The sequence below is a fragment of the Mesorhizobium sp. AA22 genome (assembly GCF_001672375.2).
Classification (GTDB): domain Bacteria; phylum Pseudomonadota; class Alphaproteobacteria; order Rhizobiales; family Rhizobiaceae; genus Mesorhizobium; species Mesorhizobium wenxiniae.
Map to the genome: position 1 here is coordinate 6,513,117 of NZ_CP048406.1, position 55,738 is coordinate 6,568,854.

Genomic DNA, 55,738 nt, shown 5'->3' on the forward strand with positions numbered 1-55,738 from the left:
GGTGCGCTGTTCCTCGGCATCATCTCCAATGCGCTGCCGGTCATCAACATCTCGCCCTTCTGGCAGATGGCGATTTCGGGCAGCGCCATCATCCTGGCCGTGGTGCTCAATGCGCGCGGCGAACGCCGGCAAGGCCGCATCATCCTCAAAAAGGCGGAAGCGGCATGACCGACACCCCAGCCCCACGCCACATTCCCAACCGGCTCGACAAGCCGCTCAACGCGGCGATCTTCTCATGGGAGGCGCTGCTGGTCGCGGTGGCAGTCGCCATCTTTGCCGTCAACAGCTTCGCCTCGCCCTATTTCCTCGACGCATGGTCGCTGTCTGACCTGACCTTCAACTTCACCGAGAAGGCGCTGATCGCGCTTGCCATGGCGCTGCTGATCATTTCCGGCGAGATCGACCTGTCGGTCGCCGCCATCATTGCGCTGGCCTCGACGATGATGGGCATGGCGGTGCAGGCCGGCGCCGGCACGCCGGTGCTGGTGACGATCGGCATCGTGGTCGGGCTTGGCTGCGGCGCCTTTAACGGGCTGCTCGTCACCAGGCTGGGATTGCCGTCGATCGTCGTTACCATCGGCACGATGAGCCTGTTTCGCGGCATCGCCTTCATCGTCCTCGGCGACCAGGCCTACAAGGGCTATCCCCCGAGCTTCGCCTTCTTCGGTCAAGGCTATGTCTGGTGGGTGGTGTCGTTCGAACTGACGCTGCTCCTCGTCGCGGCGGTCGTCTACTGGTTCCTACTACACCGGACGAGCTTCGGCCGCCGCGTCTTCGCCATCGGCAACAACCCGGTTGCGGCGCAGTTTTCCGGCGTGCGCGTCGGCCGCATCAAGTTCATCCTGTTCTGCCTGACCGGCTTGATGGCCGGCATCGCCTCGGTGCTGATCACCTCGCGGCTCGGCTCGACCCGACCGTCGATCGCGCAAGGCTACGAATTGGAAGTCATCACCATGGTGGTGCTTGGTGGCGTCAGCATCCTGGGCGGCGCCGGCAGCATTCTGGGTGTCGTGCTCGCCGCCTTCATCATGGGGCTGGTGACTTTTGGCTTGGGGCTGCTCAACGTGCCCGGCATCGTCATGTCGATCTTCATCGGCCTGCTGCTGATCATCGTCATCGCGCTGCCGATCGTCTGGCGGCGGGTGCGTCGGGAGCGTTTCACCTGATGGCCGAAAAATACGCGTTCAAGATGAAGCTCAATCCGGGCATGAAGGCCGAATACAAAAGGCGCCATGACGACATCTGGCCGTCGCTGGTGGCGCTGTTGAAGCAGGCAGGCGTTTTCGACTATTCGATCCATCTCGACGAAGAGACCAACACCTTGTTCGGCGTGCTGTGGCGGCGTGACGACCACGGCATGGATGAATTGCCGAAGCACCCAGTGATTACAGCGCTGGTGGGCTGAAATGGCCGACATCATGGAGACCAAGCCTGATAACGAGCCGGTGGCGGTGCCGCTGGAAACCATGTTCCATATGGAATGACACACCACGTCGCCGTCATCGATATCGGCAAGACCAATGCCAAGGTAGCGCTGGTCGATCTCGCCAACATGCGCGAAGTCGCGCTGCGCCGCATGGCGAATGCGCCCGTTGCCGACGGCTCCTACCCGCACCACGATGTCGAGCTTTTGTGGTCGTTCATTCTCGACAGCCTCGCCGGGATTAATCGCGAACAGCGCATCGACACGATATCGATCACCGCCCATGGCGCGACGGGCGTGCTGGTGGACGCTGCCGGCGAGCTGGCGTTGCCGGTGCTCGACTATGAATTCACCGGGCCCGACGCCGTTGCCCAGGACTATGACGCGATCCGTCCGGCCTTTGCCGAGACGGGTACGCCGCGCCTGCCGGTCGGCCTCAATCTCGGCGCGCAGTTCTTCTGGCAGCAGAGGAACTTCCCGGCGGAGTTCGCCGAGGCCGCCGCGATCCTGATGTATCCGCAATACTGGGCTTTTCGCCTCACCGGCGTCGCCGCCAACGAGGTGACCTCGCTCGGCTGCCACACCGATCTGTGGAGCCCATGGAAAGCGGATTTTTCGTCACTCGTCGACCGGATGCAATGGCGCGGCCTGATGGCGCCGGTGCGGCCGGCCAAGGACCGCCTTGGCCCAATCTTGCCCGCCCTTGCCAAGGGAACCGGGCTCGATCCGCAGACGCCGGTGTTTTGCGGCTTGCATGATTCCAATGCCTCGCTGCTGCCGCATCTCCTGTCCGACAGACCGCCCTTCTCGGTCGTCTCGACCGGCACCTGGGTGGTGTCGATGGCCGTCGGTGGCAACAAGATCGCGCTCGATCCGGCGCGCGACACGCTGGTCAACGTCAATGCGCTCGGTGATCCGGTGCCATCGGCGCGCTTCATGGGGGGTCGCGAATTTTCACGGCTGACGGAAGGCCAATCGGAAGGCTGGACCGAAGAGGATGTCGCCACAGTGCTCGCCGGGAAGACATCCCTGCTGCCTTCGACCCAACAAGGTTCGGGGCCGTTCCCGCATCACACCGCCGCATGGCTCGACGCCGACGGCATCAACAACGGCCAGCGCTTTGCCGCCATCTCTTTCTACCTGGCGCTGATGACCGCGACCTGCCTCGATCTGATCGGCGCCGACGGTCCGATCATCGTCGAGGGCCCGTTCGCCCGCAACCGGCTTTTCACGCAGATGCTGGCTGCAGCGACGGCGCGTGCCGTCATTGCGTCCGAGGCTGCGACCGGCACCAGCATCGGCGCTGCCTTGCTGGCGTCGGACCAAAGAACGGTCCAAGGCAAAGGCGAAGGGATGGAACCGCCGGCCGACCCAGCCTGGGCGGATTATGCGCGCTCATGGCGCGCGGCGGTCGACGCGCGGGGCTGATCACAAAATCCGCTTGCCGAAAGCCGACATGACGAAGTTGACGGTGTCTATCGCAATCCGCGGTTCCAAACCTTCTGTCAGGCCGGAAACATCCATCGACAACAGCCCGCCGGACAGCGCGATGGCCTCCATCGCCTGATGCGTTTCGCGCACCGTGATGCCGCCGGAGCCAGCCGCCCAGCCGGCGAATTCGGTCACCTCAGGCGAATAGCTAACATGGAAGCCTTGCGTGCCGGAGGTGGCGATGCGGATCGCCTCGTGCATCAGGTCGCGCATGCCCATGGCGTCGATGTCGGTCATGGTGAAGGCGGAGACGCGCGAATCCTTCAGCACCCGGGCTTCGGCCGGATCGGCATGGCGCAGCCCGACGATGACGACGTTTTCCGGCGAAAGTTGCGGCTGCAGCGCGCCGGCCTTGTGATCGAGTCCGAGCGCGCGCGCCAGCACCGAACGTTCCGGCAGGTCGATGCCGTCTTCGTCCTCGGGCATCAGCGCGGCGATGGAATCGATCCAGATCAGGCCAAACGAGTGTGTCGCCCGCGCGGTCATCGTCAGCGCCTTGTGGGCGACGCGCCGGTCACTCCCGGCGGTGAGCCGGACCAGGCCGGATGGGGGCCGCTCGATATCGGCCAGCTCGACGACATCGAAATTCATCGCCTCCAGCCGGGCGCCGGTCGCCTCCCTGGCGAGGATGCCGGCGGCCGCTGGTTCGGCTGTGATCTGCACCATCTTGCGGCCGGAGAAATCCTCGACATCGTGCATCGGGGCCTTTTCGACATATTCCGAGGTCATCGCCAACAGCATGGCGCCATAGCTCATGCGGAAGGCGACACGGTCGCCGACGACGGGTGGCGGGTCGGCGTCGGTTACATCGAGGAGCAGATGATCGCTGGAGGCGCCGAGCACCCGCACGCCCTTGGCAATCGGCGTCAAACCTTCGATCAAAACGTCCTCGCGGCCGATATTGGCGATGGCGCGCAACCTGTCGCCCTCGTCGGGAAACACCGGCTGGTTGCCGAAAGCGTCGTAGCCGGATTGGCCGATCGGCCGCGACGGCTTCAGCTTGACCTCGATAATGTCGCTGGTCAGGCGGCAGGCATCGGGTTCCAGTTCGGCCCACGGCGTCTCGCGGAAGGTTTCGACGCCGCCCTGCAGGATTGCTTCGCCGACCCGCAGATTGTTGACGCCGGCGGGCAGCCTGCCTTCGAGCAGCAGTGTCAGCGACGATGACGCTCCGCCCGAGATCCAGTCGAGCCTGGCGCCGGACAGACGCTCGGCCTTGTAGGCATGGGCGACAAGTTGCCCGAGATTTTCCTCCGTCGGCATGATGGCGCCGAAGCAGCCGAGATTGGTGCCGATGCCGGCGATGCGCACGCCCTTGAGTGCCAGTATCTGCTCGACAGTGGGCACGAGATCGTTCGGCCAGATGCCTTCCCTGAGGTCGCCAAGATCGATCATCAGCATGATGTCGTGGACGCGGCCCATGCGCGCGGCGATACGCGACAGCTCGCGGATGGTGGCGAGTTCGGATTGCAGGCTGATGTCGACGGTGCGGACCACCTCCTCGACGCGCGCCATCGGCGGGCTGCGCAGCAGCATGATCGGCGCATTGATGCCGCTGTCACGCAGCCGGCGGATGTTTTCGAAGCGCGATTCGGCGATGCCGGCGACGCCGCCGCGCAGCATGGCTCGCGCCACCTGCGGCATGCCGCAGGTTCCCTTGGTGACGCCGAAGACCTTGATGCCGGACCGGGCGCAGCGGTCGACGATCGTGCGTGCATTGCGCTCGATGCGGCCAAGGTCGATGGCGACTTGCGGTCCGGACATTTTTTACTCAGAAATTGTGCACGGTACTAGGCGCATTTATCTTCTCGGTATCGTAGCTGGCGAGAATTGATATCAATCCGAATGGGTCGTGTTCATGCCGGAAACAAGGGCTCTTGTATGTGGACACGTCTTTCGCTCAGAGAGGCCAGTCACATTGGTCATTCGTCATCTCGATGGGGAGTGGCAACTAACCTGTGGCGAGCACGACCATCCCGCAGACTGCGGAAATTTCGAAATTGTCGGCTTCAGGCATCTCACCGTCAGGCAAGATAATCTGACGCAGATTGGCGAGCTTGAACGCGGCTGGCTTGCCGAATGGGTGCTGGCCGAATGGACCCGGTGCCGACACGACGGTTAATTCCCCCTCAATTGACGTAGACCAGTCCTTGCGGGTCGATCTCCGGCTTGCGGCCGGCGACGACATCGGCAAGGAACTTTCCCGAGCCGCAAGCCATGGTCCAGCCGACATGGCCGTGGCCGGTATCGAGGTATAGATTCCTGTAGCGCGCTTGGCCGATGACCGGCACCGAGTTTGGCATCATCGGCCGCAAGCCGGCCCAGAGCTCGGCCTTGTTCTCGTCGAAGGCACCCGGGAACAGATCGTTGCCAGTCCTGAACATGGCGGCGAAATCGCTCGGCTTGTGGGTGCGGTCGAAGCCGGTGAACTCGGCGGTCGAAGCAAGCCGCAGCCGGTTGCCGAGCCGCGAATAAGCGATAAGCTGATCCTCGTCGGCGCCGCCCATGGTCGGCCCCTTGCTCTCGTCCTCCAGTTGCACGGTCGCGGTGTAGCCCTTGACCGGATAGACCGGCAGATCGACGCCGTAGCGGCGACCGAGCAGGCCGCTCTCCGGCCCCATCGAAATGACCACGGCGTCGCCTGTTATCGGACCGGCCGAGGTCATCACCGCGCGCACCCGATCGCCTTCAATGTCGAGGCCTTTGACCGTCGTGCCGTAGAGGAATTGCATGCCGAGTTTCTCGGTGGCATAGGCAGCAAGGTTCTGCGTGAATTGGCTGGAGTCGCCGGTCTGGTCGATCGGAGAATAGACGCCGCCGGCGATCTTATCCTTGGCCCCGGCGAGCCCGGGCTCTAGCTCGACCAGCCGGTCGCGGCCGACGATCTCGATCGGCAGACCGTGCTCGGCGAGATAGCGGTAATTGTCGGTGCCGGTATCAAGACTCTGCTGCGAGCGGAAGAAATAGAGAATGCCCTTCTTGCGCTCGTCATAGTGAATGCCAGTGTCGGCAGAGATGGCGTTGATGCAGTCGCGCGAATAAAGCGCCAGGCGCAGTTTGATTTCGGTGTTGGCACGCAGGCGCGCTCGCGTGCACTGGCGCAGGAAGCGCAGACTCCAGGCGAAGAAATAGGGATCGAAGCGCAGCCGCACCTTGATGCCGAGATCGTGGTTGTAAAGCGCGCGCAGGAACGTCTTCAGCGCAGCGGGCGAGGCCCAGGCGGTGGCGTCGCCCGGCGACACCAGCCCGGCATTCGATTGGCTGGTGCCGCGCGCCGCCATCGGATGGCGTTCGATGACGGTCACCTCGTGGCCGTCGCTCGCCAGATAATAGGCGGCCGCCGTGCCGACCACACCGGCTCCGAGCACCAATATTCTCATGCCGCCCCCCAAAGTCACACGCGGCCAAATGCGCCTACGCTGCGCCGCGCATCTCCTTCAATAGCGCTTCTGCGTGGAGCTTTCGAGCTAAGAACTTGGTCTCAGCCCCGCGACGAATTCTTGCCGGTCAGAATGCGCTCCCAGGCCAGCGCGTCGGCGACGATCAGGTCGAGGTCGTCGCGCTGCGGCGTCCAGCCGAGTTCGCGGCGCGCCAGCTCCGAATTAGCGACTACCGCTGCGGCGTCGCCCGGACGGCGCTCGCCCATCCGCACCCCGAAATCATGACCAAAGACGCGCCGCACGCTGTCGATCACCTCGAGCACCGAATAGCCGTGGCTGTAGCCGCAATTGGCGACGAGACTTGTCCCGCCGGCGCGCAGGCGTTCCAGCGCCAGCCGATGCGCCACCGCCAGATCGCTGACATGTATGTAGTCGCGCATGCAGGTGCCGTCTGGCGTCGGATAGTCGGTGCCGAACACCTGCATAAGGGGTCGCTTGCCGAGCGCCGTCTCGCAGGCGACCTTGATCAGATGCGTGGCGCCAGGCGTGGACTGGCCGGTGCGGCCCTTCGGGTCGGCGCCGGCGACGTTGAAGTAGCGCAGCGCCGTATAGCGCAAACCATAGGCAATTGCGGCGTCGCGCAGCATCCATTCGCTCATCAGCTTGGACAGGCCGTAGGGCGATTCCGGTGCAAGGCGGGCATCTTCACGCACCGGCTCCAGCCCGGCGCCGCCATAGACGGCGGCGGTCGAGGAGAAGATGAAATTGGGCACGCCTTCGCGCACTGCGGTCTCGATCAGCGTGCGCGTCTTGCAGGTGTTGTTCTCGTAATAACCGAGCGGGTCGGCAACCGATTCGGGAACCACGATGGAGCCGGCAAAATGGATGATCGCGTCGACCTTGTTGTCGCGGATGATCGAGCCGACCAGCTCCCTGTCGGCGACATCGCCGACAACGAGCTTTGCCTCCGGCGCCACCGCCCACTCAAAACCGGTCGAAAGCCGGTCGAGGACGACAACGCTGTCGCCCGCGTCCAGCAGCTCCCAGACCATATGGCTGCCGATATAGCCGGCACCGCCTGTCACCAAAACCGTCATCCGCATCCTCGCTGCTCAAGATTTATCGGAAACTGTCTCAACACCTGCCTTACTGGAAAGCCTGCCGCTAGGTCATTAGTAGCATTAGTGCCTGCGGCAACCAGTCTCATCGGCGCGTGGCATAGTCCTGAAACAAAATTCATGCACATCAAGGGAATAGGCCATGATCCGTGGTCGTTAGGAACAGGCTTGGGGCGTGGCATTTTGACCAAAAAGGCCAAGTAGACGTCGAATAGGGCAATGATTATGATCCCACGCAAAAATTGGGAAGCCGAAATGAACTATCAGCGGTTCTTCGAAGACGCGATCGACCAGCTCCATGCAGAGCGTCGCTACCGCATCTTCGCCGACCTCGAGCGCATCGTCGGGAAATTCCCACGCGCCATCTGGCGCGCCAACGGCCGCGCCCAGGAAATCACTGTCTGGTGCTCCAACGACTATCTCGGCATGGGCCAGCATCCAGACGTCATCGCTGCGCTGCAGAACGCCGCCGGCAAGATGGGATCTGGCGCCGGTGGCACCCGCAACATCTCCGGCACCAGCAATCCGCTGGTCGAGCTCGAACTGGAACTGGCCGACCTGCACGACAAGGAAGCCGCACTCGTCTTCACCTCGGGCTTTGTCTCCAACGAAGCCTCGATCTCGACCATTGCGCGGCTTCTGCCCAACTGCCTGATTGTCTCGGACGAGTTGAACCACGCCTCGATGATCGAGGGCGTGCGGCGTTCGGGCGCCGAGAAGAAGATCTTTCGTCACAACGACGTTGCGCATCTTGAAGGCCTGCTGCAGGCGGCGGGCCGCGAACGCGCCAAGCTGATCGTCTTCGAGAGCGTCTATTCGATGGATGGTGACATCGCGCCGATCAAGCAGATCGTCGATCTTGCCGAGCGCTACAACGCCATGACCTATATCGACGAGGTCCATGCCGTCGGGATGTACGGACCGCGCGGCGGCGGCATCACCGAGCGCGAAGGGCTGGCAGACCGTATCGACATCATCGAAGGCACGCTGGCCAAGGCGTTCGGCACGCTCGGCGGCTATATCACCGGCACAAATGCGGTGATCGATGCCGTGCGCTCCTATGCGCCGGGCTTCATTTTCACCACAGCGCTGCCGCCGGCCATCGCCGCCGCGGCGACCACGTCGATCCGCCATCTGAAGCGATCGCAGTCCGAACGCGACGCACAGCAGCGCCAGGCGACGCGGACCAAGCAGGTTCTTACCGCCGCCGGCTTGCCGGTGATGGACTCCGCTACCCACATCGTGCCGCTGCTCGTCGGCGATCCCGAGCTCTGCAAGATGGCCAGCGACCGCCTGCTCGGCGTCCACGGCATCTACATCCAGCCGATCAACTACCCGACCGTGCCGCGCGGCACCGAACGGCTGCGCATTACGCCGTCGCCGTTCCATTCGGATCACCTGATCGCGGAACTTCAGGATGCGCTGGTTGAGACTTGGGATGCTTTGGGTATCTCTTACGGTTCTGCGGGCCGGCCTTCGGTGAGGGAAAGCGACCGCGTCATTCCGTTGCTGGTGCCGAAGTCCGGCGGCTGATCCCCGAGTTTCAACTCGGGGATCGAAGGCAACTCACATACTCGTCATCCACTTCGCCAGCCGGTGCGCCGCTTCCTCGAGCTGGTCGAGGCGGCGGTGGAAGCACAGCCTGAGGAAGGCCTCGCCGCCAGGGCCGAAGGCGGTTCCGGGTGCCAGACCGACATTGGCGCGGTCGACGATGTCGAAGGCGGCGGCGCGTGAATCGGTGATGCCGTCGACCGCGAAGAACAGATAGAACGCGCCCTGCGGCACGGTGAAGCGTGCCCTGCCGGTCGCAGCCAGGATGCCGCAGACCAGATCGCGCGCAGCCCTTGCCCGCTCCACCTGCTCAGCGATGAAGGCATCGCCTTCGTCGAGCGCGACGACCGCGCCGCGCTGCATGAACTGGGCAACACCTGAGGTCGAATACTGGACCAGGTTCTCGAACACCTGCTGCAGCGAAGGATGGGTCTTGATCCAGCCGACGCGCCAGCCGGTCATCGCCCAGTTCTTGGAGAAGCTGTTGACGAAGAGGATGCGATCTTCGTCGGCCATGATGTCGATGAAGGACGGCGCGCGACTGTCGCCGTAGTGGAACAGTGAATAGATCTCATCGGCGATGATCCACAGGCCCTTTTCGCGGGCGAGGTCGAGGATCGCCTGCAGCGTCTCCCTGTCGGCGGTCCAGCCGGTCGGATTGGACGGCGAGTTGACGAACAGCGCCTTCGTCCTTGGCGTGATCGCCGCCTCGATCTTGCCGACGTCGCAGGACCAGCCATTGCCGGACTGGTCGAGCGTGACAGCGACCGGGACGGCGCCCGCCACGCCGGCGGCTGCGGCGAAATTCGGCCAGGCCGGCGACAGATAGACGACCTCGTCCCCCGTCCCGGCGAAGGCATTGATCGCCAGCTGGATGGCATGCATGCCCGAGCCGGTGACGATGAATTCTTCCTCGGCGAAACTCTTGCCGAAATGCCTGACGTAATAGCGGGCGAGCGCCTGCCTCAGTTCGGGGATGCCTTTCTGCCAGGTATAGAAGGTCTCGCCGCCGGCCAGTGCCCGGGCAGCGGCATCGGTGATGAAGGCGGGCGTCGGCAGGTCGCCCTCGCCGGCCCAGAGCGGGATCATGCCGTCGCGGTCGCGGCCGCGGTTCATGACGGCGACAATGCCGCTTTCCGGCGCAGCCCGGGCCTCGGCGCGCAAATCCTCGATGAGGGTCATGGATGGATCCGTTTTCCGTCTTCTGGACAGCTAGCGTGTTTTACGACAGGCGAAAATAGAAAACCCCGGCCGAAACCGACCGGGGTTTTGGTCCAGGGAATCTGTCTTCGGATTATTGCCTGGCGAGGAGATCGCGAATTTCGGTGAGCAGCGCAACATCGGCCGGCGGCGGAGCGGCAGGCGCAGCTGGCTTCTCACGCTCCAGCCGCTTGCGCAGATTGTTCACGGCCTTGACCATCAGGAAGATTATGAAGGCGAGGATGATGAAATTCAGCGCGACGGTGATGAAACTGCCATAGGCGAAGACTGCGCCCTGCTTCTTGGCCTCCGCCAGCGATGCGGCGTTGACGGCTGAGGACAAGGGCAGGAAATAGTTGTTGAAGTCGAGTCCGCCGAAAATCGCCCCGATTATCGGCATGATGATGTCATTGACCAGTGAATCGACGATCTTGCTGAAGGCAGCGCCGATAATGACGGCGACCGCCAGGTCCATGACGTTACCCCGGGAAATGAATTCCTGGAATTCTTTCAGCATTCGACCCTCCTTGTTCTGACGGGCCAGGCCGCCGTCCTCGCCCGCTCGTTGGCTCCACGTGCACAATAGCAAAAACCTGCGGTTGCAGCATGGACAAAAGACCGTTTCCGCCGGCAAAATTCCCGAAGCCGCAGCTATCCTGCGCCGAAAGCCGCGATGGACTTGATCGCCAAGCTGTGATTGCGTCTCAGCAGGCCGGATGCAAAACCGGCAAGGGAGGATTGTCAGGCCGTGCAGGGCTGGTTCGTCGTCATCATTGCGATTGCCTATGTGACGTTGCTGTTCGCCATCGCCAGCCTCGGCGACCGGCGCTCAACGACATCCGGGTCTGACCGGGCCCGGCCCTTCATCTATGCGCTCAGCCTGGCGATCTACTGCACCTCCTGGACGTTCTTCGGTTCGGTCGGCCTTTCCTCCGAGCGCGGCCTTGAATTCCTCGGCATCTATATCGGCCCGGTGCTGGTGTTCGTGTTCGGCTTTCCGCTGCTTCGGCGCATCGTCAGGCTGGCCAAGACAGAGAAGATCACCTCGATCGCCGACTTCCTCGGCGCCCGCTACGGCAAGAGTTTCGCAGTAGCAGCGATTGCCACGCTGATTGCGACGGTAGGCGCGGTGCCTTACATGGCGCTGCAGTTGAAGGCGATTTCCGGTTCGGTCAGCCTGATGGTCGAGCATTATACCGGCTCGCCGCCCTCCTTCGATCCCTTCGTCAGCGACATCTCGCTGGTCGTCGCCATGCTGCTTGCGCTGTTTGCGGTGCTGTTCGGCACGCGCCACGCCGACGCCACCGAGCACCAGGACGGGCTGGTACTGGCCGTCGCGGTGGAAACGGTCGTCAAGCTCGCGGCCTTCCTGGCGATCGGCCTGATGGTGACCTTCCTGATCTTCGGCGGCCCGGGCGATATGGTCGACAAGCTCGCCGAGAATACACAAGTGCAGCAGGCGATGGGCTACAGCACGTCGCTCGCCACCTGGCTGGTACTGACGTGTTTGAGCGGTTTCGCCATCATCATGCTGCCGCGCCAGTTCTACGTCACCATCGTCGAGAACCGCAGCGAGGCCGAACTGCGCACCGCGACATGGGTGTTTCCGCTCTATCTGGTGGCGATCAACCTTTTCGTGCTGCCGATCGCGCTCGCCGGCTTGGCGCTGGTCGGTACCAGAACCAGCAGCGATCTCTATGTCCTGTCGCTGCCGCTGCTCAGCGGTCACGATGTGTTGGCCATGGCCGCCTTCATCGGCGGCCTGTCGGCGGCGACCGCGATGGTGATCGTAGAAAGTGTCGCGCTGTCGATCATGATCTCCAACGACCTCGTCATTCCGCTGTTTGTGCGTCGCCTGCTCAAGACCACGACATCCGAGAACGAGGACTGGTCAGCGCTCATCCTCAACGTGCGACGTGCGGCGATCTTCATCATGCTGTTCATCGCCTTCCTCTACTATCGCGAGAGCACCGACAGCGCGCGGCTCTCCTCTATCGGCCTGATGTCCTTCGCCGCGATCGCGCAGTTCGCGCCGGCCTTGATCGGCGGACTGATCTGGCGCGGCGCCAACGGCAGGGGGGCGGCGCTCGGCATGGTCGCCGGCATCGTCGTCTGGAGCTATACGCTGCTGCTTCCTTCGCTCGCCGCGTCCGACACCGGCATTGTCGTCCACGGCCTGTTCGGCTTCGACGCATTGCGGCCGCAAGCGCTGTTCGGCACCATCGCCGAGCCGCTGAACCACGGCGTCTTGTGGAGCCTGTCGATCAACACGCTGTTCTTCGTGCTCGGCTCGCTGTCGCGCGCGTCGGTGCCGCTGGAACGCATCCAGGCGTCGATCTTCGTGCCGCGCGAGGCGAGCCCGATGCCGAGCCTGCGCCGCTTCCGCACCACCGTCACCGTCAACGACCTCAAGGACACCATCGCGCGCTATCTTGGCGTCGAACGCACCGAGCGGTCCTTCCAGTCGTTTGAAGAGAGCAGCGGCGCTTCGCTGCACGGCAACGAACAAGCCAGCATGGACGTCATCCGCTTCTCCGAGCAGCTTCTGGCGAGTGCCGTCGGCTCCTCCTCGGCTCGGCTGATCCTGTCGCTGCTGCTGCGCCGCAACGACCGCGAATCCAAGGATGCCTTCCGCCTGCTCGACGACGCCACCGAGGCGCTGCAGCACAATCGCGACCTGCTGCAGATCGCGCTCGACCAGATGGAACAAGGCATCACCGTCTTCGACAGGGATTTCCGGCTGATCTGCTGGAATCGCCAGTATCGGGCGCTGTTCGACCTGCCCGACGAGATGGGCCAGGTCGGCGTCTCGCTCGACCGCATCCTGCGCCACCTGGCCGAGCGCGGCGACATTCCGGCCGACCAGCGGGTGGCGATGCTCAACCGCCTCACCAGTTTCGTCAGCCCATGGCAGATGGAGCTGAAGACCAGCGGCCGCATCCTGGAGTTGCGCTCCAACCCAATGCCAGATGGCGGCATCGTCGCCACCTATGCCGACATCTCAGGGCGCGTCGAGCAGGATCTGGCGCTCAAGCGCGCCAATGAATCGCTGGAACAACGCGTCAAGGACCGCACTGTCGAACTGACCCGCGTCAACGAGGAACTGGCACAGGCGCAGATGCTGGCCGAGGAGGCCAATCTCGGCAAAACGCGTTTCCTTGCCGCCGCCGGCCACGATATCCTGCAGCCCCTGAACGCCGCCCGCCTCTATTGCTCGTCGCTGATCGAAAAGGCCGGCAAGGGCCCGACCGGCAAGGCCGCAAACAACATCGAATCTTCGCTGGAATCGGTCGAGACCATTCTCGGCGCGGTGCTCGACATCTCCCGCCTCGATGCCGGCGCGATGAAACCGGACGACACCGTCTTCAGCCTGGACGAGCTGCTGCGGCAGATTGGCAACGACTTCCAGCCGCTTGCCGCCGAGAGGAAGCTCGGCCTGACGATCATGCCCTCGTCACTCAGCGTGATGACGGATCGCAATCTGCTACGCCGCCTGATCCAGAACCTGGTGTCCAACGCCATCAAATACACGCGCCATGGCCGCATCCTGGTCGGCGTGCGGCGGCGCGGCGAACTGGCCGAGATCCAGGTAATCGATACCGGCATCGGCATTGCCGGCGATAAGCTGAACACGGTCTTTCACGAATTCACCCGGCTCGACGAGGGTGCGCGCGAAGCTGACGGCCTCGGGCTCGGCCTCTCCATCGTCGACCGCATCGCTCGCGTCTTGCGCCTCGAACTCCAGATCTTTTCAAACCCAGGCAAGGGCACGCGCTTTTCCGTCATCCTGCCGGTCGCGGCAGCGCAGGAGCCACGGCGCGTGGTCACGGCGAAAGCGCCGGTCCGCACTGCTGCTTCGCTTGCCGGGCTTCGCGTGCTCTGCATCGACAACGATGCCCGCATCCTCGACGGCATGCGGCTGCTGCTCGAAGGCTGGGGCTGCAGCGTCGACACGTTTGCCGGCACGGGGGATCTCGAGGGGTCCGTCACGCATCGCCCCGACATCGTGCTTGCCGACTACCATCTCGACGGCGAGACCGGCCTTGACGCGATCGTCAAACTGCGTGCGATCCACGGCCAGGACATGCCGGCCGTGCTGGTCACCGCCGACCGCTCGAGCGAGGTGCGCGCCACCGCCGGCAGACTCGACGTGCCGGTGATCAATAAGCCACTCAAACCAGCGGTGCTGCGCTCGATGATGGCGAGGGTCAGGCCGCTGGCGTCCGCGGCCGAGTAACGGTCATAATCTTTGTGTTGACCAAGGATGCTGGAGCGGGATGCGTTCAATTGAACGGGCACCCCGCTCTATCTATCTGTTTAGCCGCTGCAACGCCAAGTGATTCCACTTGGCTGCAAAATGCTCTAGCTCAGCTGGCTGCCTGCAGCGGGTCGCTGCCGATCTTGGAGAGCAGGATCACCGCCTGGGTGCGGCTGTCGACGCCAAGCTTCTGCAAAATGGCCGAGACATGCGCCTTGATCGTCGCTTCGGAGACACCGAGTTCGTAGGCGATCTGCTTGTTGAGCAGCCCTTCGCCCAGCATGCCGAGCACGCGCGTCTGCTGCGGCGTCAGCGTCTGCAGCCGCTTGATCAGATCGGATATCTCGGGATCGCGCTCGACGCCGAGATCGATGCCCGTGGGCGCAGCGATGTCGCCGGCAAGCACCGACTGCACGGCGCTGCGGATTTCCTCCATGCTGGCCGATTTGGAGATGAAACCCGAAGCGCCGAGATCAAGCGCGCGCCGGATGGTCACCGGATCGTCATGCGCCGACACCACCACCAGCGGCACCGTCGGGTGGATGCCGCGCAGCGAGATCAGACCGGAAAGGCCGCTCGCGCCCGGCATGGACAGATCGAGCAGCACCAGATCGACGTCCTCATTGGCCACGACCAGCGCCTTGGCGCTTTCGAAATCGCCGGCCTCGTGAATGCCGGCGACATTGCCGATGCCGGCAAGCGCCTCTCTCAGCGCGCCGCGAAAAAGTGGATGATCGTCAGCGATGACGAAAGTGTAGCCTGACGGCACATGACCCTCCCCGAATCCCACTGATTGTCTGCTTCTTACGGGATCAGTCGAACGATTATGCGACGATATCAGCCGTTTTCAAGCGGCAAGCCTATGCGCCGGGTTCGCACGGTGAATGGTGCTCAGGTTTTTTGCGAATTGGGCTTGGCGCTATCCTCGCCGCTGTCCTTTTCCATGTCCTTGACGATACCCATGAAGCTGCGCAGGAAGCGCTCCATGTAGCTCATCGTCTTGTTGAAATCCTCCTCGCTGGGCAATGTCGACTCAAAGCGGGCCGCAAGCGAGTTCTCGAGCTTGACGACGCGCTGGTCGAGCGCCTTCACCGAATTCTGCAGCCGGTCGATCTCGTCCTGGAAGGCGGCGCGTTCATCGGCCGCCATCTTGCAGACGAGCTGGCCGGAACGCTCCTCGCAGATCGACATCGCACCGGTCTGCGTGTCCATGCGGACATAGCCGGTGGCCGACTTTTCCAGCCGGTAGCGGTCGGTCTCCTCGGAAAAGGCTGATGCCGCGACGAACGAGACGAGTGCTGCGGGAATCAAGACGTGCTGCGGACGCATATTGTCCTCCATAGGCCAGTAAGCGCAATTTATCGCATGTTTGCGCCGGAAATGGGGAAGAACCCTGGCCTTTACCTTACGCAGATTCTTGTCGGAAAACCGTGTGACACTTTTCCGGAACCTGCTTGCCTCTTCCCCGTATGGTTGGTTCGGACTATAGCGCAACCATGTCTCAGATTATCTACAAGATAGTACCGGAACCGTTGTGGCGCGAGGCCGAAAGAAATGGCCGCTTCACCGGCGCGCCGATCGATGTCGCCGATGGCTTCATTCATTTTTCCACCGCCGGCCAGGCCAGGGAAACGGCGGCAAAACATTTTGCCGGCCAGACCGGGCTGCTGCTGGTCGCCATCGATGGCGCCAAACTGGGTGATTTGCTGAAATACGAGGTCTCGCGCGGCGGCGCGCTGTTCCCGCATCTTTACGGCCCGCTCGACCTCAAGGCCGTCGTCTGGGTGCAACCGTTGCCGCTCGGCACCGGCGGCCTGCACCAGTTCCCAACGCTGGAGGCCGAATGAGCGTGCTCGACCGGCTCGGCCAGAGGCTCCTGTTCGCATTCGATCCGGAAGCCGCCCACGGCCTGTCGATCGCCGCGCTGAAATGCGGGCTGCCGGTCGCCCGGCGCCCCGTGCGCGACGACAGGCTGAAAGTCAGCGTCTTCGGCATCGATTTCCCCAATCCGCTCGGCATGGCTGCCGGCTACGACAAGAACGCCGAGGTTCCCGATGCGCTGCTTGGCCTCGGCTTTGGCTTTGCCGAGATCGGCACGATCACACCGCTGCCGCAGGCCGGCAACCCGAAGCCGCGCATTTTCCGGCTGACATCGGACGAAGCGGTGATCAACCGGCTGGGCTTCAACAATGAGGGTCACCAGGCTGCCGAAGAACGGCTTGCTGCCCGCAAGGGCCGCGCCGGCATCGTCGGCATCAATATCGGTGCCAACAAAGACAGCACCGACCGCGTCAGTGACTATGAACGCGGCGTTGTCAGGTTTGCGCCATACGCCAGCTACCTGACGGTCAACATCTCCTCGCCGAACACGCCGGGTCTGCGCAACATGCAGGCCCGTGAACAGCTCGGCGAGCTCCTGTCGCGCGTAATGGCCGCACGTACGGCAGCTGCAGCGCAGCCGCCCATCTTTCTCAAGATCGCGCCGGACCTCGTTGAGGCCGAGCTGGAGGATATCGCCGCCGAGGTCACCGAGAAGGCAATAGACGGCGTCATCGTTTCCAACACCACGATTGCGCGGCCGCGGCTGCGCAGCGCCGGTTTCGCCGGCGAGACCGGTGGGCTTTCGGGAAAACCGTTGTTCGAGCGCTCGACCATCGTGCTGGCAAAGATGCGCAAACTGCTTGGCCCGGACCGCGCCATGATCGGCGTCGGCGGCGTCGATTCCATTGAGACGGCGCTGGAGAAGATCCGCGCCGGCGCCGATCTCGTCCAGCTCTACACCGGCATGATCTATGCCGGGCCTACGCTGCCGGGCCGCATTCTTTCTGGAATGGTCCGGTTCGCGGACATGCAACGGCTCAAGTCGCTGCGCGAGTTGCGCGATACCAGCCTCGATCAATGGGCGTCCAAGCCGCTCTAACCCGAAGTACGCTCTAAAAGGCTGTCCGCATCCGCACGCGCAAAATGGCAAGCAGGCTGAAGCCGCGCACCAGCAGGAAGACGTGCAGCGCCGCCCACAGGCCGTGATTGCCGAAGGCCGGCGCCAGGATGAGCAAGGCCGCGCTGAAGACAAGGAACGACAACAGCATCATGTTACGCATGTCGCGCGACCAGGTCGCGCCGATGAAGACGCCATCCATCTGAAACGCCAGCACGCCGCTGAGCGCGGTGAACGCCGCCCAGGCCAGATAGTTGTCGGCAACGGCGCGAACGTCTTCCGACGTCGTGATCAGGGCGACCAGATCAGTACCGCCCAGCAAAAAGACGAGCGTCGCCGCGGCCGCCAGCCCGAAGCCCCAGAACAGGGTCAGCCGCACCGCCTGCCGGAATTGCATCGCGGCACGCGCGCCCACGGCACGCCCGGCGAGCTGTTCGGCCGCCGTGGCGAAACCGTCGAGGAAATAGCCGGCGATGAGGAAGAAGTTCATCAGCACTGCGTTGGCGGCCAACGTCACCGTGCCGAATTGCGCGCCCTGGCGAGTGAACAGTGCGAAAGCGGCGAGCAGCGAAAACGACCGGATCATGATGTCACGGTTGAGCGACATCATGCGCAGGAATGCCGACAGGTCGAGGATGCGATGGCGCGGCAGCCGGGGCGCTGCCCAGAAACGCCGGCCGATGATCGCCAGGCCAAGGAGCATGGCGACGAATTCACCGGTGACGGTGGCCCAGGCGACACCGGCGACGCCCCAGCCGAGCTCCAGCCCCAGCAGGATGCAGAGCGCAATGTTGATGCCGTTCAGCACCAATTGCAGCATCAGGCCCAGCCCGCCCTCGCCGCGCCCCAGCACATAGCCGAGGATGGCGTAGTTGATCAGCGAGAACGGTGCGGCGAGCAATCTGATGCGGATATAGACGGCCATCGCCTCGCTGACGCGCGCCTCGGCGCTCATGAACCATTGTCCGGCGATGGCGACCAGTGGCGCAAGTGCGGCAAGCACAATGCCGGCGACGACCGCGATTAGCACGGCGCGCCAGAACACCGCCTGTTCCTCCAGTTCGTCGCCGCGTCCGAGCGCCTGGGCGACGAGGCCTGTGGTGCCGGAACGCAGGAAATTGAAGGAGGTGAAGACGACGTCGAAGACCAGGGCGCCCGCCGCCAGACCACCGAGAAGGGCAGCGTCGCCCAACTGCCCGACCACGGCCGTGTCGACGATGCCGAGCAGCGGCGTCGTCAGATAGGCAAGCGTCATCGGCACCGCGATGGCGAGCACCGAGCGGTTGGTGACGACGAAAGACCGGCCGTTGGCCGCTGCTGACACCTGATCCAGGACCCGCTTCCCCATCGTGGCTTGATCGAACAGCCGATGTGGCCCAGATTCCGGACGCCGCGCAACCGCTCATCCCGCCACGGCCAACCGAAACCCGCCTCTGGCGCACCCGCCGTAAACCACCCAAATGCCCCTGCAGATCGTTCATCATCCCGACTACGACGCCGGCTTCGCAGTCAACCATCGCTTCCCCATGAGCAAATACAAGCTGCTGATGGAAGCCTTGGGCGCGCGCGGACTGACCGGCCCCGCCGCTCTCAACGTGCCCGAACCGGCGCCGGCATCATGGCTGAAGCTTGCCCATGCCGCCGGTTATGTCGACCAGGTGCTGGCCTGCGAAGTGCCTGAAAAAATCGAGCGCGAGATCGGCTTTCCGGTGGGCCCGCGCGTCTCGCTCAGGGCGCAGCTCGCAACGGGCGGCACCGTGCTGGCAGCGCGGCTGGCGTTGCTGAACGGCATCGCCTGCAATACCGCCGGCGGCAGCCATCATGCGCGGCGCGCGCAAGGCGCCGGCTTCTGCACCTTCAACGATGTTGCCGTGGCTTCACTGGTGCTGCTTGCCGAAGCTGCCGCCGGCAACATCCTGATCGTCGATCTCGACGTGCATCAGGGCGACGGCACGGCGGATATTGTTGGCGAGGAGCGGCGCGTATTCACGTTTTCCATGCATGGCGACCGCAACTATCCGACGCGAAAGATCGCTTCCGACCTCGACATCGCTCTGCCCGATGGCACCGGCGATGCGGCCTATCTCGAAAGGTTGGGCGGCGTCCTGCCGGAACTCACCGCCAAGGCGCGCTGGGACATCGTTTTCTACAATGCTGGGGTCGACGTTCATGCCGAGGACCGGCTTGGCAGGTTGTCACTGTCGAACGAGGGGCTGCGCGCCCGCGACGACATGGTGATCCGTCATTTCCGCGCGCTCGGCATCCCGGTCTGCGGCGTTATCGGCGGCGGCTATTCGACTGATGTGGCGGCCCTCGCCGCGCGCCATTCCATCCTGTTCGAAGTGGCGTCAGGGTTCGCCTGACGACCTTCTAGGACTTCCCTGCCGAACCACAGGTCAGCGGAGCAAAAGCCGGCCCACTTTTGCTACACTGACCTTCGGCTTGGGGTCATGCTCTATTTCCGATAGTTGGCGATCCTGAGCAGGATGAAGGCCGGAATGACAATCGCCGCGCCCAGCAAGATATAGCCGAGAAAACGGTCAATGGCGCGGAAGCCCAGATTCCAGAGATCGACGAAGAAATTCCGGACACCGTAGAGCACATCCATCGGCGACCAGCCGAATGCGTTCATGACTAGGCCGACGAGGAACGATACCACCAGCAGCTTCAGGAACACCCGGAGCGGCGAATCGCCGAGAAAGCGCGTCAGTGCGGACAAGGCGTGTCTCCAGATTCGGTTGCCCCGATTCGGGCACAGGTCCAGAAATACGCACTTGCCGCGCTGGCATCAAGGCGGGTCTCTGACTCCCAGTTGCTCCGCATGGCGGGTTGGCCGGATTGTCTGCTCGCCAACTTATGTTGCAAGGCCGGCTCCCTTGCCATGACGGAGTTACAGTCGGATGGCTGGAAGGCACGAGTGCACGCTTAACGATTGCCCGAACGCCGGCTTGCGTGGTAACGAGGCTGCTGCGCGGGTATGATGTAATGGTAGCTTGTCAGCTTCCCAAGCTGAACGCGCGGGTTCGATTCCCGCTACCCGCTCCACCTTGCCCTATAAGGCATTGAGGTTGCTGATGAGCTGCGAGCGGTAGACGTCGAACTTGGCCTCGTAAAACCAGTCGTCACCTTGGGGCGGCTTGGCTACCAAGGTAGGCATCATCGGCGGGAATGAAGTCGAGCCTGCCGGCGCCGGCACTCACAGGGCCCACATGATCGGGTCTAGGTCGCCGGCACATATGAACTGGATAGAACATAACGGGATTCTAATAAGAGGCGGCAACAAAAGATGCTGATCCGCGTTTCTAGTCAAAGGGGACCGCGATGTTTGGCAAAGACCTCTTGGTTCGCATGCTTGACCGCCGCGACGCCTTGCCGCCAGACGAAGTCGCGCTTATTGAGGCTCTTCCAGTCCGGCCGGTGACTTTTGGACATGATGAGGAGATCGTCAGGGAGGGTTCCCGCCCCGCCGAAAGCTGTCTTCTCGCGAATGGTTTCGCAGTTCGAAACCAGGCTATTCGGGAAGGAAAGCGTCAAATAACGGCAATTCACGTGCCGGGAGACTTTGTCGATCTGCATAGTTTACTGCTAAAAGTGATGGATCACAGCGTGAGCGCGCTGGGTTCGTGCGATGTTGTTTTCATTCGACACAAAGACCTGCTCACAGCAATGGGTGGAAGTCCACATCTCACCCGGATGCTCTGGCTTTCGACGACTATCGATGCCTCAATCCAAAGGACCTGGATAACCTGCCTCGGGCGTCGCTCCGCCAAACAGCATCTCGCACATATAATCTGCGAGTTGTATGTCCGGTTAGAGATAGTTGGATTGGCCTCTGACCAGACGTTCGCGATTCCACTGACCCAGGCGGAATTGGGCGACGTGCTTGGTCTATCAGTAGTTCACGTGAACCGGACGCTGCAGGAACTTCGTGCGAAGGACCTGGTTAGCTGGAAAGACAGGAGGATTGTTATCCTGGATTTCCAGCGATTGGCCTTACTGGCCGACTTTGATACGACCTACCTCAATCTCTTCCATGAACCTCGGTGACCGCGTCGGCCAGGACGCGTCAACGCGCTAATGCGGCATCAAGATTTCTCGTCAACTAAACAATGTGAATGAGCTTTCGCTCCGGATCGATTACAGCTGGGTTCAATTGACACGGTTGACGGTCAAAGAAGGATTGCACATGCGTGAACTCGACAACCTCATCGAACATTACGTAAATATTCGCAGGCGGCGCCATAGTTTCATATCGACGGGCCTCGCCGTTAAGGCGCTCAAACAGATTGTTCCGGCATGCTCGGTCTCTGATTCCGACCTAGCGAACATGATTGCCAATCGTGCAATAGACTACAACCTTCCTGTGAGCTTTGACCTTAATGAGAGCTAGACGTGGTGCTTTATTATACTAGCCTAACCTGAGCCCTTGAAATCCGATGCGCAGAGGCGGGCCAATCTCCGCACGGCCGGCTGGGTCCGCGTCTCGGCACACGGCGCGTGGGAACTTCCAAGAGAGTTCACCGGGCTCGCCGGTTGCTTCACTATCGCTAATTTAGCTGGAAGTGATGGAACTTGTTTGCCCCCGGCAAGTTCGTTAGGCAATGGAGGAGATTGCCACCATGAACAGTGTCATTTATCTCATCGGCCTTGTCGTCGTCGTGCTTGCGATCCTCTCCTTCCTCGGATTCCATTAGGAGAATACCATGCAGCGCGAAGACGATCAGGGCCGTAAGCCGGCCGATTTCGAAACAGCCAAAAGCGAACTGTCCGAGCGGTTCCAGCAGGAAACGCAGACCGCGACAGAGGCGCTACAGGACGCTCGCGACGAACTCACCAGGAAGGCGGGCGACTACGCTGCTGAAGCCAAGCAGGCGTTGTTCGACAAGGCCGAGGGAACACAGCGCGATATCAGCTCCAACCTAAAGGCCTTTAGCGGAGCATTGCGAGCAGCAAGCGAGCATCTGGCCAATAATGATCAACGGACCGCTTCGAAGTTCACCCTCGATGCCGCCGGCTCACTTGAGCGCCTTTCATCTTCGTTGAAGGACAAACCATTCGAAGATGTTCTTGGCGAGATGCGGTCGTTCGGCCGCGAAAATTCAGGGGCGCTTATCGCCGGTTCAGTATTGGCAGGCTTGGCGCTGGGCCGGTTTATCAAGAGCTCGCCACCATCTGCCCGGACCGAGACACAGCGTCGATCGCAGACAGACGGGGGTTCACAGACGGTTTCGAACTCGGATGAGTCTGCTACGCGATCGGCAGAGGCACCTGACACTACGCCGCCCCGCTTCAACCAGCCTAGGGACGACAGGGCCGGCGATGACTTGGCCGGTGAAGATTTGGCCGGTGACGACTGGGCCGGCGCAAGCCTGGAGCGGAACCCATGACCAACAATCAGGAAAGTCGCGGCCTCGCAACCCTCGTCAGCGATCTGGCACAGCAGGTCACAACCCTGCTTCAAACCGAAAGTAGGCTGTTGCGGGCCGAAATGTCGGAAAAAATCAGCAAGGCCGGCGCAGGCGCAGCCGAGGTTCTGGCCGGTGCCATATGCCTTCTCGCGGCCTTGATGGTGCTTTTGCAAGCACTCGTAATCGCCCTGGCGAGTGCCGGCCTGGGAGCGGGATGGTCCTCGCTGCTGGTCGGGATCGTCGTCGCGGTACTGGGAATCATTCTCTTGCGCTCTGGCACGAAAAGCATGGCTCCTTCCGAGCTGACGCCCGATCGCACACAAGACCAACTCAAGCGCGACGCGCGCGTGATCAAGGATCAAATAAGATGAGCGACAAATCCGCAGCCGAGCTCGAACGCGATGCCGACATCGCCCGAGCGAAAGTAGCAGACACCGCCGATTCGATCCGCAGCAAGATGACACCGGGTCAATTGATCGACGAATTTACCGGAATGTTCGCCGGCCGCGAGGGATCCGCCATGCTTGGCAACCTCAAGTCGCAGGTCAGGGACAACCCGTTGCCGCTGACATTGATTGGAGCCGGCCTGGCCTGGCTGATGCTCGGCAACGGCCCGACGGCAACCAACTCAGCTGCCGCTGGCTATCGGAGAGGCATGGCTTCTGACGCTTTCTCCGATCTGCGCGGCGATGATTTTAGCGAGGGTAGCGAAGGGTCCGGAATCGGGGCGATGCTCTCAGAGACCGCCGGTTCGGTTACATCAGCGGCGAGTAGCGCCGCCGAAGCTGCAGCAAACGCAGCAACGGGCGCCAAGGAGAGGATGACAAACACCGCCGGCCAGCTCGGCGCAAGCGCCAGCGAGATAGCGGCTCGGACGCGCCAATCGGCACAAGAGTTCTTCGAGCGCGAGCCGTTGGCTATCGCCGTAGTCGGCCTTGCGCTGGGCACTGCCATCGGGGTGATGCTGCCCCACACAGCCACAGAGGACGAGCAACTTGGCGCCTATCGCGACAAAATTCGCGACAGCGCGGCGGAGGTTTTCGAAACGGGCCTGGAGCAAGCAAAGCAAGTTGCCGCCGAGGCCTACGAAACGGTCAAGGAAGAGGCCGACCGGCAAGGCTCGGGTGGAGATACCGATACGTTAGCAGGCAAGGTCGGCAAAGTTGTGGAATCGACCGCAAAGCGAACCGAGGAAGCCGTTCGCGATCGTTTGCCGGGCTCGTCGGACGGGTCTTCTACCGCCTGATCGCATCGCCACCGGCCTGAATGACGGGCCTGGTCCATAGGACTCTGATGTTCAATGGATCTGGAACTCCCGACCCGATCCCTTTCGACTTGGGATGTCCGAGGTCCACAAATTCTCTGCGACTTTCCTCAGGAATGGCCTGCGGAACAGGTCTGCTGGCCAATCCGCTTTGCTACGGAGCAAGCTCGTCGACGGTGTGGGCGGTCTCGTTCTTGAATTCGACTTTCGTGCCCGGCTGCACCATCGAGCCGAGATCTTCGGCATCCCAGTTGGTCAGTCGGATGCAGCCATGTGAGAAGGTCGTGCCGATCTTGCCCGGTTCGGGCGTGCCGTGGATGCCGTAGCTTTCGATGGAGAGATCGATCCAGACCGATCCCACCGGATTGTTCGGCCCGGCAGCGATGGTGAAGGGCCGCTTGATCTTGACACCCTTGAAAGCGAAGTCCGGATCATAGTGATAGGTTGGGTTGCGCACCACGCGCTTGACCTCCGCCATGCCGCTTGGCGCCGGGTTTTCATCGCTTCCAATCGAGGCCGGGTAGACTGCGAGCCATTTGCCGGAAGGGTCGAGCACGCGCACCAGGCGAGCGCCCTTGTCGACCTCAATGCCGGCAACGCCAGCGGGAGGATCGCCCCGGCCAATATCAGGCACCACCAAGGTCGTGCCGGCCTTCCTGAAGCCGATGCCCGGATTGAGCATCCTGAGCAACTGTTCGCTGATATGGAAGCGCTCCGCCAGCCTCTCCGCCGCAGTGCGATAGCCGAGCCGCCGCAGACGGGCCATCCTCTCCATGCGAGCCGGAATACGCCTGGTGAAGGGTCCGCGCACATCCTTGCGCGCTACCTCATAGGTGACCAGCACCGGGTCGGTGGAGGTTGCCATGAGCTTGCTCCAGGTCTGCGGGGTGAGCTTGCCATCGGGAGGGAGTCCGTTCGCCGCCTGAAAGGCGCCGACTGCCTTGGCGAAGTTCGCTGAAAAGCTACCGTCAATCAGCCCAGGCGAGAAGCGGGCGCGATCCAAGAGAATCTGCGCCTTCAGCACGGTCGGATCGACACCCTTCGGTTCTCCGGCGGCGAACTGGGCCTGATTGACGGTGGTTAGGTCCAGCTTGGCTGCCCCCGTCCCGCCGCATGCCAGGGCAAGCGTCGCGGCTAAGACGAGGAGAAACCTGATCATCGATAGCCTCGCTGGGACTGCAACAAGAGCCCGCCTCTATGACGCGGCACTGCCCTGTGTGGTTCCTTCGCTCCAGCGATATTCTGAATTGAAGCGACATGACGAAGCGCCGTGCAGCTGCGATAGCTGTCCAACGGATTGGCGATGGATTGCTTGATTTAACGCCGTCAGCCTACCTCTCTTAAAATAAAGTCGTGCAGCATCTTGGCCGCCGGCGACAGCACGCGATTTTTTACGGTGATCAGACTGTAAGGCCTGACCTCGATGTCGAATTCGGTCTGGACGACGTCGATGGCGCCGGCCAGCCCCTCGGGATTCTGGATGAATTTCGCCACCTGGATCGACACCGGCGCGATGGCGTCCGACTGCGCGACCATGACCAGGGTCAGCAGCAGCGAGCTGGTGTTGAGGATGCGGTCCGGTAGCGCGATGTTGCGGTTCAGGAAATTGCTTTCCATCGCCTGGCGCAACGGCGAGCCGCCCGACTGGAAAACCCAGTCGTAGGCGGCGGTCTCCTCCAGCCGCACGGCTTTGCCCTTAGCAAGCGCGTGGCCGCGGCGCACGATCAGGCAGGCTTTTTCGACACCGATGACGCGGGCCTCGAACAGCCGTGGATTGAGATCGTCGGGGATGCGCGCGATGATGAAATCGTGACGCGTGGCGATCAGCTCGCGCGCCAGCACATTGGAGGTCTCGACCTGCATGGTGATCTCGATGCGCGGATAGATGCGCCGGATTTCGCGGATCGCCGGCACGGCGAGCTCGATCGCAGGGGCCGTCACCGCGCCGAGGAATACCGAGCCGCCCTTGCCCGCCTTGAGCTCGGATATCTCGCGGTCGACTTCACGCATCTCAAGCAGGATCGAACGTGCGCGCCTCGCCAATGCCTTGCCATAGGGCGTCAGCGTGATGCCACGCGGCAGCCTTTCGCACAGCTTGACATCGAGCACCGCCTCCATCTCGGCGATCATGCGCGAGGCGGCGGGCTGCGAAATGTTCATGACCTGGGCTGCCGCGCTGACCCGGCCATGGTCATCGAGGGCTGCGATCATACGCATGTGGCGCAGGCTGAGGCCGCTGCGCAGCAGGGTTTCTCCGTCGCCAGGGGGTTCTTCGTAACTGGCTGAAAGTCCACCAGGATTCCGCAGCGCTGCCATGGTCTTTGTTTGCTCCCCACTCATCGCCGGCCGGCAATCCGGCGAGGTCTTCGTCGGCTTTCAATATATCAGTTTCGGTATAGCAACCATCAAAGATCGCATTTGACAGTTATGGCAAAGAGCCACACCCTTTGCGCGTCCTGAGGCTTGAGCGTCGCCAGCGAGAAAAATCGCATCGACTGGAACCAGAGTCTCGGGGCCGATTGGGAGGATACCGGAGATCGATATGGCGGCAGCGGCGCGTTTGGCGCCCCTGCACGATCGCGCGGCCCACGAAACCCAGGGTGCGCGTCCATCAACAAGGGAGAGTTAATGTGAAGATCATCAAGACACTGGCCGCCGTCGCGGCCCTTAGCATCGCGGCCATGACGGTCCCGGCGCAGGCAGGCGAAGGCCTCATCGGCGTGCTGATGCCCACCAAGACCTCGCAGCGCTGGATCAACGACGGCGACGCCGTCAAGTCCCAGCTCGAGGCTCTGGGCTACACTGTCGATCTGCAGTATGCGCAGGACGATATCCCCAATCAGCTCAGCCAGCTGGAAAACGAAATCACCAAGGGCCCGAAGGCACTGATCATCGCCTCGATCGACGGCACCACGATGTCGGACGCGCTGCAGAAGGCGGCTGACGCCGGCGTCGTCGTCGTCGCCTATGACCGGCTGATCAAGAAGACCCCGAATGTCGACTACTACACCACGTTCGACAATTTCGGCGTCGGCGTCATTCAGGCCAAATCGCTGCTCAAGGGCCTTGGCTATCCGGAAAACAAGGGTCCATTCAACATCGAGCTGTTCGGCGGTTCGCCGGACGACAACAACGCCTTCTTCTTCTACGACGGCGCGATGTCCGTTCTGCAGCCACTGATCGACGACAAGACCCTCGTGGTCAAGTCCGGCCAGATGGGCATGGACAAGGTCGGCACGCTTCGCTGGCTGGCGGCGACCGCCCAGGCCCGCATGGACAATCTGCTGTCCGCCAACTACTCGGATGGCAGCCGCGTCGATGGCGTGCTCTCGCCGTATGACGGTCTGTCGCGCGGCATCATCGCCTCGTTGCGCGCAGTCGGTTACGGCACGGCCGATCAGCCCTGGCCAATTGTCACCGGCCAGGACGCCGAAACCGCTTCGGTCAAGGCGATCATCGCCGGCGAGCAGTACTCGACGGTGTTCAAGGACACCCGCGAACTCGCCAAGGCGACGGTCGAGCTCGTCGACAAGGTGCTCTCGGGCGGCAAGCCGGAAGGCCTCGACACCACGACCTACAACAACGACGTCAAGGTCGTCCCCTCGATCCTGCTGACGCCGCATGAGGTAGACAAGTCGAACTACCAGGCCCTGGTGGTCGATTCCGGCTACATCAAGGCCGAAGAGCTGAAGTAACGGCAGTTGTAAACCCGGGGTCCTGCGTAACGCAGGGCCCCTTTTCGTTAGCGAGCGACCCCGGTATTGTTTCGGGACCTCGGAGGAGTGGTATTCCTGATGGCCTCGACGATTTTGGAGATGCGTGACATCACCAAGACGTTTCCCGGCGTCAAGGCGCTGTCGAATGTCAACCTAAGCGTCGAGGAAGGCGAGATTCACGCCGTTGTCGGCGAGAACGGCGCCGGCAAGTCGACGTTGATGAAGGTGCTGTCGGGCGTGTATCCATCCGGCACTTATGACGGCGAAATCATCTATCGCGGCGATGAGTGCCATTTCAAGGGCATTCACGACAGCGAGCGCCGGGGCATCGTCATCATCCACCAGGAACTCGCGCTGGTTCCGATGCTGTCGATCGCCGAAAACATCTTTCTCGGCAACGAGCATGCCAGATACGGTGTCATCGACTGGAACGCCAACGAGACGCGCACCAGCGCTCTGCTCAAGAAGGTGGGCCTTAAGGAAGACCCCAAGACGCTGATCACCAATATCGGCGTCGGCAAGCAGCAACTGGTCGAGATCGCCAAGGCGCTCAGCAAGGAAGTGCAGCTGCTGATCCTCGACGAACCGACGGCGAGCCTGTCCGAAAAGGACAGCCAGGCGCTGCTCGACCTGCTTCTGGAATTCAAGCGGCATGGCATCACCTCGATCCTGATCTCGCACAAGCTCAACGAGGTCAACCGGGTCGCCGACAAGGTGACGATCATCCGCGACGGGCGGACCATCGAGACGCTGGCCAAGAAAGACATTTCGGAAGACCGCATCATCACCTCGATGGTCGGCCGCTCGCTAGACGACCGTTATCCGTCGCGCGAGCCCGAGATCGGTGAGATCGTGCTCCAGGTGAGGAACTGGTCGGTCTATCACCCGATCCATGCCGAGCGGCAAGTGATCAAAGGCATCGACATCGACGTCCGCAAGGGCGAGGTGGTGGGTATCGCCGGGCTGATGGGCGCCGGACGCACCGAATTCGCGATGAGCCTGTTCGGCCGCTCCTATGGCCGCCGCATCACGGGCGAGGTGCTGCTCAAGGGCAAGCCCATCGATGTCTCCTCTGTCAGCAAGGCCGTGGAACACGGCATCGCTTACGTCACCGAGGACCGCAAGACCTACGGTCTCAACCTGATCGATCATATCAAGCACAACATCACGCTGGCCAATCTTCCCGGCGTGTCGCGCCATAGCGTGATCGACGACATGCGCGAGCTGGCCGTCGCCAACGACTACAAGGCCAAAACCAACATCCGCTCGTCCAGCGTTTATCAGATGACCGGCAATCTATCGGGCGGCAATCAACAGAAGGTGGTGCTGTCGAAGTGGCTGTTCGCCAATCCGGAGGTGCTGATCCTCGACGAGCCGACGCGCGGCATCGACGTCGGCGCCAAGTATGAAATCTACACGATCATCGCGCGTCTCGCCTCGGAGGGTAAGGCGATCATCGTCATCTCGTCGGAGATGCCCGAACTGCTCGGCATCACCGACCGCATCTATGTCATGAACGAAGGACGTATCGTCGGCGAAATGGCGGCGAGCGACGCCAGCCAGGAAAAGATCATGCGCGCCATCGTTCGCGGAGAAGGAAAAGCATCATGAGCACCGAAAGCGCTCCCGTCCCGAAAAGCGGCGTCGCCGAAGATGTGCAGCAGGGGCCGCGCGTTGCCGTCTCGGCGCTGGTCACCAACCTGCGCGAATACGGCCTGATCCTGGCGCTTATCGCCATCATGGTATTCTTCCAGTACACGACGTCCGGAACGCTGTTCAAGCCGGTGAACTTGAGTAACCTGGTGCAGCAGAACAGCTTCATCATCGTGATGGCGCTGGGCATGCTGCTGGTGATCGTCTCCGGCCATATCGATCTCAGCGTCGGGTCCGTCGCCGGTTTCATCGGCGCGCTAGCGGCGATGATGATGGTCATCTGGCCGCTCGGCCCTTTCAGCAATCCGCTGGTGGTGTCGATCATCTGCCTGATCATCGGCGGCGCGATCGGCGCGGGACAAGGCTACTGGATCGCCTATCACCGAATACCGAGCTTCATCGTCACGCTGGCGGGGATGCTGATCTTCCGCGGCATCTGCCAAGCGCTGCTGGGTGGCGGGTCCTCCGTGGGGCCGCTTCCAGCCGGCTTCAAGGCGCTCAGTTCCGGCTTCATCCCGGACGTGATCGGCTCGTTGACGCTGATCCCGCCGGTCGTGAACGCCGCCGGCAAGACCATCGTCGGCAGCGGGCTGACGCTGCACATGACGACGATCGTGATCGGCCTCGTTGCCGTGCTCGCCTATGCCTATTTCGGGCTCAGGGCACGGCGCAGCCGCGAGCGGCATGGCTACGAAGCCGAACCCTTCACGCTGTTCGTCGTCAAGACCCTGGTGACCAGCGCTCTGGCGCTTTTTCTGGTCTACCAATTCGCCACCTACAGAGGTCTGCCAATCGTTCTCGTAGTGATGGGCGTGCTGATCGCGCTGTTCGTCTTCGTCACCAAACGCATGACGGTCGGCCGCCGTATCTACGCAATGGGCGGCAATGCCAAGGCGGCTCAGCTATCGGGTATCAAGACCGAGCGGCTGACCCTGATGGTGTTCATCAATATGGGCGTGCTCTCGGCGCTCGGCGGGCTGATCATTGCGGCGCGCCTTGGCCAGGCGGTGCCGGCGGCCGGCCTCGGCAGCGAGCTCGACGTCATCGCCGCTGTGTTCATCGGCGGCGCTTCGGCGATGGGCGGCGTCGGTCAAGTTATAGGCGCGGTGGTGGGCGGTTTCATCATGGGCGTCATGAACAACGGCATGTCGATCATGGGCGTCAATGTCGATTGGCAACAGGTGGTCAAGGGCCTGGTGCTGCTCGGCGCCGTGGTCTTCGACGTCTACAACAAGAACAAGGCTTGAGGGCGAGGGGACTCATGCATGTCGCCAACGTGTGCAGCGTGTTGGGACAACGGCATGCATGAAAACAAGGATTAGAGCGGGCCGCTTTTCAAACGCGGCGCGCTTTTAGGAGGCACGGGTCACATCGCGGCGCTGCCGGGCGGCGCAAAGAAGTCCCCCAAGGGGACCGGGCCCGCGAGCGCAATCCGGACGAAGAGTTCACCAGTGGCGCGGATCCCATCCGAGCCGCGCTGGTCAAGGTTTGCCAACCCGGCAGCCGGGCCAAAGGCAATTGAGAGAGGGTACATCATGCTGATCTCCCAGATCCTCGACGACGCAGAGACCATTCGCGTCGTTGCCCGCAACGGCGGCAAGACCCGGATAATCAACGGCGCCCGCAGCGTCTATTCGCTGGCGATGGAGGCCGCGCGCACCGGCACCGGACTTGTCGCCCTCATCGAGCGCAAAGGCTTCGGTGAAGCGGTCGACCTCGATGCCGCATACAAGAAGGGGCGGCTGTTGTCGCCGATCAACCATCCCGACCCGGCGCATCTTCATCTCACCGGCACCGGGCTGACCCATCTCGGCTCCGCCGCGACCCGCGATGCCATGCACAAGAAACTCGATGCCGATCGCGAAGAGCAGCTCACCGATTCAATGAAGATGTTCCGCATGGGGCTGGAGGGCGGCAAGCCCGCCAAGGGCCAGGCGGGCGTGCAGCCAGAGTGGTTCTACAAGGGCAACGGCACCATGGCGGTGGCGCCCGGTGCGGCACTTCTGTCGCCCGCCTTCGCCCAGGATGCCGGCGAGGAGCCGGAAGTCGCCGGCATCTATGTCATCGGCGACGACGGCGTCCCGTTCCGCGTCGGCTTCACACTGTCAAACGAGTTTTCCGACCATATCACCGAGCGCGTGAACTATCTTTTCCTCGCGCATTCCAAGCTGCGCAACGCTTCGTTCGGGCCGGAAATCCTGATCGGCGACCTGCCCTCCGACGTCAGGGGTACCTCGCGCATCCTCCGCGACGGCAAGCTGCTGTGGGAAAAGCCGTTCCTGTCGGGCGAGGCGAACATGTCGCACACCATCGCCAATCTCGAACATCACCACTTCAAATATTCGGCCTTCCGCCAGCCGGGCGACGTTCATGTGCACATGTTCGGCACGGCGACACTGTCCTTCGCCGACGGCATCAGGACCGAAGCCGGCGACGTGTTCGAGATCGAGGCCAAGGATTTTGGCCTGCCGCTGCGCAACCCGCTTGAAATCGAGCAACCGGTGACGGTGGCGGTGAAGGCGCTTTGATTGTGTGATCTCCCTTGAGGGGGGATGTCGCCGAAGGTGACAGAGGGGGTCGTCTCACATAAAGCGCGAACGCCGTCTCCCGTGGCGGAACGGCGTTGGCACTTTACGCGCAGCGACCCCCTCTGGCCTGCCGGCCATCTCCCCCTCAAGGGGGGAGATTGGCAGCCTCAATAAATATCGAAATCGAAATATTTGGCCTGGATCTTCTTGTAGGTGCCATCTGCGACGATCGCATCGATCGCGGCGTTGAGCTTCTCGCGCAGCGCATTGTCTTCCTTGCGCACGGCGATACCGGCTTCGGTCTCGGTGCCCTTGACGTCGCCGACCATCTTGCAGCAGCCGTCGCTCGACTTCTTCATCCAGTCCATCAGCACGAATTTGTCTGAAAGGACGGCATCGAGACGGCCGTTCATCAGGTCGGCGACCGCCTCCTCCTGGGTCGGATAGAGCTTCGCCTCGGCGCCGGCTTTGCTATAGACATCCTGGGCATAGTCGGCCTGGGTGGTCGAAGCCTGAGCGCCGACTGTCTTGCCGGCGAGTGCGGCGGGTTCGGTCGAGGCAATATCGCTGTCCTTCAACGCCACCAGCGAAAGCGGCGTGGTATAATATTTGTTGGTGAAGGAGACCTGCTTCTTGCGCTCCTCGGTAATGCTCATGGACGCGATGATGGCGTCGAACTTTCTGGCCTGGAGCGCCGGGATCATGCCGTCCCAGTCCTGCGTGACAAGTTCGCATTCGACCTTCATCTGAGCGCAAAGCGCATTGGCGATGTCGATGTCGAAGCCGGTGAGCTTGCCATCCGCGGTGATGGTGTTGAACGGCGGATAGGCGCCTTCGGTGGCGATCTTCAACTTTTCCTGTGCTTGCGCCGACAAGGACCCGGCAGCCATCACCAGCATGGCAGCTGTTGCTGCCGATGCGATCCATCTTGAAATCTGCATTTCTTTGTTCCCTTGGTTCAACCACCTTGATGGTTAGGCACAGCCAAGCACGGCCCGCAAGGTCAGGCAAGCACAGTCTGGTTGATCGGAGATCAGCGCGCGGCGCGGAAATGTTTGGACAGTTTCAGGCCCTGTGCCTGATAATTCGAGCCGAGATCTGTGCCGTAGAGCGCCTGCGGCCGCTTCAGCATGTGCTCGTAGACCAGCCGTCCGACGATCTGGCCGTGGTCGAGGATGAACGGCACTTCGTGGCTGCGCACTTCGAGCACAGCCCTGCTGCCGGTGCCCCCGGCCGCCGAATGGCCGAAGCCCGGATCAAAGAAACCGGCATAGTGGACACGGAACTCGCCAACCAGCGGATCGAAAGGCGTCATCTCGGCGGCATAGAGCGGCGGCACATGCACCGCCTCCTGGCTGACGAGGATATAGAATTCATCGGGATCGAGCACCAGTTCGCCAGCACCGCTCTTGTAGAGCGGCTCCCAGAAATCGACAACATCCTGCGCGGCGCGCTTGTCGACATCGACCAGGCCGGTGTGGTGCTTGCCGCGGTAGCCGACCAGCCCGTCCTTGTCGCCATCGAGGTCGATCGACAGTGCGATGCCGCCGCCGGAAATGTTCGGCGGCTCGGTGGCGACGAGCGTCTCGGCACGATGCAATTCGTGCAGCTCGCTTTCCGACAAAAGCGCATTGCCGGTGCGGAACCTGATCTGCGACAGCCGCGAGCCGGCACGGACGACGATCGGAAAGGTGCGCGGGCTGACTTCCAGATAGAGCGGGCCGTTGTAGCCGGCAGCGATCTTGTCGAACTCGTGGCCGCGATCGGTCATCACCCGGGTGAAGATGTCGAGCCGTCCGGTCGAGCTCTTCGGGTTGGCCGAGGCCGAAACGTTTGCCGGAAGCGCCAGGCTCTCAAGCAGCGGCACGATATAGACGCAGCCCGTCTCCAGCACCGCACCGTCGGCGAGATTGATTTCGTGCAGCTTCAGGCGGTCGAGTTTTTCAGCAACCCTGTGGTTCGGGCCGGGCAGGAAGGAGGCGCGCACCCGCCAGGCCTTGTCGCCAAGCCTAAGGTCGAGGCTGGCCGGCTGGACCTGGTCGGCATCGAGCGCGCGCGGCGATTTCAGCGCGCCCGACTGGAACAGCGCGGAAATATCCTGATCGGGAAGAATGCCTGTCTGCCGCAAAGTCTGGCTCCGCTCGAAGGCCGGGCGTGGTCTCGTTTTGTCGCAGGTTCCTGCCGCGGAACCCGCTGGTACAAACCTCTTAATCATGCCGGCAATTGACGCAAGCGTGGTGCGGGTTTAAAGGGTCGTTATCCCGTGGTGATTTGGCCGGTCGGCTTGCAGCCACGTTAAACAAGTCGCTAAAGGACCGTCGGCCCGAAAGGCCATATGGACCGGTTGCGACTTTCGCGGCCGGTTTTTTTGTATTTGGGCCATTTTTGGTGTTTGGAACAAGGTGATGACGAGCAACAAGCGCAACTGGAAGCCTCAGACCGCACTCGTGCATGCGGGAACGCTGCGTTCCGGCTTCGGCGAAACCTCCGAGGCGATGTATCTCACGCAAGGCTATGTCTACGATACGGCGCAGGCGGCGGAAGCCCGCTTCAAGGGCGAGGAACCGGGCTTCATCTATTCGCGCTATGCCAATCCGACGGTCGACATGTTCGAGAAGCGCATGTGTGCGCTGGAAGGTGCCGAAGATGCCCGCGCCACCGCATCCGGCATGGCGGCGGTGACAGCGGCGTTGCTGTGCAGCGCCAAGGCCGGCGACCACATCGTGGCGGCGCGCGCGCTGTTCGGCTCCTGCCGCTGGGTGGTCGAGACGCTGGCGCCGAAATACGGCATCGAGGCGACGCTGGTCGATGGCACCGAAATCGCCAATTGGGAAAAGGCGGTCAGGCCCAACACGAAGCTGTTCTTCCTTGAAAGCCCGACCAATCCGACGCTGGAAGTCGTCGACATCGCAGCCGTCGCCTCGCTTGCCGATTCGATCGGCGCGCGGCTGATCGTCGACAATGTCTTTGCCACGCCCTTGCAGCAGAAGCCGTTGCAGCTCGGCGCCCATATCGTCGTCTATTCGGCGACCAAGCACATCGACGGCCAGGGGCGCTGCCTCGGCGGCGTCATCCTGTCGGACAAGAAATGGATCGACGAGAACCTGCACGATTATTTCCGCCACACCGGTCCCAGCCTGTCGCCGTTCAACGCCTGGACGCTGCTGAAGGGCCTGGAAACGCTGCCGCTGCGCGTGCGCCAGCAGACGGAAAGTGCCGGCCGGATCGCGGACTTCCTCGCCGAGCGGCCGGAAATCGCCCGCGTCATCTATCCCGGCCGCGCCGATCACCCGCAAGCGGCGGTCGTCAAGAGGCAGATGTCGGGCGGCTCGACGCTGATCTGCCTCGACGTCAAGGGCGGCAAGCAGGCGGCCTTCGCCTTCCAGAACGCGCTCGATATCGTGCTGATCTCTAACAATCTCGGTGACGCCAGGAGCCTGATCACCCATCCGGCGACGACGACACACAAGAATCTGAGCGACGAGGCGCGGGCCGAACTCGGCATCGGGCCAGGCACGCTCAGGCTGTCCGTCGGCCTGGAGGACACCGACGACCTGCTCGAAGACATCGAGCAGGCCCTGAAAGCCGCCAGATAGTGCACTGGGCGGTGTCGCTCGAATCGTCAAAATCAGGCGCGGTCAGGCGCCCGACGGGGTCTCTTCCAATTCCGCAACGGCGCTGGTGTGGATGGTCATCGTGTTGCCACGCCAGTCGACGGCACCGCTGAGCCAGCCACGCGCCCAGACAATCGGCAGGATGCAATCGCGCGCCATCATCGCCGGGACCATGCGTAGCGACAGGTGCCAGCTCTTGGCCGAGGCGAGAGCGCATTCCGGGAGATAGGCGACTACCAGCACAACGAGGGCGGTCGCCGACAGGCTGAAGCCGGCGCCGGCCGCAGCAACCAGCGCAAGCGCCAGCGGCACCGCCGCGCCGACCAGTATTTCGGGTGCGAAGAACAGTGGGAAGGTGACGCGACGCAGGCGTGCCCAGCGGGCCTGGCGCGACCAGATTTCGCCGAGCGTGCGAAAACCGAGCGGCTGCTCAAAGGGCGAGGCGACGAGATTGACGCGCAGTCCAAGCCCGTTGACCAGCTTGGTCGCGGCGGCATCCTCGGCGATCTCGGCGGCAAGCGCACGGATCCCGCCATTGGCGTCGAGCATGGGCTTGTCCCACAACATGCTCTTGCCTTGGGCAAAGCCAAGGCCTATCGCCTCGCCGGTATATTGCCAGCGCGCCTGCAGCGTGTTGAGGAAGGCGCATTCGACCTCAGCCCAGAACCCGTCCGGCCGCGAGCCGATCGGCGTCGAGCAGACAAGGCCGGTGTCCGGCCGCCATGCCGCCATCAGATGCTGGACATAATCCCTCGGCATCAGAACGTTGGAATCGGCAAGGATGACCCAGCGGTGGCGCGCCGCCTCCCAGCCCTTCACGCAATTGTTGAGTTTCGGATTGCCGCTGATGCGGTCGTCGCCGACGAGCAGCCGGGCCGGCACGGCCGGAAAACGGGCAATCGCATCGGTGACCGGCCTGGCCACCGGGTCGTCGGCATGGGCGACGCAGAAGATGAGCTCATAGCGCGGCCAGTCGAGAGAGAAGGCGCGCTCGAGCGTCTCCTCGGCAAACGGCTCGACGCCGCGCGACGGCACGACGATCGACACCGGAGGCGCCTTGCCGGCTGGCGGCGCGATCCTGCCAGGCCGCTTCAGCTTCAACGAAGCGAGCAGGATGCTGGCGAGATTGACGAGAAGCAGAGCTGTGGAAAGCAAGGCGGCTGTGACTGTCAGTTCCATCGATATCTGGTCACTCCAGAAAAGCCAGCCGCATGATAGCCGTTTTCAACAGTTCGACGGAATGCTGAGTCGCCCGGCCCTGCGCACACCATCATTGTCATGTGTCACTTAAATGACATTGTTCTTCGGCACCTGCGCGCAAACGAGTCGGGCAACGACGGAAGCGCGCCGTTGACCAAACTGCGGAGAGCGTCGAAAGTTCCGTCTGCATATTGTGGAGTAGGATATGTACAGCGCCGTTACGCGCAACATCGAAGTACAGGTCAGGCCGTTCTATCTGGAAGATCGCTCCGACCCGTCGGAGAACCGCTATGTCTGGGGCTACCAGGTGACCATCGACAACCAGTCGGATGAATTCGTACAACTTCTGTCACGCTATTGGCACATCACCGACGGCACCGGCCGGGTCGAGGAAGTGCGCGGCGCCGGCGTTGTCGGCGACCAGCCCGAACTCAACCCCGGCGACAGTTATCAATATACGTCTGGCTGCCCGCTCTCGACGCCGTCCGGCATCATGGTCGGCCACTATACGATGCGCAACAAGCGAGGCGAGACGTTCGACGTCGCCATCCCCGCCTTTTCGCTCGATCTGCCGGGCACGCGGCGCACCGTCAACTGACCAGCTAGACCTGATCCATCCCGATAGAATCGGGATGGGCTCTAACTCTTAGACCAGGACCTTTTCCGAACCGAAGGTCAGCGAAGCAAAAAACGCTTTCCACTTTTCGATGCACGGACCTTCGGTCGGGATCATGGTCTACTGCGCCGCGGCAAACTCCGCCGGATCGAAGTCATATTGCTTCGAGCAGAATTCGCAGGCGACATGAATGCCGCCATCCTCGGTGCTGTCCCTGATCTCGTCGGCTGAGAAACCTTCGAGTATGCCGCGGATCTTCTCCCTGGAGCATGAGCACTCGTCGGCTACCGGTACGCCGCCGAAGACGCGGACGCCGTGCTCGTGGAACAGCCGGTAAAGCAACCGCTCGGCGCCGATCGTCGGGTCGATCAGTTCCGTCGGCTCGATGGTGCCAAGCAATGCCAGCAGTTCCTGCCAGGAATTGTCGGCCGGATCATGTATCTCATCGCGCGGATCGCCGTCGCCGCCCGGAAGGTCGGGCACGCGCATGCGTTCCGCCGATTGCGGCAGGAATTGCGCAAGGATGCCACCGGCACGCCATTGCTCGCGGGCACCGCCGACACTGGGCGTCAACAGCTTGGCCACCGAGAGTCTGAGGTCGGTCGGGATCTGTTCCGACTGGCGAAAATAGGTGCGCGCGGCCTCCTCCAGCGTCTCACCGTCGAGCTGGACGATGCCCTGATAGCGCTGCGTGTGGGCACCCTGGTCGATGGTCAGCGCCAGGACACCGCTGCCGAGCAGCGTCTGCTGCGAGATCTCGCCGACAGATGTCAGTGCCTCCAGCCGGTCGGCGTCGAAGCGAGCATAGGCGCGCAGCGCCTGTGGCGTGGAAAAATCCGCCACCAGCATGTCGACCGGCCCGTCGGTGCGGGTCTGCAGGATGAACTTGCCCTCGAACTTGAGCGAGGTGCCAAGCAGCACCGTCAGCACACAGGCTTCCGCCAGCAGGCGGGCGACCGGCTCGGGATAGTCATGACGGCTGAGGATCGCGTCGAGCATCGGCCCGAGCTGGACGGTGCGGCCGCGCACGTCGAGCGGGCCGACCTCGAAGGGCACGACATGATCGTCGCCGGCGTAGCCGAATTCGCCGAGTTTGGGTTGATGTTCAGCCAATTGATGAGTTTCCAACATGACAAAGCTCCGGGGCGCGGCCATGCCGCCCTCCGGGGCGCATGCGTCGAAACGCGCTCGATTTGCGTGATGCGGCTGAGATAGGCATCACGTACTCCCGGATCAAGGCGGCCCGGATCAAGCGCCCAGACACCAGGCCAAAACCGCCTTCTGGGCGTGGAGCCGGTTCTCGGCCTCGTCGAACACCACCGAATGTGGCCCGTCGATGACCTCGTCAGTGACCTCCTCGCCACGATGCGCCGGCAGGCAGTGCATGAACAACGCATCGGGCTTCGCCTTCGCCATCAGCGCCGCATTGACCTGGTAGGGTGAGAAGACATTATGGCCGCGAGCACGGTGCTCCTGGCCCATCGACACCCAGCAGTCGGTGACGACGCAGTCGGCCTCGTGGACCGCCTCCTCGGGCGAGCGGGTGAAGTTCAACTTGCCGCCATGCGCCCTCGACCAGTCGACATGCTTCTGCGCCGGCTCGCTGCCTTCCGGCACGGCTACGTTGAGATTGAAGCGGAACCGCGCTGAGGCCTCCAGCAGCGAATGCAGCACGTTGTTGCCGTCGCCGGTCCAGGCAATGGTCTTGCCGGCGACCGGACCGCGATGCTCCTCGAAAGTCATGACGTCGGCCATCAGCTGGCACGGATGGGTATCGTCGGTCAGCCCGTTGATGACGGGAACGGTGGCGTTCTCGGTCAGCTCCAGCAGCCGGTCATGCGATGTGGTTCGGATCATGATCGCATCGACATAGCGCGACAGCACCTTGGCCGTGTCGGCGATGGTTTCGGAGCGGCCGAGCTGCATCTCGGTGCCGGTCAGCATGATGGTCTCGCCGCCGAGTTGGCGCATGCCGACGTCGAAGGATACGCGCGTGCGCGTCGACGGCTTGTCGAAGATCATCGCCAGCACCTTGCCTTCGAGCGGTTTTGTCCGCTCGCCAGCCTTGAGCCTTGCCTTTCGCACGACGGCATCGTCCAGCATGAAGCGCAGATCGCCCTCGGAGACGGCGGAAAGATCGGTGAAATGGCGAAGGCTCATTTGGGGTCTTTCGACTGTTACTTCGCGGCAGCCGCGGCTATGGCATCGGCCAGGCCTCTGGCGCCGGCGCGGATGCGGTCGAGCGCTTCATGGATCTCGGCGTCGGTGACGGTGAGCGGCGGCAGCAGGCGAAGGACGTTGTCACCGGCCGGAACAGCCAGCAGATGCTGGTCGCGCAACGCCATATTCACCTTGGTGTTGGGTGCGGCGCATTTCAGGCCGAGCATCAAGCCGGTGCCCCTGATGTCTTCGATGATATCAGGAAATTCGTCGGCGACACCCGCCAGCCCCTGCTTTAGCAGCAGCGCCTTGCGCTGGACATCCTCCAGGAAGCCGTCCTCCAGCACCACGTCGAGCACGGCGTTGCCGACCGCCATCGCCAGCGGATTGCCGCCGAAAGTGGTGCCGTGCACGCCGGCGGTCATGCCGACGGCCGCCTCGTCGGTGGCGAGGCAGGCGCCCACCGGGAAGCCGCCGCCGATGCCCTTGGCAACCGCCATGATGTCAGGCGTGACGCCAGCCCATTCATGCGCGAACAATTTTCCGGTGCGGCCGATGCCGCACTGGACCTCGTCGAAGATCAGGAGCAGGCCATTCTGTTCGCAGAGCTGCCTCAGCCGCTTCAGCGACTGCGTCGGCACCGGGCGGATGCCACCCTCGCCCTGCACCGGCTCGATCAGTATCGCGGCGGTCTCGGGGGTGATCGCCTTTTCGGCGGCGTCGATGTCGCCGAAGCCGACCTGGTCGAAACCTTCGACCTTGGGTCCGAAGCCTTCCAGGTATTTATACTGGCCGCCCGCGGCGATGGTCGCCAGCGTGCGGCCATGAAAGGCGCCTTCGAAGGTGATGATGCGAAAGCGCTCGGGATGGCCCTTGACGAAGTGGTAGCGCCGCGCCGTCTTGATGGCGCATTCCAGCGCCTCGGCGCCGGAATTGGTGAAGAACACCTTGTCGGCGAAGGTGGCGTCGGCCAGCCGCTCGCCCAGACGGCTCTGCCCCGGAATCTCGTAGAGGTTGGAGACGTGCCAGACCTTGGCCGCCTGCTCGGTGAGTGCCGAGACCAAATGCGGATGGCTGTGGCCCAGCGAATTCACGGCGACACCGCCGCCAAAATCGAGATATCGCTCGCCCTTGTCGGTGACCAGCCAAGTGCCTTCCCCATGGTCGAAGGCCAGGGGTGCGCGGGTAAAGGTCTCGAAAAGCGCCGAACCGCTCATTATATGCGTCTCCGGAACCGGAAAATCAAAAAGCCGCCAAAGCGGCGGCCTTTGCGGCTTATCGTGTTTTTCGGCCATGAAGTCAACGAAAACGTCGCGCGAGGACGCGCGGCAAGCTCTCCAGCGAGACGCCGGCCCATCAGCGACCGGGCAAGTTGGGGAAAACCGAAAAAACCGATTCGTGTTGGCCCTCGGACTCTTGTCACCGAGTCAGCGCATAAGGTAATTGTAGTCGAGAAATAACTAGATTTCGTGCGGCGGACCTAATCACCCGATATATGTGGTGTCTGCCCGGCGGAAGCCGGATCGTGGAAGGATTCCGATCGCCGCACATTTCAGCAGGAGCGCGGTCTCATGAACTGGACTGACGAGCGGGTCGATCTTCTTAGAAAATTGTGGTCGGAGGGACTGAGCGCCAGCCAGATCGCAGCACAGCTCGGGGGCGTCAGCCGCAATGCCGTCATCGGCAAGGTGCATCGGCTGAAACTGTCGGGCCGCGGACGCTCGACCGCCACGCCGGCACGCCAGAAAAAGAGCGTGCAAGGATCGAGCGTCCATAAATCGGTGTCGCGGGCGGCGAGCACTGCGCGGCATATCACCACGTCGATCGGCGCGACCGCGCTGCAGGCGCAATTCGACACCGCACCGGTGGCGCGTCATTACGTCCGTCCGGTCGAGAACGTCGTCGTGCCGATCTCGCGGCATCTGCAACTCGTCGAGTTAACCGAGCGGACATGCAAATGGCCGAATGGCGATCCGCTTTCGGAAGAGTTCCATTTCTGCGGCAACGACGCGGCCGAAACCGGACCCTATTGCAAGTACCACGCTCGCATTGCGTTCCAGCCCGCATCAGAGCGGCGGCGGAGTAGATAAGGCAATAGGGGAGTAGGGCAGTATGGGAGTAGGTAAAGATTAGGCTTTGTGAGTGCGACCCTTGGCAACGCACTACATACTGCCCTACTCCCTTACTGCCCTACTCCCTTACTGCCCTACTCCCTTCTATTTCACAGCCACCCATTCTTGCGAAAACGCCAGTACAGGAAAGAGCAGATCGCAGCGATCGCAGCCAGCACGAGCGGGTAGCCATATTCCATCTTCAGTTCCGGCATGTCGTCGAAATTCATGCCGTAGATGCCGGCGAGCGCCGTCGGCACCGCCAAGATGGCAGCCCACGAGGCCAGTTTCTTGGTGTTCGCCGTTTCCTGGCTCTGGCCCACCAGGAGGCTGGCCTCGAAGGCAAAGGCGAGAACCTCCCGCAAACTGTCGATCTTTTCCTGCACGGTGCGGATATGATCTGTCACGTCGCGAAACAACGGGTGCATGGCTGCGTGGATCTGCGGCAGGTCGGCGCTGGTCAGCCGGCGGCAGACCTCCACCAGCGGCAGCGCCGCATTGCGCAAGCGTAACAGATCGCGGCGCAGCATATAGAGCCGCTCGATATCAGTTCCAGTCATAGGCCTTAGCAGGACCTTGTCCTCGATCGCCTCGACCTCGTCCTCGATCTGCTCGAGCACCGGCATGTAGTTGTCGACGATGAAATCGAGAATGGCATAGAGGACGAAATCCTCGCCCTTGGCCAGCGAAAGCGGGCAGCTTTCCCAATGCTGGCGAACGGCGGCATAAGAAGTCGACGGACCGTGCCTGACGCTGACGATATAACCGGCGCCGACGAACAGATGCGTCTCACCGAAGGTGACGCGCCTGTCGATCAGTTGAGCCGTGCGGGCAACGATGAACAACGCATCGCCATATTGCTCGATCTTCGGCCGCTGATGCGGATGCTCGGCGTCCTCAATCGCCAGATCGTGCAGATGGAATTGCGCCTGGACGCGAAGCAACAGGTTGCGGTCCGGCTCCAGCAGGCCGATCCAGACGACATGACCTGGCTTCTTGGCCCATTCGCCAGCTTCCTCGATCGGAATGTCGGCGACACGCCGGCCGGCGGTATAGACGCTGGAAGCGATGATGGCCGATGTCGGCGGGGCCGGCGTCAGGTTCCGAACGGTTTCCATCGCTACCTCCTGGAGGCATGGCCTCGGGTCAGGATCAGGAACGTTCGGTAAAGCTTAGCCTAAATCAGCAATGGGTTCGAGAGGCAGCCGTTCACTTCGCGGGTGGCGCTCCCGGGACAACAATCTTGTCTGTCTTGTCGCCCTTCGGCCGCTCGGCCGGCATCTGGTCGCCGGTGACGATGTAGTAGATCGTCTCGGCGATATTGGTGGCATGATCGCCGATCCGCTCGATATTCTTGGCGCAAAACAGCAGGTGCGTGCAAGGCGTAATGTTGCGCGGATCTTCCATCATGTACGTCAGCAACTCGCGAAACAGCGAGGTGTACACGGCATCGATCTGATCATCGCGATCACGCACGAAGCCGATTTTTTCCACCGAGCGCGACGCGTAGACGTCGAGCACTTCCTTGAGCTGCGTCAACGCCAGGTCGGCCAAGGCCTCAATGCCGCGGAACAGGCTGGTCGGCTGGCGCCCTTCTATGACGGCAACCACGCGCTTGGCGACATTCTTGCCGAGGTCGCCGACCCGTTCGAGGTCCGCCGAGATGCGGATCGCGCCGACGATCTCGCGCAAATCCGTCGCCATCGGCTGGCGCTTGGCGATGATGATGATCGCCTTGTCGTCGATCTCGCGCTGCCCTTCGTCCAGAACAGAATCGTCACGGATGACTTTCTGGGCAAGGCCGGGGTCGGCGTTGACCAGGGCCGCGATCGCCTGTTCGACCATGCGTTCGGCATGCCCGCCCATCGCGGCGATGCGCTTCGACAAATATTTCAGCTCCTCGTCGTAGGCGCTGACGATGTGCACGGATTGCATAGGGATGCCTTCCCGGGGTCTTCTGGTCCCAGTCGTTTCCTCGAATCCCCGCTGATATGCTAGCCGGATGACAGAAAAAAGAAACCGTTAGAGCGACGTGCGTTCACTTGATACAGAGTACGCTCTAAATCCCTTATCCACGCATCCGGCTATCCTGAAATCTTCCGGTTTTCGGGCCGACGCCTTCTTAGATAGTGAGGCGTCAGTGCGCCGGCAAATGCACCGTGAAAGCTGCGCCCTTGCCGACCTCCGACTTGATCGAGAGCCTGGCATTGTGGCGTGTCAAGATATGCTTGACGATGGACAGGCCAAGACCGGTGCCTTTCTGGGTCCGGCTGTTTTCGACATCGACGCGGTAGAAGCGTTCGGTAATGCGCGGGATATGCTCCTCGGGAATGCCGGGGCCGAAGTCCCGGATGGTGACGTCGATGCCCGGTTCGGGACCGTCATCGCGGTGAGCAATCGTCACCATGACACGTCCACCCGACTGCCCGTATTTGCAGGCGTTTTCCAGCAGATTTTCGAAAACCTGGAAAAGTTCATCGCGATCCCCGGGCACATCAAGCGGCCCTTCTGCGAAATCCCGCTCTATGGCAACGCCGTTTTCCCTGGCAAGCGGCCCCAGCGAATCGATGACGCTGTCGAGGGTCTGACGGAGATCGACCTCGGTTCCCGGCTTCAGATAGGGTTTCATCTCCAGCCGCGACAGCGACAGCAGGTCGTCGATCAGGCGCGCCATGCGGCCGGTCTGGTTCTGCATGATCTGCAGGAACTGCTCGCGCGCCGCCGGGTCATTGCGGGCCGGGCCGCGCAGCGTCTCGATGAAGCCGGAGATCGAGGCGAGCGGGGTGCGCAGTTCGTGGCTGGCATTGGCGATGAAGTCGGCGCGCATCCGGTCGATCCGGCGCGCCTCGCTCTGGTCCTTGAAGACCAGCACATAGAGGTCGGTGCCGTGACCGACCGAAGACGCACTCACCCGATAGGCCCGTTCGACCGGCAGCTTTTCGGTATAGTCAACGACATCCGAAGCGGCGGCGCCCGATAAAATACTGTCCAGCAAGGCCTGCATCTCGGGCGCCCGGAATTTAAGCGACAGCGAGATGCCCGGTGCGATGCCGCCGAAGGCGGCGAAGGCGGCGGCGTTGGCATGGACGATCGTGGCGGTGCGATCAAAGATGATCAGCGGATCGGCAACGGCGGCCGCCAGATATTCTCCCGACAGCTGTTGTAGCCCGCCCGCCTCGATCGCCGCGGCATCCTCCGCGGACTGGCGCGCAACGCTGGCCGGCAGCATCGCGGCGGCAAGCAGCAGTACGGCACATGCCAGCAGCACCACATAGCCGGACGTGTCTGCGAAACCATAGACGGTCAGGACCGCGACAATGCCGGCGGCCAGCAGCCAGCGGCTGTTCCACAACCGGGTAGCGACCAGTTGCGCCGTGCTTCGCTGTTCTGCGCCCATGTCAGCCATTGTCAGCCATTCGCGCGCACTGTGCCTCCGCCCCCACCCGGCCGGGCGGGTGGAACTTCCCGCTGGACCGGCGCTAGAGCGCCGTGCGTCCAATTGGACGCACAAAGGACGCTCTACCACTCTCAATCTGCTGCATCGTTCTTTGCGAAATCGATTCCGATTTTCGGGCCGATGCAGTAAGGCTCCCAATAGCATGAGTCTGGAAACTGGAAAGGTTCGTCTCGATGAAAAGCTCCAAGGAAGATGCCGCCGCGCCTGTTCCAGGTCCGCTGAAGATCCGCATCGACGGCAAGGAGCGCGAATTCGACATCGAGGATCCCAAGCTTCCGGACTGGGTCGAACACAACAAGCTGACCGCCGGCGGCTATCCCTACGACAAGAAAATGAAAAGCGACGAGTATGACGAGACGCTCGAGCGGCTGCAGATCGAGCTGGTCAAGGCACAGGCATGGCTGCAATCGACGGGCGGGCGGGTGATGTCGCTGTTCGAAGGACGCGATGCCGCAGGCAAGGGCGGCACGATCTTCGCGCTGCGCCAGTACATGAACCCCAGGACAGCGCGCAACGTTGCGCTGACCAAGCCGACCCCGACCGAACTCGGGCAATGGTATTACCAGCGCTATGTCGCGCACTTTCCGACATCCGGCGAGTTCGTCACCTTCGACCGCTCCTGGTATAATCGCGCCGGCGTCGAGCCGGTCATGGGCTTCTGCACGCCGGAGCAGCATGAGAAATTCCTGGACGAGACGCCATATTTTGAACGGATGATCTGCAACGAGGGCATCCATTTCTTCAAATTCTGGTTGAACATCGGTCGGGAAACACAGCTTGAGCGGTTTCACGATCGCCGCTGGAGTCCTTTGAAGAGCTGGAAATTCTCGCCGATCGACATTGCCGGCATCACCAAATGGGACGACTACACCAAGGCTCGCGATCTCATGTTCGAACGCACCCACGAGGAATTCGCGCCCTGGATCATCGTGCGGGCCAACGACAAGCGGCGCGCACGACTTGCCATCATTCGGCGCATCCTGTTGTCGCTTCCCTATGACGGCCGCGATCTTGACGCCATCGGCAAGGAAGACAAGAAGATCATCGGGGAAGGGCCTTCGTTCCTGGGACCACAGGCCTGAAGCACTGCCGCGCGCCCCCAAGGACGCGCGGCACGATTCCGAATATTCCTGTCATTCTGCCGAATGACTTCTTATGCCGCCAGCCGGGCAATCCGCTGCAGCCGCTTCAGCGTGGTATCGTCCTGCAAAGCCTGCTGAAACAGCGAAATCTCCTGGTCAATGCGATCGCAGAGCGCGCCTGTGTCGCCCTTGAGCAGGTCGCGCGTCTGCAGCAGTGCAGCGACCGGCTTCTTGGCGAGTTGCCTGGCTCTGCCAAGTGCGGCTTCCTCGACATCGCCCACCACGATCTCCGTGACCAGGCCAAGCATCCTGGCGTCCTCGGCACTGAGCGTGTCGCCCAGGCAGAAGAAGCGAAAGGCGCCGGCATAACCGAGTTTCTGCGGCGCCAGGATGCTGGTCGCCGCGTCCGGCACGAGGCCGAAATCGACGAACGGCACCCGGAACGTGCTTTCATCAGATGCGATCACCATGTCGCAATGGAACAGGATGGTGCAGCCGACGCCGACGGCGTCGCCATCGACACAGGCAAGGACTGGTTTGGGGAACGTCGCCAAGGTGCGGAACATGTCGGTGACGGCGGCGATCAATCGTTGATGCTTGGTGGCGTCGAGGAATTCGGAAAAATCGCCGCCAAGGCAGAAGCAGCCGGCGAGGCCGCGCAGCACCACGACGCGCACATCATCGTCGATTGCGGCTTCGTGGAAGATCTTGGCCAGGCTTTCATAGGCTCGCCCGTCCAGCACCGGCCGGCCGTCATCCGACGACACCGTGACAATTAGCGTATGATTGCGGAACTCTGTTTGCGGGTGGATGTTCATGGCTGTCTCCAATTCTCACGAGGCCTGCCTCATTCCGAGCCTGTCGGGATAACCCCTGGCCAGCACCGGCGCGAAATGACTGCGACGCGAGCGCACCACCTCAAGCGTATGCTCGTTGAAGGTGAGCAGCGTCGCGACGACCTGCTGGTTGCCATAGGTGCGCTGGTAGCCAAGCGGCTTCGCCAGGAAGTGCAATTGCAGCGCCCGCAGGACCCACATCGGCTCGAACTCGATGATCACCTGGTTGACGTTGCGCCTCAGCCCCCACTCGACGAAGCCGGCAATGAGCTCGGTGCCGACCGTCGAGACGCCGCGCTTGCCGTCACGAAAGCCCGGCGCCACCGCATAGCGGGTCAGTTCCCAGACGTTCGGCCCGGACGGCGGCGTCCCTTCATAGAGGTCCGCCAGCACCTCGGTCAGGAGATGCGCCCGCGTTGTCGGCAACATCCGCTGATAACCGGCGAGCTCGCCATTGCGGATGACGAGCTGATGCACCGCCTCGTCATGGTCGAACTGGTCGATCTCAAGGCCATCAGGGCGCTGCAGATCGGTCCACCCCATCTCCTCGACGAAAATCTTGTAGCGCAAACGATGAACGGCCTCCCAAAGGTCGGGACGTTCCATAAGTTCCTGTGTGGTAAGGGAAAAAAGCATCTGCCGTCTCCTAGGTTCAATAGGAAGATACGGCCGGGCTGTCCCGAGAAAATTACGCGATCACGTAGGCAAGAATTTCTAGGCCGGCACGGCCGAGCTAGCTAATATAGCCGCGCCTTATCGCTTCCGCGACCGCCTGTACCCGGTTGACGGCACCGAGTTTGCTTTTGGCGTTAAGAAGGTGTTTCTCTGACGTGTGTTCCGAAATGCCGAGAATCTGTGAAATCTCCCATTCGGACTTGCCGACGGCGGCCCATTGCATGCATTCGCGCTCACGCGGCGTCAGTTCGACGTGGTCGATGGTCTTGGCCGCCATCGTGTGGATCTGCATGGCGCGGCCAATCGCATAAGTCGCCACCAGCGACACCAGCCCAAACTCGGCGCCCGACAATTCGACGGCCTCGCCGCCGAGCGACACCATGACGATCTGGCCGTCGAGCGTGATCAGCGGGAAGGCCAATCCGTCGCGCAGCTTGAATTCGCCGGCGTCGCCCATCACTTCGCCGCTGCTCTTGTCGATGCGGATGCCCTGAGACGCCTCCCGCCACTGGAACGGCGCCTGAAGCTGCTTCATGTGGCTGACGACGGGGTCGTGGTCGACATAGTTGCGCGCGACGTAGCGCTCCAGCCATTCTCCCGGCCACTCGCAAAGCAGCACATGGTCCTTTTGCTGGCCTCTTGGCGTGCCCGGTTGCGGAACCGTCCCGGCCATAAGTGCCGTCAGACCGAACTCCGAGGTTATGCCAAGCAGTTTTTCGCAGACCGCAGCCGCCGTATTGGCGTGCTGCAGCTGTTCTATGAATTCCAGTGTGCGATCGAAGTGGCCCATTGCAACATCTACCCCATGTTGCCTTCCGCGTTGAGATCAACGGTCCAGCGCTTGACCCGCACTTTGCCATCGACCCCGGATTACAAACCTGCTCCTCTCTGTTTGCAGCGCCTTGCGGCTACCCTCCAGCCGACGCCCCACATGTTTGCAAGCTCGCTGAAGCATAACCCTAAATCGGCGTGATGAAATCAAAAACCGTTGTGCCTGTGGCATTTTCGTACCAAAAGCCACATTGGACAGGACAGGGCGGAGCTCGATCGTGGCAATTCGGTGGACAACCATCGTCTTGATGCTGGCAATCACCGGGGCACAGTGGCTCACGGCAGCGCGTGCCGCGGAGCCGCAAGTGCCGGTGCTGTGGGATGCCAAGGAGCGGCTGCCGAAGCCTGACCTTTCCGCGCTGCCGCGTCTTAGATTTCTGACCACCACCGATTTCCCGCCGTTCAACTTCCTCGACGGAGCGGGTCGCTTGTCTGGCTTCCACGTCGATCTGGCACGCGCCATCTGCGCCCAACTCGGCATCGCGGAAAAATGCCAGATCCAGGCGCTGCCTTGGGCCGAGCTCGAAGGGGCGCTGCAGAAGGGCGAAGGCGAAGCGATCATTGCCGGCATCGCCGCCACGCCGGAGTCGCGGTCGAAATACGCCTTCTCGCGTTCCTACCTGCAGTTTCCGGCGCGCTTCATCATGCCGAAGACAAAGGCGTTCACGGAACCGATCTTCGACAGACTGCGCGGCAAGCGTGTCGGCGTGGTAGCCGGCTCCGCGCATGAGCGGATGCTGCGCGACTATTTCGGCACCGTTCAGGTCGTCCCCTTCGACCGGCCGGAAGAGCTCTATGATGATCTCAAGGCCGGCAAGATCGACGCCGCCTTCGGTGACGGCATGCGCTTCGCCTTCTGGCTGGGCGGGTCGGATGCCGCAGCCTGCTGCCGCTTTGCCGGCGGCCCGTATCTGGCGCCAGAATATCTGGGCTCGGGCATGGCCATCGCCACCAGGGCCAACGATCCGGCGCTGGCCGCAGCGTTCGACTACGCACTGCAGGAGATTTCGGTGAAGGGCACCTTCGCCGAATTTTATCTGCGCTATTTCCCGGTCAGTTTTTTCTGATCCTGTCCGGTTAGTTTTCTAGTCCGGTCCCGGTCAGTTTTCCAGTCCGGTCCGGTCAGTTTTTCTGAGTCTTCAGGGCCTGGATCAAGTCAACGTGCGCAGGCGGGCCTTGGCGGCACGGGCGATGGCGGCGACGGTGAGCGTGTCGAGATCGAGTTGGCGACGGATAAGCTGCAGCACCCTCACCTCCTCCAAACGCATTTCGAGGTCGACGGCCGCAACCTCGAAGGCTGCGGCATAGGCGGTATCAAGCAGGCGTTCGGGCAGTGCTTCAGCGACCCGCGCCAAAACGCCTTCCAGCCCGTCCTTTTCGTGCAGCATCTTTTGGCAGTCCTGGGCGACGCCGACCAGCCGGTCGTGGTCGAAATCCTCGAACACCGGCCATGAGCGGACGACGTCGCCGATCCGCGCCAGTTCGACATTGGTCATGTCGCGATCGGACGCGGAGGTGATGACCATCAGATAGATCAGGGCTTCATGCGGCGGCAACGACATTTAAAACTCCTCAAACGGGCTCCGAAGTTAGGAACGCGGCACCGACGCCGCAAGGAAAAAGAGCCGCGATCGTTGACGCCCACGGCAGGCACGCCTAGAGACCGGTTGAAAACCTCTTCCGGCCCCCATTTGCGGCGATGCCGGCGAACGATTTGGAAACAGTGACATGGCGGGATCAAACATCGTCGATCTCAATCCCGAGGTGCTTGCGGCAGCGGCTGAAAGCAAGGCGTGGCCGTTCGAAGAAGCCAGGAAGATCGTCGAGCGCTACAAAGACACTGATTTTCCCGAGACCGTTCTGTTTGAGACGGGCTACGGTCCGTCGGGGCTGCCGCACATCGGTACTTTCGGCGAGGTCGCACGCACCTCGATGGTGCGCCATGCCTTCCGCGTCCTCACCCGGGACGCGGTCAAGACCAAAATATTGTGCTTTTCCGACGACATGGACGGCATGCGGAAGATTCCGGACAACGTCCCCGATCGCGCCGCACTCGAGCCGCACCTGCACAAGCCGCTCTCGTCCGTCCCCAACCCTTTCGGCGGCGACTATGCGAGCTTCGCAGACCACAACAACGCAATGCTTTGCCGTTTCCTGGACACGTTCGGCTTCGACTACGAGTTCGCCAGCGCGACGGAATACTACAAGGCTGGCCGTTTCGACGACGTTCTGCTGCGCGCTGCCGAACGTTTCGATAAGATTATGGACGTGATGCTGCCGACGCTCGGAGTGGAGCGTCAGGCGACCTACAGTCCGTTCTTGCCGATTTCCCCCAAAAGTGGCCGCGTGCTTTACGTCCCCATGAAGCGTGTCGACGCCAAGGCCGGCACTATCACCTTCGATGACGACGGCACCGAAACCACGCTGCCCATAACCGGCGGCAAGGTGAAGCTGCAATGGAAGCCGGATTTCGGCATGCGCTGGGCGGCGCTCGGCGTCGATTTCGAAATGTTCGGCAAAGACCACCAGACGAATGCGGTGATCTACGACCGTATCTGCAATATCCTGGGCGGGCGGGCGCCGGAGCATTTCGTCTATGAGCTGTTCCTGGACGAGAACGGCCAGAAGATTTCGAAGTCGAAGGGCAACGGACTGACCATAGACGAGTGGCTGACCTACGCGCCGACCGAAAGCCTCGAACTCTACATGTACCAGCGGCCGCGGCAGGCAAAGAAGCTCTATTTCGACGTCATTCCGAAGGCGGTGGACGAGTATTACGCCTTTTTGTCCGCCTATCGCCGGCAGGAGTGGAAGGAGCGGCTGGGAAACCCCGTCTGGCACATGCATGACGGTAACCCGTCTGTCGTCGACCTGCCGGTGTCGTTCGCGCTGCTGCTCAATCTGGTCAGCGCCTCGAACGCCCAGAACAAGGACGTGCTGTGGGGGTTCATTTCGCGCCACACATCGGGCGTGACGCCGAAGACCCATCCCGAGCTCGACCGGCTGGCCGAATATGCGATCCGCTATTTCGACGATTTCGTGAAGCCGGCCAAGGTGTACCGGGCCGCCGACGCGGTCGAGCGCGAGGCGCTGACGAAACTCTCCGAGGCGCTCGTCGCGTTGCCGCCAGATGCCGATGGCGAGGTGATCCAGAATGCCGCCCTCAACGTCGCGCGCAAGATCGAACGCTATCAGGACCATTCGAAGCAGAGCCCGGAGGGCGGGCCGGGCGTGTCCGTCGCCTTTTTCCAGATGATCTACCAGGTGCTGATCGGACAGGAGCGCGGCCCACGCTTCGGTTCCTTCGCCGCGCTCTACGGCATCGCAGAAACCCGCGCGCTCATTCAGAAGGCGCTGGCTGGTCAGCTGGCGGCGTAGCCGTCGTCTCGGTTGGCGGCGAAGCCGTCGCCGACGGGTCGAGAATCAGCTGCGTCGGCTGCGCTGCCGCGACAGGGGCTGGTGCCGGAGGCAGGCCGGCGAGACTGGGCGCCGGCCCGAAAATGCCCTTCCTCGCCGTACGCGCCTTCTCGCCGGCCTCGACGTAAGGGCCACCCTCTGCTGCGCGCGCCCAGCCGTTTTCGATCAACCACTGACCGACATCCTGGTTGCCAACGCGGCATTCGGCGGCGATCAGGTCGCGGCCGCCTTCGGGCGGCACCGCGCAAACCACCGCCCGGCCGCGCAGGAAAGCACGGAACGCCGTTCGCGCCCGGCTGCCGCACGTCCAGGACTTGCCGCCGTCGGCGCAAGTCTCGTCCTGCGTGACGATGTCGATACCCGAAATCGCGACCGAGTAGCCCTTGGCCTCGATCACACCGGCGGCCGGCGCAACCGGCTGGAACAGTTTTGTCCCGTTCCAGTCGTCGGGCATTTTCAATTTGGGCGGTTTAGGGGGTCCGGCCAGCGCCAGGTCACTCAGCGGGGCGCGCGGCTCGACCCGTTCAAGCTCTTCGGGCCGAAGCTGCGGCGGCGCGACGACCTCGGGATCGATGGCCCTGGAATGCGCCTCCGGCCTTGCCGCCTTGGGTCGCGGGATCGCTGATGTGGCAGGCGCGTCGGATTGCGCCGCCATGCCAGCCTGCGCTCGAGCCGCGACACGGCCGTTTTCGCCTTGAAGCACGGCGCGGCCGCCGGCGACGATCGCGGCCCCCATAACCAAGATCGTCAACACGGCAGCGGCTGCATGTAGCGGACGCACTGGCGGCCCCTACTGACTTGCCCAGACAATCCGCGCCACCCATTCGACATCGCGCATAGGGATTTCGCGGTCCGGGTGATCGGGATTGAGCGAGACCAGCATGATCGACTTCGACGACTGACGGTCCAGCACCTTCGCCATGACCTCGCCGGCATTGGTCTTGACGACCACCCGGTCGCCCTTGCGGGTGGCAGCGCCCGGCTCGACGATCAGCACGTCGCCATTGCGGTAGAGCGGCAGCATGGAATCGCCCTGAACCTGCAGCGCATAGGAGGTTTCGGTCGCCTGTGCCGGAAGCTCGATCAGGTCCCAGCCCTGCCCCGCCGGAAAACCGGCATCATCGAAGAAGCCGCCGGCGCCGGCCTGGGCGAAGCCGAGCAGCGGCACCGAAGACCTCTGTGCGGGCAGAGATCCGGGAACGGGCTTGCCCCGGCCTTCGACCAGCCCCGTGAATTCGTCGAGCGAGGCGCCCGTCGCCTCGATGATCTTGGCCAGCGATTCGGTCGACGGCCAGCGCGGCCGCCCGTCCGAGGACAGCCGCTTCGATTTGTTGAAGGCAGTCGAATCGAGGCCCGCGCGTTTCGCCAGCCCGGAGGCCGAGAGCGAATAGCGCTCGGCGAGAGCATCGATGGCGGCCCATACGCGGTCATGCGAGAGCACTTTTGCTCTCCTTCAGAACAGGAAAAAATACCTTCTCCGTTCTAACCGGTGGCCGTGATTTTGTCCACCACCGAAGGCGGCGTTACGCCGCCTTCTTGGCTTCGCTCCTGGCATAGGGATCGAAGCGTTCGTAGAAAGTCTCGCCCTTCTCCGCCATGTCGAGCAGGAGCTTGGGCGCCTTGAACTCGGCGCCGTACTTCTTTTGCAGGCCCTTGGCGATCTTGACGAATTTCTTTGCGCCGATGCCGTCGATGTAGGACAGCACGCCGCCGGTAAAGGGCGCGAAGCCGAAGGCGAGGATCGAGCCGACATCGGCTTCGCGCGGATCGGTGACGATGCCCTCCTCCATCACCCGCGCCGCCTCTAGCGCGATGGTGACCAGGAGCCGCTGCTTCAGTTCCTCATAGCCGACCTTTTCAGGCGCCAACTGCGGATAGAGATCCTTCAGGCCCGGCCACACCTTCTTCTTGGCAGGCTTTTGCGGATAGTCGTAAAAACCCTTGCCGTTCTTGCGGCCAAAGCGACCATGCGTGTCGACCAGCGTGTTGATCAGCGCCATCTGCTTCGGGTCGACCGCGTTTTCGCCGAGATCGCGCATGGTCTGCTTCATGATCTTCTGCGCGAGGTCGATCGCCGTTTCGTCCGTGAGCGCCAAAGGACCGACCGGCATGCCGGCGGCCTTCGCCGCGTTCTCGACCATCGGCGCCGGAACGCCCTCGATCAGCATCTTGTAGGCTTCCGACATGTAGCGCAGCACGCAGCGGTTGACGTAGAAGCCGCGCGTGTCGTTGACGACGATCGGCGTCTTCTTGATGGCGCGGACGAAGTCGATCGCGGCGGCCAGCGCCTTGTCGCCCGTCTTCTTGCCCAAAATGATCTCGACCAGCATCATCTTGTCGACCGGCGAGAAGAAATGGATGCCGATAAAATTCTTCGGCCGCGCCGAATTCTTCGCCAGCGACGTGATCGGGATGGTGGACGTGTTCGATGCGAAGACCGCCGACGGCTTCAGCATGGCCTCCGCCTTTTCGGTGGCGTCCTTCTTGACGCCCGAATCCTCGAACACCGCCTCGACCACCAGGTCGCATCCTGCGAGGTCGGCATAGTCTGCCGTCGGCGTGATCAGCGACAGCAGCCTGTCCTTGTCCTCTGGCTTGGCGCGGCCCTTCCTGACCTGATCCGAGATCAGGCTGTCCGAATGCGCCTTGCCCTTGGCGGCAGCTTCCATGTCGCGGTCGAGCAGCACCACCGGAATGCCGGCCTTGGCCGTGACATAGGCGATGCCGGCGCCCATGAAACCGGCGCCGAGCACGCCGATCTTCTTGAACTTGGTTTCCGGCACGCCGCTCGGACGACGCGCGCCCTTGTTCAGTTCCTGCAGCGACACGAACAGCGAGCGGATCATCGCCGCCGCTTCCCTGGTCTGCATGATCTCGGTGAAATAGCGCTGCTCGATGCGCAAGGCGGTGTCGAACGGCACCAGCAGGCCTTCATAGACGCATTTTAGGATGGCGGCGGCGGCAGGGTAGTTGCCATAGGTCTCGCGACGCAGGATGGCGATTGCCGGAGGCCACAGATTGGCGCCGGCCACTGAATAGACCGGGCCGCCGGGCAACTTGAAGCCCTTCTCGTCCCACGGCGCCACCGGCTTCAAGCCATTTTTGATCATGGCTTTGGCGGTTTCGACCAGCTTTTTCGGCTCGGCGATCTCGTGGATCAGGCCCATCGACTTGGCCTTCTGCGGCGACAGCGTCTGGCCGGAGGTCAGCATCTGCAGCGCCTGCTGCTGGTCGGTCAGCCGCGGCACGCGCTGGGTGCCGCCGGCGCCCGGGAAGATGCCGATCTTCACTTCGGGGAGCGCCATCTTGACCTTGTCGGAATCGGCCGCGACACGGCCATGGCAAGCGAGCGACAGCTCGAATGCGCCGCCCATGCAGGTTCCGTTGATCGCCGACACCCACGGCTTGCCTGAGGTTTCCAGTTTGCGGAACAGGCCGCTCATATAGCCGGCATTTTCGAACAGCGCCTTGGTCGCCTTGTCCAGGTCCTTGGCTTTGTCGGCCGCGAAGGTCGCCAACATCTTCTGCAGCATGGTGATGTCGGCGCCGCCAGAGAAACTATCCTTGCCGGAGGTGATCACCGCCCCCTTTATCGCCGCGTCGCTCGCCACCTTGTCGACGATGGCGTTCAGTTCCAGCATCGCTTCTTCGGTGAAGACGTTCATCGAGCGGCCAGGCATATCCCAGGTGACCAGCGCGATGCCGTCAGCGTCGATGTCGAGGGTGAAATTGGTGTAGCTCATCGTCTTTCTCCCGGTCAGACGCGTTCGATGATCGTTGCGGTGCCCATGCCGGCGCCGATGCAGAGCGT

The 55,738-nt window shown here is 62.4% G+C and carries 53 protein-coding genes, 1 tRNA gene, 1 pseudogene and 1 riboswitch (2 of these 56 only partly in view); of the genes and pseudogenes, 25 read left to right on the forward strand and 30 right to left on the reverse strand.

Going from position 1 to position 55,738, the window contains the following annotated elements; all coding sequences use genetic code 11:
- The 4 genes and pseudogenes from A9K68_RS30750 to A9K68_RS30765 all read left to right on the forward strand — a co-directional run.
- Positions 1-168, forward strand: partial view of an ABC transporter permease gene (locus tag A9K68_RS30750; RefSeq protein WP_065005821.1) — the 3' end only. 810 nt of this gene lie to the left of the window's left edge; 168 of the gene's 978 nt are visible here — the last part of the coding sequence; its start codon lies off the left edge, out of view; its stop codon occupies positions 166-168.
- Positions 165-1,166, forward strand: a complete 1,002-nt coding sequence (locus A9K68_RS30755) for an ABC transporter permease (RefSeq protein WP_065005822.1) — start codon at positions 165-167, stop codon at positions 1,164-1,166. Before A9K68_RS30750 ends, A9K68_RS30755 begins: the two co-directional genes overlap by 4 nt.
- Positions 1,166-1,484, forward strand: a pseudogene (rhaM, locus tag A9K68_RS30760) (L-rhamnose mutarotase). The gene A9K68_RS30755 and the pseudogene rhaM overlap by 1 nt, the downstream one beginning before the upstream one ends.
- Positions 1,481-2,851, forward strand: a complete 1,371-nt coding sequence (locus A9K68_RS30765; RefSeq protein WP_065005823.1) for an FGGY-family carbohydrate kinase — start codon at positions 1,481-1,483, stop codon at positions 2,849-2,851. The pseudogene rhaM and the gene A9K68_RS30765 overlap by 4 nt, the downstream one beginning before the upstream one ends.
- Here the strand turns inward: A9K68_RS30765 and A9K68_RS30770 are convergent, their stop codons facing one another.
- From A9K68_RS30770 to galE, 4 genes are all read right to left on the reverse strand, one after another.
- On the reverse strand, positions 2,852-4,678 hold the full coding sequence (locus tag A9K68_RS30770) for an alanine racemase (RefSeq protein WP_065005824.1): 1,827 nt from the start codon (positions 4,676-4,678) through the stop codon (positions 2,852-2,854).
- A gap of 187 nt (positions 4,679-4,865) precedes the next feature.
- Positions 4,866-5,027 (reverse strand): hypothetical protein, encoded by a 162-nt coding sequence (locus tag A9K68_RS30775; protein WP_156768167.1) that lies wholly within the window; start codon positions 5,025-5,027, stop codon positions 4,866-4,868.
- Positions 5,028-5,043: 16 nt separating this feature from the next.
- The gene (locus A9K68_RS30780; RefSeq protein WP_065005825.1) at positions 5,044-6,294 is read right to left on the reverse strand and encodes a D-amino acid dehydrogenase; all 1,251 of its coding nucleotides are present in this window, start codon (positions 6,292-6,294) and stop codon (positions 5,044-5,046) included.
- A gap of 101 nt (positions 6,295-6,395) precedes the next feature.
- Entirely contained in the window at positions 6,396-7,391 is a 996-nt protein-coding gene (gene galE / locus A9K68_RS30785) for a UDP-glucose 4-epimerase GalE (protein ID WP_065006113.1), read from the reverse strand.
- Between the two features lie 276 nt (positions 7,392-7,667).
- Between galE and hemA the strand changes: the two genes are divergently transcribed.
- Positions 7,668-8,945: a 5-aminolevulinate synthase gene (gene hemA / locus A9K68_RS30790; protein ID WP_065006114.1), complete on the forward strand. Its 1,278-nt coding sequence runs from the start codon at positions 7,668-7,670 to the stop codon at positions 8,943-8,945.
- A gap of 33 nt (positions 8,946-8,978) precedes the next feature.
- Here the strand turns inward: hemA and A9K68_RS30795 are convergent, their stop codons facing one another.
- Both A9K68_RS30795 and mscL read right to left on the reverse strand, forming a co-directional pair.
- Positions 8,979-10,145, reverse strand: coding sequence for a pyridoxal phosphate-dependent aminotransferase (locus A9K68_RS30795; RefSeq protein WP_065005826.1), 1,167 nt, complete (start codon positions 10,143-10,145; stop codon positions 8,979-8,981).
- Between the two features lie 112 nt (positions 10,146-10,257).
- Positions 10,258-10,680 carry a large conductance mechanosensitive channel protein MscL gene (gene mscL, locus A9K68_RS30800; RefSeq protein WP_065006115.1) on the reverse strand — a complete coding sequence of 141 codons (423 nt, stop codon included), beginning with the start codon at positions 10,678-10,680 and terminating at the stop codon, positions 10,258-10,260.
- Between the two features lie 231 nt (positions 10,681-10,911).
- On the opposite strand from mscL, the gene A9K68_RS30805 reads away from it, so the two are divergent.
- Positions 10,912-14,400 carry a PAS domain-containing hybrid sensor histidine kinase/response regulator gene (locus A9K68_RS30805; RefSeq protein ID WP_065005827.1) on the forward strand — a complete coding sequence of 1,163 codons (3,489 nt, stop codon included), beginning with the start codon at positions 10,912-10,914 and terminating at the stop codon, positions 14,398-14,400.
- Positions 14,401-14,530: 130 nt separating this feature from the next.
- On the opposite strand, the gene A9K68_RS30810 is transcribed toward A9K68_RS30805, so the two are convergent.
- Together A9K68_RS30810 and A9K68_RS30815 are read right to left on the reverse strand one after the other, a co-directional pair.
- Positions 14,531-15,190: a response regulator transcription factor gene (locus tag A9K68_RS30810; RefSeq protein ID WP_029356776.1), complete on the reverse strand. Its 660-nt coding sequence runs from the start codon at positions 15,188-15,190 to the stop codon at positions 14,531-14,533.
- Between the two features lie 122 nt (positions 15,191-15,312).
- Entirely contained in the window at positions 15,313-15,750 is a 438-nt protein-coding gene (locus A9K68_RS30815) for a hypothetical protein (RefSeq protein WP_065006116.1), read from the reverse strand.
- A 167-nt stretch (positions 15,751-15,917) separates the two neighbouring features.
- On the opposite strand from A9K68_RS30815, the gene A9K68_RS30820 reads away from it, so the two are divergent.
- The gene (locus A9K68_RS30820; RefSeq protein WP_065006117.1) at positions 15,918-16,268 is read left to right on the forward strand and encodes a DUF952 domain-containing protein; all 351 of its coding nucleotides are present in this window, start codon (positions 15,918-15,920) and stop codon (positions 16,266-16,268) included.
- On the forward strand, positions 16,265-17,341 hold the full coding sequence (locus tag A9K68_RS30825; protein ID WP_065005828.1) for a quinone-dependent dihydroorotate dehydrogenase: 1,077 nt from the start codon (positions 16,265-16,267) through the stop codon (positions 17,339-17,341). The genes A9K68_RS30820 and A9K68_RS30825 overlap by 4 nt, the downstream gene beginning before the upstream one ends.
- Positions 17,342-17,354: 13 nt before the next feature.
- Here the strand turns inward: A9K68_RS30825 and A9K68_RS30830 are convergent, their stop codons facing one another.
- Positions 17,355-18,707: an MATE family efflux transporter gene (locus tag A9K68_RS30830; RefSeq protein ID WP_082982084.1), complete on the reverse strand. Its 1,353-nt coding sequence runs from the start codon at positions 18,705-18,707 to the stop codon at positions 17,355-17,357.
- Between the two features lie 112 nt (positions 18,708-18,819).
- On the opposite strand from A9K68_RS30830, the gene A9K68_RS30835 reads away from it, so the two are divergent.
- On the forward strand, positions 18,820-19,722 hold the full coding sequence (locus A9K68_RS30835) for a histone deacetylase (RefSeq protein ID WP_029356785.1): 903 nt from the start codon (positions 18,820-18,822) through the stop codon (positions 19,720-19,722).
- A 92-nt stretch (positions 19,723-19,814) separates the two neighbouring features.
- On the opposite strand, the gene A9K68_RS30840 is transcribed toward A9K68_RS30835, so the two are convergent.
- The gene (locus tag A9K68_RS30840) at positions 19,815-20,078 is read right to left on the reverse strand and encodes a DUF6460 domain-containing protein (RefSeq protein ID WP_029356786.1); all 264 of its coding nucleotides are present in this window, start codon (positions 20,076-20,078) and stop codon (positions 19,815-19,817) included.
- Between the two features lie 252 nt (positions 20,079-20,330).
- On the opposite strand from A9K68_RS30840, the gene A9K68_RS30845 reads away from it, so the two are divergent.
- The 6 genes from A9K68_RS30845 to A9K68_RS30870 all read left to right on the forward strand — a co-directional run bounded on the left by A9K68_RS30845 (position 20,331) and on the right by A9K68_RS30870 (position 24,013).
- Positions 20,331-20,404, forward strand: a tRNA-Gly gene (locus A9K68_RS30845).
- A 276-nt stretch (positions 20,405-20,680) separates the two neighbouring features.
- Positions 20,681-21,406 carry a Crp/Fnr family transcriptional regulator gene (locus A9K68_RS30850; protein ID WP_065005829.1) on the forward strand — a complete coding sequence of 242 codons (726 nt, stop codon included), beginning with the start codon at positions 20,681-20,683 and terminating at the stop codon, positions 21,404-21,406.
- Positions 21,407-21,545: 139 nt separating this feature from the next.
- Complete coding sequence (locus tag A9K68_RS30855) at positions 21,546-21,749, forward strand: hypothetical protein (RefSeq protein WP_095517063.1); 204 nt, start codon at positions 21,546-21,548, stop codon at positions 21,747-21,749.
- 313 nt (positions 21,750-22,062) lie between these two features.
- Positions 22,063-22,746, forward strand: coding sequence for a hypothetical protein (locus A9K68_RS30860; RefSeq protein ID WP_203546875.1), 684 nt, complete (start codon positions 22,063-22,065; stop codon positions 22,744-22,746).
- Positions 22,743-23,138, forward strand: coding sequence for a phage holin family protein (locus tag A9K68_RS30865; RefSeq protein WP_065005831.1), 396 nt, complete (start codon positions 22,743-22,745; stop codon positions 23,136-23,138). Before A9K68_RS30860 ends, A9K68_RS30865 begins: the two co-directional genes overlap by 4 nt.
- Positions 23,135-24,013: a hypothetical protein gene (locus tag A9K68_RS30870; protein WP_065005832.1), complete on the forward strand. Its 879-nt coding sequence runs from the start codon at positions 23,135-23,137 to the stop codon at positions 24,011-24,013. The genes A9K68_RS30865 and A9K68_RS30870 overlap by 4 nt, the downstream gene beginning before the upstream one ends.
- A gap of 172 nt (positions 24,014-24,185) precedes the next feature.
- Here the strand turns inward: A9K68_RS30870 and A9K68_RS30875 are convergent, their stop codons facing one another.
- On the reverse strand, positions 24,186-25,190 hold the full coding sequence (locus tag A9K68_RS30875) for a L,D-transpeptidase (RefSeq protein ID WP_065005833.1): 1,005 nt from the start codon (positions 25,188-25,190) through the stop codon (positions 24,186-24,188).
- Between the two features lie 167 nt (positions 25,191-25,357).
- Entirely contained in the window at positions 25,358-26,347 is a 990-nt protein-coding gene (locus A9K68_RS30880) for a LysR family transcriptional regulator (RefSeq protein WP_029356814.1), read from the reverse strand.
- Positions 26,348-26,661: 314 nt separating this feature from the next.
- On the opposite strand from A9K68_RS30880, the gene chvE reads away from it, so the two are divergent.
- From chvE to mmsB, 3 genes are all read left to right on the forward strand, one after another.
- The gene (chvE, locus tag A9K68_RS30885; protein ID WP_029356817.1) at positions 26,662-27,726 is read left to right on the forward strand and encodes a multiple monosaccharide ABC transporter substrate-binding protein; all 1,065 of its coding nucleotides are present in this window, start codon (positions 26,662-26,664) and stop codon (positions 27,724-27,726) included.
- Positions 27,727-27,825: 99 nt separating this feature from the next.
- Positions 27,826-29,358, forward strand: coding sequence for a multiple monosaccharide ABC transporter ATP-binding protein (mmsA, locus tag A9K68_RS30890; RefSeq protein ID WP_029356820.1), 1,533 nt, complete (start codon positions 27,826-27,828; stop codon positions 29,356-29,358).
- Complete coding sequence (mmsB, locus tag A9K68_RS30895; protein ID WP_029356823.1) at positions 29,355-30,647, forward strand: multiple monosaccharide ABC transporter permease; 1,293 nt, start codon at positions 29,355-29,357, stop codon at positions 30,645-30,647. The genes mmsA and mmsB overlap by 4 nt, the downstream gene beginning before the upstream one ends.
- Before the next feature lie 119 nt (positions 30,648-30,766).
- Here the strand turns inward: mmsB and A9K68_RS30900 are convergent, their stop codons facing one another.
- The gene (locus tag A9K68_RS30900) at positions 30,767-30,937 is read right to left on the reverse strand and encodes a hypothetical protein (RefSeq protein WP_156768168.1); all 171 of its coding nucleotides are present in this window, start codon (positions 30,935-30,937) and stop codon (positions 30,767-30,769) included.
- Between A9K68_RS30900 and araD1 the strand changes: the two genes are divergently transcribed.
- On the forward strand, positions 30,936-31,928 hold the full coding sequence (araD1, locus tag A9K68_RS30905) for an AraD1 family protein (RefSeq protein ID WP_065005834.1): 993 nt from the start codon (positions 30,936-30,938) through the stop codon (positions 31,926-31,928). The genes A9K68_RS30900 and araD1 overlap by 2 nt on opposite strands.
- A 167-nt stretch (positions 31,929-32,095) precedes the next feature.
- Here araD1 and A9K68_RS30910 read toward each other — a convergent pair whose 3' ends face one another.
- Positions 32,096-32,869, reverse strand: coding sequence for an ABC transporter substrate-binding protein (locus tag A9K68_RS30910; protein ID WP_065006119.1), 774 nt, complete (start codon positions 32,867-32,869; stop codon positions 32,096-32,098).
- Between the two features lie 92 nt (positions 32,870-32,961).
- A complete protein-coding gene (locus A9K68_RS30915; RefSeq protein WP_065005835.1) occupies positions 32,962-34,056 on the reverse strand; it encodes a 2'-deoxycytidine 5'-triphosphate deaminase in 1,095 nt (364 codons plus the stop codon).
- 125 nt (positions 34,057-34,181) lie between these two features.
- Positions 34,182-34,259: riboswitch (SAM riboswitch) on the forward strand.
- A gap of 74 nt (positions 34,260-34,333) precedes the next feature.
- On the opposite strand from A9K68_RS30915, the gene A9K68_RS30920 reads away from it, so the two are divergent.
- The gene (locus A9K68_RS30920) at positions 34,334-35,524 is read left to right on the forward strand and encodes an O-succinylhomoserine sulfhydrylase (RefSeq protein ID WP_065005836.1); all 1,191 of its coding nucleotides are present in this window, start codon (positions 34,334-34,336) and stop codon (positions 35,522-35,524) included.
- 42 nt (positions 35,525-35,566) lie between these two features.
- Here A9K68_RS30920 and A9K68_RS30925 read toward each other — a convergent pair whose 3' ends face one another.
- On the reverse strand, positions 35,567-36,721 hold the full coding sequence (locus tag A9K68_RS30925) for a ceramide glucosyltransferase (RefSeq protein ID WP_065005837.1): 1,155 nt from the start codon (positions 36,719-36,721) through the stop codon (positions 35,567-35,569).
- 226 nt (positions 36,722-36,947) lie between these two features.
- Between A9K68_RS30925 and apaG the strand changes: the two genes are divergently transcribed.
- Positions 36,948-37,340 (forward strand): Co2+/Mg2+ efflux protein ApaG, encoded by a 393-nt coding sequence (gene apaG, locus A9K68_RS30930; protein WP_065005838.1) that lies wholly within the window; start codon positions 36,948-36,950, stop codon positions 37,338-37,340.
- 138 nt (positions 37,341-37,478) lie between these two features.
- On the opposite strand, the gene A9K68_RS30935 is transcribed toward apaG, so the two are convergent.
- The 3 genes from A9K68_RS30935 to A9K68_RS30945 form a co-directional block, all read right to left on the reverse strand.
- Positions 37,479-38,513: an Hsp33 family molecular chaperone gene (locus A9K68_RS30935; protein WP_082982085.1), complete on the reverse strand. Its 1,035-nt coding sequence runs from the start codon at positions 38,511-38,513 to the stop codon at positions 37,479-37,481.
- Between the two features lie 93 nt (positions 38,514-38,606).
- A complete protein-coding gene (gene argF / locus A9K68_RS30940) occupies positions 38,607-39,518 on the reverse strand; it encodes an ornithine carbamoyltransferase (protein WP_065005839.1) in 912 nt (303 codons plus the stop codon).
- 17 nt (positions 39,519-39,535) lie between these two features.
- Complete coding sequence (locus tag A9K68_RS30945; protein WP_065006121.1) at positions 39,536-40,735, reverse strand: aspartate aminotransferase family protein; 1,200 nt, start codon at positions 40,733-40,735, stop codon at positions 39,536-39,538.
- A gap of 354 nt (positions 40,736-41,089) precedes the next feature.
- On the opposite strand from A9K68_RS30945, the gene A9K68_RS30950 reads away from it, so the two are divergent.
- Positions 41,090-41,608: a GcrA family cell cycle regulator gene (locus A9K68_RS30950; protein ID WP_065005840.1), complete on the forward strand. Its 519-nt coding sequence runs from the start codon at positions 41,090-41,092 to the stop codon at positions 41,606-41,608.
- A 131-nt stretch (positions 41,609-41,739) separates the two neighbouring features.
- Here the strand turns inward: A9K68_RS30950 and A9K68_RS30955 are convergent, their stop codons facing one another.
- The 3 genes from A9K68_RS30955 to A9K68_RS30965 all read right to left on the reverse strand — a co-directional run bounded on the left by A9K68_RS30955 (position 41,740) and on the right by A9K68_RS30965 (position 45,035).
- Positions 41,740-42,747, reverse strand: coding sequence for a magnesium and cobalt transport protein CorA (locus A9K68_RS30955; protein WP_065005841.1), 1,008 nt, complete (start codon positions 42,745-42,747; stop codon positions 41,740-41,742).
- A gap of 91 nt (positions 42,748-42,838) precedes the next feature.
- Complete coding sequence (phoU, locus tag A9K68_RS30960; RefSeq protein ID WP_065005842.1) at positions 42,839-43,564, reverse strand: phosphate signaling complex protein PhoU; 726 nt, start codon at positions 43,562-43,564, stop codon at positions 42,839-42,841.
- Between the two features lie 202 nt (positions 43,565-43,766).
- On the reverse strand, positions 43,767-45,035 hold the full coding sequence (locus A9K68_RS30965) for an ATP-binding protein (protein WP_065005843.1): 1,269 nt from the start codon (positions 45,033-45,035) through the stop codon (positions 43,767-43,769).
- A 224-nt stretch (positions 45,036-45,259) separates the two neighbouring features.
- Between A9K68_RS30965 and ppk2 the strand changes: the two genes are divergently transcribed.
- Positions 45,260-46,168: a polyphosphate kinase 2 gene (ppk2, locus tag A9K68_RS30970; RefSeq protein ID WP_065005844.1), complete on the forward strand. Its 909-nt coding sequence runs from the start codon at positions 45,260-45,262 to the stop codon at positions 46,166-46,168.
- A gap of 71 nt (positions 46,169-46,239) precedes the next feature.
- Here ppk2 and A9K68_RS30975 read toward each other — a convergent pair whose 3' ends face one another.
- The 3 genes from A9K68_RS30975 to A9K68_RS30985 form a co-directional block, all read right to left on the reverse strand.
- On the reverse strand, positions 46,240-46,986 hold the full coding sequence (locus tag A9K68_RS30975) for an enoyl-CoA hydratase-related protein (protein WP_082982086.1): 747 nt from the start codon (positions 46,984-46,986) through the stop codon (positions 46,240-46,242).
- A 15-nt stretch (positions 46,987-47,001) separates the two neighbouring features.
- A complete protein-coding gene (locus A9K68_RS30980) occupies positions 47,002-47,640 on the reverse strand; it encodes an acyl-homoserine-lactone synthase (protein ID WP_029356847.1) in 639 nt (212 codons plus the stop codon).
- Between the two features lie 97 nt (positions 47,641-47,737).
- Positions 47,738-48,469 (reverse strand): LuxR family transcriptional regulator, encoded by a 732-nt coding sequence (locus A9K68_RS30985; RefSeq protein ID WP_065005846.1) that lies wholly within the window; start codon positions 48,467-48,469, stop codon positions 47,738-47,740.
- Between the two features lie 289 nt (positions 48,470-48,758).
- On the opposite strand from A9K68_RS30985, the gene A9K68_RS30990 reads away from it, so the two are divergent.
- Positions 48,759-49,577 carry a transporter substrate-binding domain-containing protein gene (locus A9K68_RS30990; protein WP_065005847.1) on the forward strand — a complete coding sequence of 273 codons (819 nt, stop codon included), beginning with the start codon at positions 48,759-48,761 and terminating at the stop codon, positions 49,575-49,577.
- Positions 49,578-49,661: 84 nt separating this feature from the next.
- Here A9K68_RS30990 and A9K68_RS30995 read toward each other — a convergent pair whose 3' ends face one another.
- Complete coding sequence (locus A9K68_RS30995) at positions 49,662-50,072, reverse strand: tellurite resistance TerB family protein (protein ID WP_029356850.1); 411 nt, start codon at positions 50,070-50,072, stop codon at positions 49,662-49,664.
- 166 nt (positions 50,073-50,238) lie between these two features.
- On the opposite strand from A9K68_RS30995, the gene A9K68_RS31000 reads away from it, so the two are divergent.
- A complete protein-coding gene (locus A9K68_RS31000; RefSeq protein WP_065005848.1) occupies positions 50,239-51,888 on the forward strand; it encodes a lysine--tRNA ligase in 1,650 nt (549 codons plus the stop codon).
- Here the strand turns inward: A9K68_RS31000 and A9K68_RS31005 are convergent.
- The 4 genes from A9K68_RS31005 to A9K68_RS31020 form a co-directional block, all read right to left on the reverse strand.
- Positions 51,851-52,708, reverse strand: a complete 858-nt coding sequence (locus A9K68_RS31005; RefSeq protein ID WP_065005849.1) for a thermonuclease family protein — start codon at positions 52,706-52,708, stop codon at positions 51,851-51,853. The two genes, A9K68_RS31000 and A9K68_RS31005, sit on opposite strands and share 38 nt — an antisense overlap.
- 9 nt (positions 52,709-52,717) lie before the next feature.
- The gene (locus tag A9K68_RS31010; protein WP_065005850.1) at positions 52,718-53,368 is read right to left on the reverse strand and encodes a helix-turn-helix transcriptional regulator; all 651 of its coding nucleotides are present in this window, start codon (positions 53,366-53,368) and stop codon (positions 52,718-52,720) included.
- A gap of 82 nt (positions 53,369-53,450) precedes the next feature.
- Entirely contained in the window at positions 53,451-55,670 is a 2,220-nt protein-coding gene (locus A9K68_RS31015; RefSeq protein WP_065005851.1) for a 3-hydroxyacyl-CoA dehydrogenase NAD-binding domain-containing protein, read from the reverse strand.
- A gap of 14 nt (positions 55,671-55,684) precedes the next feature.
- Positions 55,685-55,738, reverse strand: the final stretch of a protein-coding gene (locus tag A9K68_RS31020) for an acetyl-CoA C-acetyltransferase (RefSeq protein WP_029356856.1). 1,155 nt of this gene lie beyond the right edge of the window; 54 of the gene's 1,209 nt are visible here — the last part of the coding sequence; its start codon lies beyond the right edge, outside the window; its stop codon occupies positions 55,685-55,687.

Excerpts from the sequence above, each read along its gene's own strand:
- A9K68_RS30820 (WP_065006117.1), top strand. The coding sequence starts at position 15,918 with ATGTCTCAGATTATCTACAAGATAGTACCGGAACCGTTGTGGCGCGAG.
- A9K68_RS30835 (WP_029356785.1), top strand. The coding sequence starts at position 18,820 with ATGCCCCTGCAGATCGTTCATCATCCCGACTACGACGCCGGCTTCGCA.
- A9K68_RS30850 (WP_065005829.1), top strand. The coding sequence starts at position 20,681 with ATGTTTGGCAAAGACCTCTTGGTTCGCATGCTTGACCGCCGCGACGCC.
- A9K68_RS30925 (WP_065005837.1), bottom strand. The coding sequence starts at position 36,721 with ATGGAACTGACAGTCACAGCCGCCTTGCTTTCCACAGCTCTGCTTCTC.
- A9K68_RS30770 (WP_065005824.1), bottom strand. The coding sequence starts at position 4,678 with ATGTCCGGACCGCAAGTCGCCATCGACCTTGGCCGCATCGAGCGCAAT.
- A9K68_RS30880 (WP_029356814.1), bottom strand. The coding sequence starts at position 26,347 with ATGGCAGCGCTGCGGAATCCTGGTGGACTTTCAGCCAGTTACGAAGAA.
- A9K68_RS30935 (WP_082982085.1), bottom strand. The coding sequence starts at position 38,513 with ATGGCCGCGCCCCGGAGCTTTGTCATGTTGGAAACTCATCAATTGGCT.
- A9K68_RS30910 (WP_065006119.1), bottom strand. The coding sequence starts at position 32,869 with ATGCAGATTTCAAGATGGATCGCATCGGCAGCAACAGCTGCCATGCTG.
- galE (WP_065006113.1), bottom strand. The coding sequence starts at position 7,391 with ATGACGGTTTTGGTGACAGGCGGTGCCGGCTATATCGGCAGCCATATG.
- A9K68_RS30945 (WP_065006121.1), bottom strand. The coding sequence starts at position 40,735 with ATGAGCGGTTCGGCGCTTTTCGAGACCTTTACCCGCGCACCCCTGGCC.
- A9K68_RS30795 (WP_065005826.1), bottom strand. The coding sequence starts at position 10,145 with ATGACCCTCATCGAGGATTTGCGCGCCGAGGCCCGGGCTGCGCCGGAA.
- A9K68_RS30990 (WP_065005847.1), top strand. The coding sequence starts at position 48,759 with ATGCTGGCAATCACCGGGGCACAGTGGCTCACGGCAGCGCGTGCCGCG.
- apaG (WP_065005838.1), top strand. The coding sequence starts at position 36,948 with ATGTACAGCGCCGTTACGCGCAACATCGAAGTACAGGTCAGGCCGTTC.
- mscL (WP_065006115.1), bottom strand. The coding sequence starts at position 10,680 with ATGCTGAAAGAATTCCAGGAATTCATTTCCCGGGGTAACGTCATGGAC.
- A9K68_RS30980 (WP_029356847.1), bottom strand. The coding sequence starts at position 47,640 with ATGCTTTTTTCCCTTACCACACAGGAACTTATGGAACGTCCCGACCTT.
- A9K68_RS30950 (WP_065005840.1), top strand. The coding sequence starts at position 41,090 with ATGAACTGGACTGACGAGCGGGTCGATCTTCTTAGAAAATTGTGGTCG.
- A9K68_RS30855 (WP_095517063.1), top strand. The coding sequence starts at position 21,546 with ATGCGTGAACTCGACAACCTCATCGAACATTACGTAAATATTCGCAGG.
- mmsB (WP_029356823.1), top strand. The coding sequence starts at position 29,355 with ATGAGCACCGAAAGCGCTCCCGTCCCGAAAAGCGGCGTCGCCGAAGAT.
- A9K68_RS30995 (WP_029356850.1), bottom strand. The coding sequence starts at position 50,072 with ATGTCGTTGCCGCCGCATGAAGCCCTGATCTATCTGATGGTCATCACC.
- A9K68_RS30920 (WP_065005836.1), top strand. The coding sequence starts at position 34,334 with ATGACGAGCAACAAGCGCAACTGGAAGCCTCAGACCGCACTCGTGCAT.
- A9K68_RS30965 (WP_065005843.1), bottom strand. The coding sequence starts at position 45,035 with ATGGCTGACATGGGCGCAGAACAGCGAAGCACGGCGCAACTGGTCGCT.
- A9K68_RS30830 (WP_082982084.1), bottom strand. The coding sequence starts at position 18,707 with ATGGGGAAGCGGGTCCTGGATCAGGTGTCAGCAGCGGCCAACGGCCGG.
- hemA (WP_065006114.1), top strand. The coding sequence starts at position 7,668 with ATGAACTATCAGCGGTTCTTCGAAGACGCGATCGACCAGCTCCATGCA.
- ppk2 (WP_065005844.1), top strand. The coding sequence starts at position 45,260 with ATGAAAAGCTCCAAGGAAGATGCCGCCGCGCCTGTTCCAGGTCCGCTG.
- A9K68_RS30955 (WP_065005841.1), bottom strand. The coding sequence starts at position 42,747 with ATGGAAACCGTTCGGAACCTGACGCCGGCCCCGCCGACATCGGCCATC.
- A9K68_RS30780 (WP_065005825.1), bottom strand. The coding sequence starts at position 6,294 with ATGAGAATATTGGTGCTCGGAGCCGGTGTGGTCGGCACGGCGGCCGCC.
- A9K68_RS30900 (WP_156768168.1), bottom strand. The coding sequence starts at position 30,937 with ATGATGTACCCTCTCTCAATTGCCTTTGGCCCGGCTGCCGGGTTGGCA.
- mmsA (WP_029356820.1), top strand. The coding sequence starts at position 27,826 with ATGGCCTCGACGATTTTGGAGATGCGTGACATCACCAAGACGTTTCCC.
- A9K68_RS30865 (WP_065005831.1), top strand. The coding sequence starts at position 22,743 with ATGACCAACAATCAGGAAAGTCGCGGCCTCGCAACCCTCGTCAGCGAT.
- A9K68_RS31000 (WP_065005848.1), top strand. The coding sequence starts at position 50,239 with ATGGCGGGATCAAACATCGTCGATCTCAATCCCGAGGTGCTTGCGGCA.
- A9K68_RS30870 (WP_065005832.1), top strand. The coding sequence starts at position 23,135 with ATGAGCGACAAATCCGCAGCCGAGCTCGAACGCGATGCCGACATCGCC.
- A9K68_RS30975 (WP_082982086.1), bottom strand. The coding sequence starts at position 46,986 with ATGAACATCCACCCGCAAACAGAGTTCCGCAATCATACGCTAATTGTC.
- phoU (WP_065005842.1), bottom strand. The coding sequence starts at position 43,564 with ATGCAATCCGTGCACATCGTCAGCGCCTACGACGAGGAGCTGAAATAT.
- A9K68_RS30765 (WP_065005823.1), top strand. The coding sequence starts at position 1,481 with ATGACACACCACGTCGCCGTCATCGATATCGGCAAGACCAATGCCAAG.
- araD1 (WP_065005834.1), top strand. The coding sequence starts at position 30,936 with ATGCTGATCTCCCAGATCCTCGACGACGCAGAGACCATTCGCGTCGTT.
- A9K68_RS30755 (WP_065005822.1), top strand. The coding sequence starts at position 165 with ATGACCGACACCCCAGCCCCACGCCACATTCCCAACCGGCTCGACAAG.
- argF (WP_065005839.1), bottom strand. The coding sequence starts at position 39,518 with ATGAGCCTTCGCCATTTCACCGATCTTTCCGCCGTCTCCGAGGGCGAT.
- A9K68_RS30860 (WP_203546875.1), top strand. The coding sequence starts at position 22,063 with ATGCAGCGCGAAGACGATCAGGGCCGTAAGCCGGCCGATTTCGAAACA.
- A9K68_RS30875 (WP_065005833.1), bottom strand. The coding sequence starts at position 25,190 with ATGATCAGGTTTCTCCTCGTCTTAGCCGCGACGCTTGCCCTGGCATGC.
- A9K68_RS30825 (WP_065005828.1), top strand. The coding sequence starts at position 16,265 with ATGAGCGTGCTCGACCGGCTCGGCCAGAGGCTCCTGTTCGCATTCGAT.
- A9K68_RS30985 (WP_065005846.1), bottom strand. The coding sequence starts at position 48,469 with ATGGGCCACTTCGATCGCACACTGGAATTCATAGAACAGCTGCAGCAC.
- A9K68_RS31015 (WP_065005851.1), bottom strand. The coding sequence starts at position 55,670 with ATGAGCTACACCAATTTCACCCTCGACATCGACGCTGACGGCATCGCG.
- A9K68_RS30815 (WP_065006116.1), bottom strand. The coding sequence starts at position 15,750 with ATGCGTCCGCAGCACGTCTTGATTCCCGCAGCACTCGTCTCGTTCGTC.